This is a genomic window from Streptococcus sciuri (genome assembly GCF_024814375.1).
Classification (GTDB): domain Bacteria; phylum Bacillota; class Bacilli; order Lactobacillales; family Streptococcaceae; genus Streptococcus; species Streptococcus sciuri.
This window is the reverse complement of sequence record NZ_JANUXX010000007.1, coordinates 57672-115342: the sequence shown is the minus strand read 5'-3', so window position 1 is coordinate 115342 and position 57671 is coordinate 57672. Positions and strand designations below refer to the sequence as shown.

Below are 57671 nucleotides of genomic sequence, written 5' to 3'. Positions count from 1 at the left end.
CAGCAACTAGCATCCGCAAGCATCGAAAAGATAGCGCCTTTGTTGAGAGCGTCATGCCAAATGCGGATTTATTTCATGCGCAACCACAAGTAAGCTGGGCGGATTATTTTGATTTGTTACGCTATCAAATCATCATTCATCCCGATTTGGCTGAGGCCTATCAGGTCAATCATGAACTGGCACACCGCATCAAGTCTGCTATCCGATCAGCAACTAGTGTCGAAGATTTGACCGAAAAAGTCAGTACTAAACGTTATACTAAGGCAAGAGTAAGGCGTCTACTGACCTACATCTTAGTCAACGCAAGAGAAACTCAATTACCAAAATCCGTACATGTGCTGGGTTTCTCCAAAAAGGGGCGTCAACATCTCTCAAGCTTAAAAGAGCAAGTGAGCTTGGTGACACGTATCGGAAAAACACCGTGGGATGCCATGACCCAGAAAGCAGATGCTGTTTATCAGTTAGGTAATAGTAGACTAAGCGAGCAAAATTGGGGACGTATCCCCATCATGACACGCTAGGTTTTCAATATCTCCTTACGAGAAGATAGGAAAAAGCTATAATCTCCATAAAAATATCTTATCCCTGAAAGCATTGACAAAGACTGTAAAAATGGGTAGAATGTTTGATATTCTTATAAAAAGGAGATTTTGTTTTATGAAAGATGCTGAAAAACAATTCTTAGGGCATCCTCGTGGTCTAGCGACTCTCTTTTCTACGGAAATGTGGGAGCGCTTTAGTTACTACGGAATGCGTGCTATCCTACTTTTTTACATGTATTATGGCGTCTCAAAGGGAGGATTAGGATTTAACCAGACAACAGCCGCATCCATCATGTCCATCTACAGTTCTCTAGTCTATCTATCTGGGACAATCGGTGGATTTGTCAGTGACCGTATCTTAGGAACACGCAAAACTGTTTTTTACGGTGGGGTTCTCATCATGTTTGGGCATATCGTCTTAGCCTTACCATTTGGTGCTCCTGCGCTCTTTGTATCCATGGCATTTATCATACTAGGAACAGGGCTCTTAAAACCGAACGTTTCTGAAATGGTGGGCAGTCTCTATGACAAGACAGATAACCGTCGTGACGCTGGTTTTTCTATCTTTGTCTTTGGGATTAACCTAGGTGCTTTTATCGCTCCTTATGCTGTTGGTTATCTTGGACAACGAATCAACTTTCATTTAGGATTTTCACTTGCTGCTATTGGGATGTTCTTTGGACTACTCCAATATGTCATCGATGGTAAAAAATACCTTCCTGACTCGACTCTATATCCAGCTGATCCCCTAAAACCAGAAGAAAAAACCAAGCTCTTTAGAAATGTAGCTATCGCTTTAGTCCTTGTTTTTTTGATTTTTTCTGGATTAGCAGTTAGCGGACATCTTTCTGTAGGCACAGTTATCAATATCTTCACGGTTGTGGCTATCTTTATCCCAATCTACTATTTCATCAAGATTTTAAGCAGTTCGAAGATAACGCAAGAAGAGCGCTCACGTGTCTTTTCTTATATTCCTCTCTTTGTTGCTGGAGTCTTATTCTGGGGAATCGAGGAGCAAGGATCTGTTGTTCTTGCATTGTTTGCGGACGAGCAAACGAGGTTATCTTTTCATTTCTTTGGCAATGTCATTTCTTTTCCGTCAAGTTTCTTCCAAAGTGTTAATCCTCTCTTTGTCATGCTTTATGTGCCAATCTTTGCTTGGCTCTGGGCAAAATTGGGGGATAAACAGCCATCTTCACCTGTTAAATTCTCCTATGGTCTAATCGCTGCAGGTCTATCTTTTATCTGGATGATTGTTCCTATTGCTCTTCACGGAACATCTGCCAAAGTTAGCCCTTGGTATCTCGTTGGAAGCTGGGCTATCATCATCGTCGGTGAAATGCTTATCTCGCCAATCGGTCTATCTGTCACGACAAAATTAGCACCAAAAGCTTTCCAATCACAGATGATGAGCATGTGGTTCTTAACCAGCGCTGCTGCTCAAGCTGTCAATGCACAGATTGTTAAATTTTACACCAAAGACACTGAAATTGCTTACTTTGGAGCTGTCGGTGGGGTCGCTATTGTACTAGGGCTTATCTTATTTACACTAGTTCCCCATATTAAAAAATTAATGGCAGGTATTCATTGATAGTACGATTTTATAGAGCATGTAAAACGGTCCTCTTAGAGGGCTGTTTTTTGAAATTTTCGAAAAAGATACAGAAACCGCTTGCAATTATTTGTGAAATAATGTACAATATTAGGTGAAGAAAATCACAAAGATATTTTTTCATTTATTATCGTATATTACGGAGGAAGAGAAATGGTTAAACAAGCACAAACGGCAGAATTATCTGTAGAAGAGCAGGCGATTGCCTATACAGATAGCTTGGTTGAAAAAGCCTTGGTTGCTGAGGCGCTGTATGCTACCTATTCACAAGAACAGGTGGATAAGATTGTCTCTGCTATGGCTTTAGCGGGGTCTGAAAATTCCCTTCAGCTTGCTCAAGAGGCAGTTGCTGAAACCAAACGTGGTGTCGTTGAGGATAAAGATACTAAAAACCACTTCGCAACAGAATACGTTTACGAACGTATCAAAAATGAAAAAACAGTTGGTATCATTGGTGAAGATAAGGTTTCTGGAAGTATTCAAATTGCAGCACCTCTTGGTGTTTTAGCAGGTATTGTCCCAACAACAAACCCTACTTCAACTACGATGTTTAAGATTTTGGTAGCATTAAAGACACGCAATGCTATTGTATTTGCATTCCACCCACAAGCACAAAACTGTTCAGCTCATGCAGCAAAAATTCTTTACGACGCTGCGGTGAAAGCTGGTGCTCCTGAAAATATTGTCCAATGGATTGAAACACCATCAATCGCTAACACAACAGCCCTTATCCAAAACAAGAAAATTGCTTCTATTTTGGCAACTGGTGGACCTGGTATGGTAAATGCAGCCCTTAAATCAGGGAACCCATCAATGGGTGTTGGTGCAGGTAATGGTGCTATCTATGTTGATGCAACTGCCCATATTGACCGCGCTGTGGAAGACTTGTTGTTATCAAAACGCTTTGATAATGGTATGATTTGTGCGACTGAAAATTCAGCAGTCGTTGAAGCGCCAGTTTACAAAGAATGGTTGCAAAAAATGCAAGATAAAGGTGCTTACTTAGTACCTAAGAAGGACTACAAGAAAATTGAAGACTTTGTTTTCAATGACAACCATGGTGTAAACGGTCCTGTTGCCGGAATGCCAGCAACTTGGATTTGTGAACAAGCTGGTGTGAAATTGCCAGAAGGTAAAGATGTTCTCTTGTTTGAGCTTGACAAGAAAAACATCGGTGAAAAACTATCATCAGAAAAATTGTCTCCACTCCTTTCAGTGTACAAAGCTAAAGATCGTGAAGAAGGTATCGAAATTGTTGAAGCGCTTCTTGATTATCAAGGTGCAGGACACAATGCCGGTATCCAAATTGGTTCACAAGCAGACCCATTTGTAGCAACGTATGGCGATGCCGTGAAAGCATCACGTGTCTTGGTTAACCAACCAGATTCAGTCGGAGGTATCGGTGATGTCTATACAGACGCACTTAAAGCCAGCTTAACACTTGGAACAGGATCATGGGGGAAAAATTCATTGTCACACAATCTTTCAACTGGCGATCTCTTAAATATCAAGACTGTTGCGAAACGTCGTAACCGTCCACAGTGGATTCGATTACCAGAAAAAACTTACTACGAAAAGAATGCTATCTCATATTTGCAAGATGAATATGAACCAATGCAACGTGCTTTGATTGTAGCAGATCCAGGTATGGTTCAATTTGGATTTGTTGATACTGTCCTTGCTCAATTGGCATTGCGTGATGAAAAAGTCGCAACATCAATTTACGGAACAATCAAACCAGACCCAACTCTTGGACAAACAATCGAAATTGCAAAACAAATGCGTGATTTCAAACCAGATACAGTCATTGCAATTGGTGGTGGCTCTGCCATTGATGCATCTAAGATTGCACGTTTAATTTATGAAGTTTATCTTGACCGTGGTGATGAATTCCTTGATAGTTATGATGCTGTTAGCGAATTCTTCCTTGAATTGCAACAAAAATTCATTGATATTCGTAAACGTATTGTGAAATTCAAACATCAAACAGCAACACGTCTCTTCTGTATCCCAACCACATCTGGTACAGGTGCTGAGGTGACACCATTTGCGGTTATTACTGATGATTATACACACGTGAAATACCCACTTGCTGATTATGAATTGGTACCACAAGTTGCTATTGTTGATCCAGAATTTGTTATGACTGTGCCAAAACGTACAGCAGCTTGGTCAGGATTAGATGCTTTGTCACATGCTCTTGAATCTTACGTATCAGTTATGGCATCTGACTTTACACGTCCATGGTCTCTTGAAGCTATCAAGTTGATTATTGAAAATCTTGAAGATGCTTATAACTACGATCCTAAGAACCCAACACTTCGTGGTGAAAAAGCTAAAGAAAACATGCATTATGCAGCAGCTATTGCTGGTATGGCATTTGGTAATGCTTTCTTAGGTATCAACCATTCACTTGCTCACAAAACAGGTGGTGAATTTGGACTTCCACACGGTTTAGCTATTTCAATCGCAATGCAACATGTTATCCGCTATAACGGTGTATCTGGTAATGTTAAACGCTCAGTTTACCCACGTTATGAAGAATACCGTGCTCAAAAAGATTACGCAGATATTGCGCGTTATATTGGTCTTAAAGGTAAAGATGATGCAGAATTAGTCGAAGCACTTTGCGACCGCATTGATAAATTGATGCATGCTGTTGACGTTGAACCAAAACTTTCTGCTAATGGTGTTACAAAAGAAGCCTTTGATGCAGCAGTTGATCGTTTGGCAAGTTTGGCCTATGATGATCAATGCACACCAGCTAATCCACGCCAACCTTATATTGCAGAACTTAAACAACTTTTGATTGATATGTTTTAGTCTGTTAACCATTCCTGCTACCTTACAGGAATGGTTTTTTTTATTTTTAAACTCTAGCCAAGTCTCTTGATTGGTGGTACAATAAAGGGGAAAGTTTTTAAGGAGGCATTTTATGCGTCATCGCCGAAAGAGAAAATCAGCCAACAAGCTATTATTAGTCTTTTGTTTTGTGCTTGTGGGCTTTTGTTTATTGGGTATTTTTGTTTTGTCGCAAACGTTTTTATCAAAGGGTAAGACGACTGAGAAAACAACTGTTATAGCTCACAAGAAAAAGCGTATAGATGCTAGCTCATCAGTTGCACAAATAGGGGAAACAACAAAGACAGAGTCTACTTGGCAAAAAGAAGAGAAGCCTGTGAGTATTCCTATCTTGATGTACCATGCGATTCATGATATGGATCCATCAGAAGCAGAAAGTACCAATCTCATCGTGTCTCCTAGCGTTTTTGAAAGCCATATCAAGCGTTTAAAAGATGAGGGCTATTATTTCCTCTCACCAGAAGAAGCTTACAAGGCATTGACAGAAAATAGCTTACCAAGTCAAAAGGTAGTTTGGTTGACCTTTGACGATGGAGATGAGGATTTTTATACACAAGCCTACCCTATCCTCAAAAAATACGGTGCAAAAGCCACCAATAATGTTATCACCGGTTTTGTAGAAAATGGCAACGCAGGCAACCTCACCCTTGATCAGATGCAGGAAATGAAGAAAAACGGTATGTCCTTTCAAGCGCATACCGTCACGCACACGGATCTTTCTACTCAACCGCTAGATCGCCAAAGTAGTGAGCTGACAGACAGCAAGAGCTTTTTAGACAAAGCTTTATCCCAAGACACTATTGCGCTGGCGTATCCTTCTGGACGCTATAATGATACGACCCTACAAGTAGCCAGTCAAACTTATAAATTGGCTATGACGACTAATGAAGGCTTGGCAGAGTATAGCGATGGTCTGCTATCACTTGATAGAGTGCGAGTACTACCGAGTATGACAGCTGATGATTTATTAGCGAGCATGCAGGCAAGTTTGTAAAAGAGCATTAACATTTTAGATGAAACGTGCTATAATGAAAGAGATTTGACTGTTTTTTGAATCACTATTACAAATGAAAAGGAGATCAGAATGGGACGCAAATGGGCAAATATTGTTGCTAAAAAAACAGCTAAAGATGGTGCAAACTCAAAAATTTATGCTAAATTTGGTGTAGAAATCTATGTTGCTGCAAAAAAAGGTGAGCCAGACCCAGAGTCAAACTCAGCTTTAAAATTTGTTTTGGAACGTGCCAAGCAAGCACAAGTCCCAAAACATGTCATTGATAAAGCCATTGATAAGGCAAAAGGAAATACAGACGAAACTTTCGTTGAAGGACGCTATGAAGGTTTTGGACCAAATGGTTCGATGATTATTGTAGATACCCTCACCTCAAACGTCAACCGTACTGCTGCCAACGTGCGTTCCGCTTACGGCAAGAATGGTGGGAACATGGGAGCGACTGGTTCTGTCTCTTACCTCTTTGACAAAAAAGGCGTTATCGTCTTTGCTGGAGATGACGCAGACAGTATCTTTGAGCAATTGCTTGAAGCAGACGTTGATGTGGATGACGTTGAAGCAGAAGATGGTGTTATCACTGTCTATACAGCACCAACTGACTTGCACAAGGGAATTGAAGCCCTTCGTGCTAATGGTATCGAAGAGTTCCAAGTGACTGAACTTGAGATGATTCCTCAATCTGAGGTCACTCTTGAAGGAGAAGATCTCGAAGTCTTTGAAAAACTCATTGATGCTCTTGAAGCCGATGACGACGTGCAAAAAGTTTACCACAACGTTGCAGATTTCTAAAAAAAATAGGTCTTGTTTTTCAAGACCTATTTTTTAGTGGAATAATATCCATAAAAATGATGCAAATGTCATAGAAATCTCCTTTCTTTTTGTTAGTCTAATAAACTATATAAAGAAAAATTCAATCTGTCTATGACATACATGTCATGGACAAATTGAAAATGTTATAATATGAAGAAGGAGGGATTCTATGGAGGTTAAACAACTACAAATAATATTAGGAGAGAAAATTAGACGAAAGCGTGAACAATTAGGTTTATCTCGTGAACGAGTCTGTAGTGATGAGAGTCGTCTAACAGCTAGACAATTAGCACGTATAGAAGCTGGGGAGACTATGATGAAAATTCCTACAGCTTTTTACTTGGCTGAGCGTTTAGAGATAGATTTATTTGAACTGCTTATGTCTGAATCCAAGGATTATCTCAAACTAAAGGTGGAATTTATTCGTTTATCAACATATGACGATAGTAGCAGAAAAGCGAAAAAAGAAGAAATTATAGATACTATATTTGAAAAATATTATGATAATTTGCCATCTGACGAACAACTCACTTTAACGATTTTATCAACAGAAATGGATATGTTGCACAGTAAAGATACGACCTATGGTGAGGAACTTTTTAAAGAAGTTCAAAGTAAAATTTTTAATATACAGGAGATTACAGTCAATGAAATCCTTTGGATGAATTTTTATCTAGTGTATATTTCAGGTAGAGAAGACTTATATTCTAAAGAGAAAATTAATGATATACTAGCTATCATAATATCTATAGATAATGATGATGAGCTTTTTTTAGAGTTAGAGATAAAACTGTGTGTCACATTATGTGGCGTTATGATTTGGTCTAATACTTTGGAGAAATTTTCAAAACTGAGACCAACTTTTAAACGGTTAATACTAAAACATTCGGATAGCAAGTCTATTCCTATATATCATATGATGAATGGAAAATATGCTATGTTAGTTGAAGGAAAAAGAAGAGAGGCACTATTGCACTATGATAGAGCGCTAGAAGAGGCAAGGTTTTTAGAAGATGATATTCTTTATCAAAGGATTTCTGAAGAAATGGAAAGAGATTTGCATTGAAAAAGCCTTGATTTAGATTTCTAAATCAAGGCTAGAGTGAAATTAATTTAACGGTGTGTTAAATCGTAAATAATAAGTCCGCCAGCGACAACAAACTTAGCACCAGCGTAAATAGCCATAGCAGCACCCATGGTGGTTACCTCCTTTATTTTGATAGCGTTATTATAAAACGAGAACAAATTTTTGACCATGACATGTATGTCATGGTCAAAAATGATATATTAGTGTAGTCTATCCTATATAGATATTTTTAGAAAGGGGAAATATGACTGTTATAGAGGTAAATCATCTGGTGTGCAGCTTTCATGAAAAGACTGCCTTGGAAGATATCAGTTTTGAGGTGGATGAGGGCGAGATTTTTGGCTTTCTTGGTCCGTCTGGTGCGGGAAAGACGACGACTATCAATATTTTGACAGGTCAGCTGACGCCTAAGAGCGGCACAGCTCTTGTGCTTGGAAAAGAGTCCAGTCAGCTCGTCGCAGATGATATGGTCAACTTAGGTATTATGAGTGATACGGTTGGTTTTTATGAAAAGATGAGCTTGTATCAAAACCTCGCTTTTTTTGCTCGCTTTCATAAGGTGCCAATAGAGCACTTGGAGGCTTTGCTTAGACGTCTGGATTTGTGGGAGAGTCGAAAGACCAGAGCGGAGAAGTTATCCACAGGAATGCGGCAGCGCATGTTTCTCGTTCGAGCGATTTTACATGAGCCAAAGATTGTCTTTTTAGATGAGCCAACGTCAGGCTTAGACCCTGTCATGTCTCAAAAGGTGCATGAGCTTCTCCTTGAGCTTAAAGAAAGTGGCATGACAATTTTTTTAACCACTCATGACATGCAAGAAGCGACAAGGCTTTGTGATAAGCTGGCGCTGCTGCACCGTGGGCGTATCTGTGAGTATGGCAGTCCTCAGGACATTTTAGAGCGCTATCGTGATGATGATAGAGTGGAGGTGCGCATGCTCTCTGGTGAGGTTAAGCTCGTTCCTCAAGAAGATGTCGGGCTTTATCTTGGGAAAGCCGCAAGCATTCACAGCTTAGAGCCAACCCTTGAGAGTGTTTTCATTCAGGTGACAGGAGAGAAATTCGATGACAAATAGTATGCGTAGTTTATTGTGGTTAAAGTGGCAGTATATTGTGACCAATAAAGTGCTTTTAGTGGTGGTGCTGAGCCCAATTATAGATGTTTATTTGATGTCGCTTTTAGGTTCTAGCGCTGACGCCATGCTGCTGTCTTTTGGGACAGGGCTTGTCTATAGCGTGACGGCAGGTTCTTTTGTGACGCTGATAGTTGCTGAGGAAAAGGAGAAAAAGAATATCAGAACTTTGATTTTGACAGGGGTACATCAGCTGGATTATGCCATCTCTGTCATCGCCTATCCTCTCATCCTCTCGGTTTTGTCGCTTATTCTCCTGCCCTTTCTTTTTCAAAGACCTGTTTCTAATTGGCTGGTTTACAGCCTTGTCACCATTTTGACGGCGTTAGCTTATATCGCCATTAACTTTGTCATTGCGCTGGTGTGTCAAACGCAGGTGCAGGCAGCCATGTGTAGCATGCTGGTTATGGCTCTAGGTAGTTTTTTGCCCATGCTGATATTTACAAATAATATCGTCAAAACAGTGGTTTCCTTTAGCTTTTTTGGCGCCAGCAGCAACTACCTCTATACTAGTACTGGATACCAGCTAACAGACATATCCTTTATAGCCTTACTGATTTGGATATCCCTTCTTTTTTACCTTTTAGGACTTGCTTTTCGCTTCAACCGTTCCCACTAATCAACAAGCTGTTTTTAGCTTGTTTTTTTGTCTTAATTTTACGGTATAATGAAGACAAAGGAGGAGCGCCATGAAAAAAGGGCTTGTTTATTTAGTGAGCGCTATTTTGCTCTTTCTCATGCCAAGTGTTTTGGCAGATGATGTGGAGTATAGTATTCTAGATTATAAGGGAGAGTTGCGCCTTCATCAGGACAATAGCGCAAGCAAATCAGCTATCAGTTTGATACCGACTATAACGGTCAGATTGTCACCCTAGGAACAGGCAGAATGCCAGAAGGTTTTAGTGTTGATAAAGAGCCAAAAGTGTCTGCTGTTATTGTCAGAAATGGCAAGAAAACGTGCCAAAGTCCGCTGGGACTTGACAAAGGAGGAGGCTGGCTACAAGCTCAAAATCTACAATAAAGGCTATGAGGATGATAAGGTCATCGTCACAGTGAGCTGGCATTTAAAGAACATGCTCTATGCTTATCAGGATGTTGCGGAGCTTAGGTGGCTGCCAATTACAGACTGGAGTGTACCTTTAGAGCAAGTTCGTTTCAACGTCTCAACGGACAAAGCTGTTAAAAACAGCAAGCTCTGGGGGTACTTAGGCGCATTTACACCAAGTTTACAGGCAAGCTTGACCGATAAGACCTACACTATTACACGAAAAAATGTCAATGACAAGCTAGAGTTGCATGGGTATTGGGATAGGAGTTACTTGACAAGTGTAGCCCATCTGATCGAAAGTAAGCCTAAAGCGATTATCCTAAAGCAAGAGAAGCTCACACGTTTTGAAAAATGGCTTCCAATGATTGTCCTTGTGGCAGGCGTTGTGGCTCCTATCTTTTTTGTCTTTATCAGACATATCAATCATATTGGCGTCTCTTTGACAATATGATATAATGAAAGCACTAAATTGAAGGAGATATTATGTTACTGCTTGAATTATTGAAAGCTATCCTTTTTGGAATTGTTGAGGGGATTACGGAGTGGTTGCCGATATCAAGTACAGGACACTTGTTACTCTTACAAGAGTTTGTTAACCTCAAACAATCAGCTAGCTTTATGGAAATGTTTAATATTGTCATCCAATTAGGTGCTATTTTAGCGGTTATAGTGATTTATTTTGAACGTTTAAATCCTTTTCAGTCGGGAAAGTCAGCGCAAGATATTCGCCTGACTTGGCAACTTTGGCTCAAGGTGGTGCTTGCTTGTATCCCATCTATTTTAATTGCTGTTCCTTTGGATAATTGGTTTGAAGCGCATTTCTCATCTTTATTCACCATCGCTCTTGCTTTGATTGTATATGGTGTTGCTTTTATCTGGATTGAGAATCGTCAGCATGATTTAGATCCAAAGGTGGTCTCTCTGGCTCATATGCCTTATAAAACAGCTTTTTGGATAGGATGTTTTCAGGTGTTGAGTATTGTACCTGGGACAAGTCGGTCAGGTGCTACAATTTTAGGAGCAATTATCGTTGGGACGAGTCGTTCTGTAGCTACAGATTTTACCTTTTTCCTTGCTATTCCGACCATGTTTGGCTATAGTGGTTTAAAGATGGTTAAGTTTTTCTTTGATGGAAATCGCCTAGCCTTTAACCAATTTTTGATTTTACTAGCTGCCAGTATCACAGCTTTTATTGTCAGTTTGTATGCCATTCGATTTTTGACGAGCTATGTTAAAAAGCACGATTTCACTATTTTTGGAAAATATCGTATCGCTCTAGGAGTATTTATTATCCTCTATTTGCTCATCAAATTAGTGGTAGCTTAGACTGTCCTAAAGAGTCGAGGTTTCTTATTTCCTTGTCTCTTTTTGTTGTGAATTGCATAAAGCTAACTTTTTCTGTATAATACAGTAAAGTGAGAAGAAAGCAGTCGTTAATTTTCTCAAAAGAAGACTCGTATGAGGTAGATGAGTATGGAAATGAAACAAATTAGTGAAACAACACTAAAAATTATAATCAGTATGGAAGATTTAGCAGACCGTGGTATGGAACTGAAAGATTTTCTTTTACCACAGGAAAAAACAGAGGAATTTTTCTACAGTGTTATGGATGAGCTAGATTTGCCAGATAACTTTAAAAATAGCGGAATGTTGAGCTTTCGTGTGACTCCGAGAAAAGATCGCATAGATGTCTTTGTGACCAAATCAGAAATTGATAAAAATCTAAACTTTGATGATTTAGCGGAGTTTGGGGACGTGTCAAAAATGTCACCAGAGGAGTTTTTCAAGACTCTTGAGACGTCTATGCAATCAAAAGGCGATACACAAGCTCATAAAAAGTTAGAACAGCTAGAGCAGATGATGGAGAATGCTTTAGAAAATAGCACTTCTAGTGACCAAGAGATGCATGACGAGATAGAGACAGACTATGTGCATTATGTCTTTTTCTTCTCAACGCTTGAAGATACGATTGCTTTTTCAAAAGTGATTGATTTTGAGATAGAGGCGTCTGAACTGTACAAGGAGCAATCTGGCTATTACATGACGATTTTATTGGATATTAAAAATCAACCAAGCAACTATGCTAATCTTATGTATGCAAGATTATTAGAACATGCTAGTCAGTCAAAACGCACACGAGCTTATTTGCAAGAGCATGGTGTGCAGTTGATTGCAGATGATGCGATTAGACGTCTGCAGTTGATGAAGATAGGATAAACCAATGACAATAAATCTTTTTTTAGTGTTACTTGGGACTGGTATTTTATCGTCACTATTAACCCCAATGGTGCGACGCTTTTCATTGAGAGTAGGAGCAGTGGATCATCCTAATGCACGTCGTATCAACAAAGTTGATATGCCTAGTGGCGGTGGTCTGGCTATCTTTTTGACTTTTGTCATTGCTACCTTAGTCATCCTACCGGTAATTTCAAAGGATTATACTTATCCGTTATGGCGAGATCCTTATCAAGTTTATATCTTACCTGTTGTCATAGGGGCTTTTGTCGTTGTTGTAACAGGATATTTAGACGATATTTTTGAACTTAAACCTCTGTCTAAGTTATTTGGGATTATCGTTGCAGCAACTATTGTTTGGGCGTTTACAGCTTTTCATTTTGATAGTTTTAAGCTTCCTTTTGGTGGTCCTCTTATCCACTTTAATCCCTTTTTGACTTGTTTTTTAACGATTTTGTGGATTGTCTCTATTACTAACGCTATCAATCTGATTGATGGTTTAGATGGTCTGGTTAGCGGTGTGTCTATTATCAGTCTTGTGACCATGGCTATTGTATCGTATTTTTTCTTGCCAAAGGCAGACTTGTTTCTGACTTTGACTATTTTAGTTATGATGGCTGCGATTGCGGGATTTTTCCCTTATAATTATTATCCAGCTAGCATTTATCTAGGTGATACAGGAGCGCTTTTTATCGGTTTTATGATTGGAGTTTTATCTTTACAAGGACTTAAAAATTCAACAGCCGTTGCGGTTGTCACACCTGTGATTATTCTTGGAGTACCCATCCTTGATACGGTAGTCGCTATCATTCGACGAACACTATCTGGTCAGAAATTTTACGAACCTGATAAACGACATCTTCACCATAGGCTTCTTGCGATGGGTTTTAGTCATAGAGGAGCGGTATGGATGGTCTATGCGATTGCTTTCATCTTTTCCTTGATTGCTCTTTTGCTAAATGTCTCTAGTCGTATTGGTGGAGTGCTGTTGATATTGGGGTTCTTGTTTGCTATTGAGATTTTTATTGAAAGTCTTGGCATTTGGGGTGAGAATCGTACACCGTTGTTTAAAGCATTTAAATATATCGGCAATAAAACTTACCGCAAGCACAAACAAAATGAATCCCATCGTAAATAATAAATAAAAATGACTGAAATTGATTTTCAGCCATTTTTTGAAATTGAAACACTATAATAGAAAGCTAATTCATTTTCTGTTATAATAATCATTATAAATAATTAACCTAGAGCAGTTTGCCCTTAGTAAAGTTGAAAAGGAGTCATATAGATGTCTGTACTTGAAATCAAAAATCTTCATGTATCAATTGAAGATAAGGAAATCCTAAAAGGCTTGAACCTGACTTTAAAAACAGGTGAAATTGCAGCAATCATGGGGCCAAATGGGACGGGAAAATCCACCTTATCTGCTGCTATCATGGGAAATCCAAATTATGAAGTGACAGAGGGTGAGATTTTATTTGATGGAGAAAACATTCTTGATTTTGAGGTTGATGAACGTGCGAGATTGGGATTATTTCTTGCGATGCAATATCCCTCTGAAATCCCAGGTATCACCAACGCAGAGTTCATTCGTGCCGCTATGAACGCTGGAAAAGCCGATGAGGATAAGATTTCGGTCATTGACTTCATCACAAAGCTCGATGAGAAAATGGCGCTTCTTGGTATGAGAGAAGAGATGGCAGAGCGTTACCTTAATGAAGGTTTCTCAGGTGGTGAGAAAAAACGCAATGAGATTTTACAACTTTTGATGCTAGAACCTAAATTTGCTCTGCTTGATGAGATTGACTCTGGGCTTGATATTGATGCCCTAAAGGTCGTCTCAAAAGGGGTCAATGCTATGCGTGGTGAAGGCTTTGGTGCGATGATTATCACGCACTATCAACGTCTTCTCAACTACATCACACCAGATGTCGTGCATGTGATGATGGACGGTCGTATCGTGCTTTCTGGAGGAGCTGAGTTGGCTGCTCGCCTTGAAAAAGAAGGTTATGCTAAAGTCGCAGAAGAATTGGGAATTGAATACAAAGAAGAAGTGTAAGCATGAGATGTGGTCTAGCTTTTGACCATACTAGAAGGAGAAAATAATGACAAAAGAAGCTATTTTAGACTTCTCAAGGTTGCATGCAGAGCCTGATTGGTTAAGAGATCGTCGTTTGAAAGCATATGATGCGATAGAGACATTAGCCATGCCAAAGATTGAACGTGTGAAATTTCATCGCTGGAATTTAGGAGATGGTCGTATCTCAGAAAGCCCCGTCTCTTCTCATGTACCTGACTTTACAGCTCTTGGAGACAATCCTAAGTTAGTTCAACTTGGGACAAGAACTATTCTTGAGCAGATGCCAAGTGAGCTTATTGATAAAGGAATCCTCTTTACAGATTTAGTTACGGCACTTGATACGATTCCTGATGTTATTGAGAAAGCTTTTGGTAGTGCAGCTGGTTATACAGAGGATAAACTTGCAGCTTATCATACAGCTTACTTTAACAGCGCAGTTGTGTTATATATACCGGATAATGTCGAGGTAGAAGAGGTTATTGAGGGAATTTTTTATCAAGATAGTGATAGCGAGACGCCTTTTAACAAGCATATTCTTCTCATCGTGGGTAAAAACAGTAGCATCAGTTATTTAGAGCGCTTTGAGAGTTTGGGACAAGGCAAAGTAAAGGCAACTGCTAATATCAGTGTAGAAGTGCTTGCTGCAGATGGAGCACAGGTCAAGTTTTCAGCTATCGACCGTTTAGGTGATCACGTGACAACTTATATTAGCCGTAGAGGACGCCACGGACGATATGCGACGATTGATTGGGCACTTGGTATCATGAATGAAGGTGATGTTATTGCCGATTTTGACTCTGACTTGGTAGGTGACGGCAGCCACGCTAATCTTAAGGCTGTGGCTGTCTCATCAGGACGGCAAGTACAAGGGATTGATACACGTGTCACCAACTATGGTTGCAATTCTGTAGGTCATATCCTACAGCATGGTGTTATATTAGAGCGTGGAACGTTGACCTTTAACGGTATTGGACATATCATCAAAGGTGCTAAAGGAGCTGATGCTCAGCAAGAAAGCCGTGTTTTGATGTTGTCAGATAAAGCCAGAAGCGATGCTAACCCCATTCTTTTAATCGATGAAAATGACGTCACTGCTGGTCACGCTGCCTCCATAGGTCAGGTAGATCCAGAGGATTTATATTATCTCATGAGCCGTGGTTTAGATCAAAAGACAGCTGAACAGCTCGTTATTCGTGGTTTCTTGGGAGAGGTTATCACTGAGATTCCGATAAAAGCTGTTCGTGATGAGATGATTGATGTTATTGATGGTAAGTTGGAAAAGAGATAAATATGACAGAAGAACTTATAAAAAGAACAGCAGATTTTCCAATTTTCAATCAACTTATCAATGATGAACCCTTGGTTTATCTGGATAATGCTGCAACCACACAAAAGCCTAGGCAGGTTTTGGATGTCTTAGAACACTATTATTATCAGGATAATGCTAATGTTCACCGAGGAGTTCACACGCTAGCAGAGAGAGCAACAGCAGAGTATGAGAGAGCGCGTGAGAAGCTTCGTGCCTTTATTGGAGCAAGATCAAGCAAGGAAATTCTCTTTACACGTGGAACAACGACAGGACTTAACTGGGTAGGACGGTTTGCTGAGTCTATTTTAAAACCTGGAGATGAGGTTCTTATCTCAATTATGGAGCATCACTCCAACCTTATCCCTTGGCAGCAGGCTTGCCAAAAAACAGGAGCAAAGCTTGTCTATGTTTACCTCAAAGAGGGTGAATTGGATATCAATGATCTTTATAGTAAGCTCTCATCTAAAACGAAATTTGTCAGTATTGCTCATGTTTCAAATGTCTTGGGAGGTGTCATTCCTATAAAAGCCATTACAGAGCGTGTGCACGCTGTTGGAGCTTATATGGTCGTTGATGGGGCGCAGTCTGTTCCTCATTTGTCGATAGATGTAATGGATTTGGATTGTGATTTTTTGGCTTTTTCAGGACACAAAATGTTAGGTTCTACAGGAATTGGTGTCCTCTATGGCAAGGAAGAAGTCTTACAATGTATGTCACCTGTTGAGTTTGGTGGTGAGATGATTGACTTTGTTTATGAAAACTCAGCTACTTGGAAAGAATTGCCATGGAAGTTTGAAGCGGGAACGCCTAATATAGCTGGTGCTATTGCATTAGGTGCTGCTGTTGATTATTTAACTGCCATAGGTATGGATTGTCTTTATGAGCATGAGTGTTCTTTAATGTCTTATATTTTGCCGAAACTACAAACTATTTCTGGTCTTACGCTCTACGGTTCCAAAGATGCAAATAATCACGTTGGTGTTATTGCCTTTAATCTTGAAGGTTTGCATCCACATGATGTTGCAACGGCGCTAGATTATGAAGGAATTGCTGTGCGAGCAGGGCATCATTGTGCGCAACCCTTGATGACTTACCTTGGGCTAAATTCAACCGTACGAGCAAGTTTTTATTTATACAATACTAAAGAAGACTGTGATAAGTTGATTGAAGCGATTATAAAGACAAAGGAGTTTTTCAATGGCACTTTCTAAATTAGATAGTCTTTATATGGCTGTGGTTTCTGACCATTCTAAAAACCCTCATCATCATGGAAGGCTAGAAAATGTTGAGCAAGTCGTGCTCAATAATCCCACCTGTGGTGATGTCATTAGCTTATCGGTTCAGTTTGATGGTGAGCTTATTTCTGATGTTGCTTTTGATGGAGAAGGTTGCACGATTTCGACAGCTTCTTCTAGTATGATGACAGATGTTATTATTGGTAAGACAAAGGAAGAAGCGCTCTTTTTAGCGGATAGTTTTTCTAAAATGGTACAAGGAAAGAAAGAGGATAATCAAACAGCACTCGGGGAGGCTCAATATTTAAAAGGTGTTTCAAAATTTCCTCAAAGGATAAAATGTGCAACTCTCTCTTGGAATGCCCTCAAAAAAGCAATCGAGAGAGCAGACAGTAGCAAAGGAGAGAAACGTTATGTCAGAAGCAAATGAAAAAGTAGAACCTAAACCAATTGACTTAGGGGAATATAAATTTGGATTTCATGATGATGTCAAGCCCGTCTACTCTACAGGTAAAGGGCTTAGTGAGTCCGTTGTGAGGGAACTCTCAAGGACTAAAGGAGAACCTGAGTGGATGCTTGATTTTCGTCTAAAGTCCTTAGAAACCTTTAATAAAATGCCTATGCAAAAATGGGGTCCAGACCTCTCAGAAATTGACTTTGACGACCTCATTTATTACCAAAAACCATCAGATAAGCCTGCTCGTTCTTGGGATGAGGTACCTGATAAAATCAAAGAAACTTTTGAACGTATTGGTATCCCAGAGGCAGAACGTGCTTATTTAGCAGGTGCTTCTGCTCAATATGAGTCAGAAGTTGTTTACCATAATATGAAAGATGAGTTTGAAAAATTAGGTATTATTTTCACTGATACAGACTCTGCTTTACAGGAATACCCTGATCTTTTTAAGCAGTATTTTGCTAAACTTGTTCCACCAACGGATAATAAACTAGCAGCACTTAATTCTGCTGTTTGGTCAGGGGGTAGCTTTATCTATGTGCCAAAAGGTGTCAAAGTAGATATTCCTTTACAGACCTATTTCCGTATCAATAATGAGAATACAGGGCAATTTGAGCGAACTCTTATCATCGTTGATGAGGGAGCTAGCGTTCACTATGTTGAGGGTTGTACAGCACCGACTTACTCAAGTAATAGCTTGCATGCGGCTATTGTTGAGATTTTTGCTCTTGAAGGTAGCTATATGCGCTACACTACTATCCAAAACTGGTCAGATAATGTTTACAACCTTGTCACTAAGCGTGCAACGGCAAAGAAAGATGCTACGGTTGAATGGATTGATGGAAACTTAGGTGCTAAGACTACGATGAAATACCCATCTGTTTATCTGGATGGTGAGGGAGCTAGAGGAACGATGCTTTCCATCGCTTTTGCCAATAAAGGGCAACATCAAGACACAGGTGCTAAGATGATTCACAATGCACCTCACACAAGCTCTTCTATTGTTTCTAAGTCCATTGCAAAAGGTGGTGGGAAGGTTGACTATCGTGGACAGGTGACTTTTGCTAAGAACTCAAAAAAATCGGTCAGTCATATTGAGTGTGACACCATTATCATGGATGACTTGTCTGCGTCGGATACGATTCCATTCAATGAAATTCATAACTCTCAAGTCGCTCTCGAGCACGAAGCCAAAGTCTCTAAAATTTCAGAAGAACAGCTCTATTATCTTATGAGTCGCGGACTGTCTGAGAGCGAAGCGACAGAGATGATTGTTATGGGGTTTGTCGAGCCATTTACAAAAGAGCTACCAATGGAATACGCTGTTGAACTCAACCGCCTGATTTCTTACGAGATGGAAGGTTCTGTTGGTTAGAAAAAAGATTGGAAGAGATTCCAATCTTTTTTAACTTTTCATTGATATAACGGATGAAATGACTCCACCAAGTTTTGAGAAAAAAGCTACGCCTAACCTTATTTTGTGCGACTAGTTGCACACTAGGTTCACTATCTAGGTAGCCAGTTCCCACGAGATTTTGGTCTTTGTAGGTCAAGGTGGCGATGGTTTGCTCTTTTGCTATTGGAGCAGTTAGCGTTTCTTTTTGGAGGTCAAAAGTGAGAGCGTTAGAAGCGCTTGTTCGTGGTGTGATAACCTTGAAGGTGTCCTTAGAAACGGCAGTCACCTCAGTTTTTTTCCCATCGAGCACTTTTACGGTACTGTTTTTATAAGCTTGCCCTTTTTCAAGAACGGTTTGCAAGGTATAGGTCGTGTAGATATAGTCCATGAGGTTGTTGGTGGCAGTGAAGCGAGAGGTGCTGTCTGTATCCGCATTATCAGCGTTTAGGATAACAGTGATAATTCTCATGCCATTTTCTTCGGTCGTACCGACAAAGCAAGCCCCAGCAAGCTCAGTCGTGCCTGTCTTCAGTCCATCAACACCATCACGATAGTTTGGCATATATTTGAGCATAAGGTTGGAGTTGGTTATGCTCACCCCATCAAAGTCACCAGTTGGTTGACTAGTGATGTTAAGAACTTCTGGAAAATCCATAATCAGATGTCTTGCGATGATGGCGACATCTTTAGCACTCATCATGTTTTCCGCATCATTACTAGATCCTGGATAGATATTATCTCCCAACATGCTGTTGTTGAGCCCAGAGCTGTTGACAAGACTGGCATCTATGATACCCCATTCCTTAAGCTTAGCACTCATCATATCAACAAATTTTGGTTCGCTTCCTCCGATTTTTTCAGCGAGTGCAATAGCTGCGCTATTAGCGCTAGCAATTAAGGAAGCATCGACCAACTGTTTAACGGTGTAGTGCCTTTTGTTCATAGGTACATTACTAGCTAGTGTATCGGTCGTTAAACTATAGGCATAATCTGAAATATCGACTTTGCTATTCCATGAAAGTTTACCTTCTTTGATATTCTGGTAAACGAGATAAATAGTAAGCAGTTTTGTGATAGAGGCGATGCCGTCTGGTGTATCGGCATCTTTTTCGTATAAAATCTTGCCTGTACTTTCTTCTACGGCGATAGCATGCTTAGCAGCTGCATCAAAATCTAGTGCTAAAGCCTGACTAGACATCATCCCAAGACAAAGAAACACAGAAAAAAAAGCTTTCAGGATAAACGAGAATGGAGTATTTTTCATACACATATTATAACATAGAAACAAGCGTAAAGAAAAAAATTTCTTAATAAACGAAAGGAAACTCTTGAAAATAAAGGATTTAAAGTAAGGTATTTCAAAAATATTCAGAAAAATAATGGCAACCCCTTTCTTTTTAGGAAAATTTAAGATATAATAAAGGCACTTTTATCAGAGACTGGTAAGAGATGTTAAGGAGAAAGATAGGTGGTTCATATGAAGAAGTCCAAATGGTTTGTAACAGCGGGTGTGACCTTGCTTGCTGTAAGTGCTCTAGCAGCATGTGGTAATAAGAAGCAGTCTAGTAATGGCGTTAAACACAGCTCGCTACCTACGTCAGTGACAAATAAGGGGACGGCTAAAAAAGACGCTTGTCTTAATGGCGCCATCGTCGCTTCATCAGAAGGTACAGGTATCTTTATGGATGAGCTCACTAGTACAGCAACAGATGGTAACTTCTCAGGATATGTTGATGAGAGTATCTTTGGCTATAACAAGAATCTGCAGGTGGATGATTCTGGTCTGGCTTCAGCTGATTTCGATAATACCAAGAAGACCGTTACTGTCAAATTGACGGGCAAAGACTATAAATGGTCAGACGGTCAGCCATTCACTATTGATGACTATATCTTTACAATCTATGCGATAGGAAATAAAAACTATACAGGTGTTTACTACTCTGATGGTTATGAGAGTATCGTTGGTATGGAGGATTATCACGAAGGTAAGACAGATACCATATCAGGTGTAGAAAAGATTGACGATTATACCGCTGTTCTTCACTACAGTGAGATGAACCCATCGATGACTTACGCCAGCTATCTTCCTGCCTTTATTGCTCCGCAACATATCTTTAAGGATATCCCTGTCCAAGATTGGGAAAAGAGTGACTACGCTAGGACAGATAAGTTTGTCGGTATGGGTCCTTATAAGATTAAAAGTGTTGTCTCAGGTGAGTCAGTTGTCTACGAAGCCAATCCATATTACTTCAAGGGTGAGCCAAAGACTAAAAACCTCAAAGTGGATGTAGTATCACCAGATACTATAGCACAGGAAGTTAAGGCAGGACATTACGATATTACCTCTGTACCAAAAGATCAATACGAACAATTTAAGAAGTTAAAAAACATCACCTTGCTAGGTTCAAAACAAAATAGTCTAGCTTATCTTGGCTTTAAGCTTGGTAAAATCGAAAACGGCAAACGTGTCTTAAATCCAAACGCTAAAGCAAAAGATGTCAAGCTTCGTCAAGCTCTAGCCTACGCACTGGACAATAAAAAAATTGGAGAGTCTCTCTATAATGGACTTCAGTTTCCAGCAACAACGCTTGAAATTAGTTTCTTCGGTGATTTGCACGCTAAAGATGTCAAGGGTTATAGCTATAATCCAGATAAGGCGAAAAAATTACTCAAAGAGGCAGGATATAAAGATGTTGACAAGGATGGTTACGTTGAAGATCCTAAAGGAAAACCATTTAAACTGACTCTTGGAGCATCACAAAATGGTGATACCTACGAATCTCTGATTCAACAATATATCGCATGGTGGAAAGCGATTGGTGTCAAAGTAGAGCTCTATGGTGGTCGTACAATGGAATTTAATGCTTTCTATGACGTGGTCAAAAAAGATGATGCGCTTGACATGTATCTAGGTGCCTTTACAACAGGCTTTGACCCAGCGCCAAACTCACTATGGGGACCATCAACTACAAATCTAAACTACACAGGCTTTGTCTCAGAAAAACAAAACAAACTCTTAAAACAACTCGTCTCTGAAAAAGCTATGGATAAAGCCTATCGTATCAAGGCATATAAAGAATGGCAAGAATACTCTAACAAACAACTCTACGCTGTGCCACTCTTTGAAGCAAACGCTGTTGTTGCTGTTAATAAGCGTGTCAAAGCTTACGATACTGAAATAGCAGCAAAAGCTGGTGAAGTGAACAACATCGAACTTGTATCAGATAAGGGCGTTGCTGATAAATAGTTTTAATGATATTGAGGAGGTAGGGATTATTAAACAAAATGGTTTGATATAAGCCTTCTCCTCTTTTTCTATACACGTAAGAAAGGAAAAATAATGACAAGTGATGTGCTATTAAATATCAAGAACTTGCATATTGGTTTTAGAATACGTGATGATTTCTATGATGCTGTTGATGATGTTTCACTAGAGATTAAGGAAAATGAAATCGTTGCTATTGTTGGTGAATCAGGCTGTGGAAAGTCCACTCTAGCGACTGCCATCATGGGGTTACACAACCCTCACAACACCAAAATAACGGGGGAGATCAATTATAAAGGACAAAATCTCGTTGGCTTATCAGAAGAGTCTTTTAGTGCAATCCGTGGTAATGATATCGGTATGATTTTCCAAGATCCACTAGCTTCACTCAATCCTTTGATGACCGTTGGAGATCAGATAGATGAGGCGCTGTATTTTCACAAGAAAATGACGGACAAGGAACGTACAGCTCGTGTTCTGGAGCTTTTGGAACAAGTTGGTATTCCAAATCCAAATCGAACATATCTCCAGTATCCCCATGAACTTTCTGGAGGTATGCGCCAACGCATTGGAATTGCAATGGCACTTGCTTGTAAGCCAGCTGTTATCATTGCTGATGAGCCTACAACGGCTCTTGATGTGACTATCCAAGCGCAAATTCTAGACTTGTTAAAGGATATTCAAAAAGAGACAAAATCAGGAATCATCTTGATTACTCACGATTTAGGAGTTGTGGCTGAGACAGCGGATCGTGTAGCAGTGATGTATGCAGGAGAGTTTGTGGAGATAGCTTCAGTCGAAGAGATTTTTTCACATCCAAAGCACCCTTACACGCGATCACTTTTACGCTCCAATCCACAGATTGATCATGATGGGGAGAAACTGTATGTGATTGATGGCTCTGTTCCATCAATTGCAAATATACAGCACTCTGGCTGTCGCTTTGCACCACGTATCAAATGGATAGCAGAAGATAAGCATGAAACAAATCCAATTTTACACGAAGTGTCAAAAGGACATTTTGTTCGTTGTTCGTGCTATAACTATTTTGAATTTGAAAGTGAGAGATAGCTATGGGATTTATTGAAGTAAAAGACTTAAAGGTTCATTATCCGATTCGCAGTGGCTTTTTTAATCGAGTGACAGATTACGTTTACGCTGTTGATGGTGTTGATTTGCACATAGAGACTGGTAAAACGTATGGCTTAGTAGGAGAGTCAGGTTCAGGTAAATCCACTATTGGAAAAACAATCATCGGTCTTGAAAAAGCAACTTCTGGCAAAATCTTTTATGAGGGGAAAGATATCACCAATAAACAACGTCGAAACAAGGAGCATTTTGGGAAAAATGTGCAAATGATTTTTCAAGATTCGCTTTCTAGTTTTAATCCTAAAAAGCGCATTTTGGATATTATTGCCGAACCAATTCGTAATTTTGAACGCTTGTCAGCAGGTGAAGAACGTCAAAAAGTCCTTACACTATTAGATACAATTGGTCTTGGAGAAGAAACACTTTATAAATACCCTCATGAATTTTCAGGAGGGCAACGTCAGCGTATCGGTGTTGCACGAGCTCTAGCTAGTAATCCTCGCCTCATCATAGCAGATGAACCAGTTTCAGCTTTGGACTTATCGGTACAAGCGCAGATCCTCAACTATATGAAACACATCCAAGAAAAATACAATGTGAGCTATCTCTTTATTTCACACGATTTAGGTGTTGTTCGCCATATGTGCGATGAACTTTATATTATGTATCGAGGACGTTTTGTTGAAACGGGCAAAAAGTCTGAAATATATAATAATCCTCGCCATATTTACACCAAGCGACTCTTGTCTGCTGTTCCCACGCTTAATCCTGCTAATCGTGATGCAAACAAAGCTAAAAGAAGAGCAACAGAAAAAGAATTCAGAGAACATCAAGCGCAGTATTTTGATGCTTCTGGAAGAGTGTTTGATCTTCAGAATATCACTTCAAGTCATAAGGTTGCTCTAAATAGCAAAGGAGGTCGTTAATATGTGGAAAACAATTTTAAGGCGTTTCCTGCTAATGATTCCTCAATTGATTATCCTTAGTATTATCGCTTTCTTTATCTCAAAAATGATGCCAGGTGATGCTTATACAGCACTAGAGAATGACCCAAAAATTAGTCCAGAAATCGTTCAACAACTGCGAATAAAAGCAGGGTATTATGATCCTGTATATATCCAGTATTTTAAGTGGGTTGGAAATATCTTGCAGGGTGATTTTGGACAGAGTATCACATTCAAACAACCGGTTTTAACAGTTATCGGTCAGAGGTTAAATAACACAGTTTGGTTATCTTTGTTGACTTTGATTATAACCTATCTAATCGCTTTGCCACTTGGGATGATAGCAGGACGCTATCAAAACTCACTGGCTGATAAGTTAATCACTATCTATAACTTTTTGACCTTTTCTACGCCAACTTTTGTCTTTGCTATTTTGCTTTTGTGGTTATTCGGATATGTTTTAGGCTGGTTTCCAACAAGAGGTTCTGTAGAAGCAGGGGTAGCTGGTATCAGTGTTCTTTTTAGTCGACTCTATCATATGATTTTACCAGCCTTGACTCTAGCAATTTTATCAACGACAGGAATTATTCAATACTTAAGGACAGGTATTATTGATGCTAAATCACAGGATTATGTCCGTACAGCTAGGGCAAAAGGTGTACCAGAGCGCATCGTTTACAATCGCCATATTTTTAGAAACTCATTACTTCCTATTGCTGCATTTTTTGGTTATGAATTGACAGGTTTGATTGGTGGTTCAGTATTTATTGAAAGTATTTTCACCTATCCTGGGATTGGTCAACTCTTTTTGACCTCCATCTCTCAACGTGATTATGCTGTTATTTTAGCCCTATTATTGATGTTTGGTCTAGCGACACTGCTAGGGACACTCTTATCAGACATCATTATGAGTATTGTCGATCCTCGTATTAGGATTAAATAGAAAGGGGGTTCTCTTTTGAGTAAGAAAAATACACAAGCCGTAACTCTCAATCCAACTGGATTTAGCGTTATTAGTCGCGAATTTTTGAAAGATAAGATAGCCTTAGCATCTCTGATTTTTCTCATTTTGATTTTGGCATTTGTTTTTATTGGTTCACTTTTTATGAATCAAGATCAAGTGATGAGTGTTAATATCATTTCTAAAAATCTACCACCGGGTTATGAGGGACACCTTTTGGGAACAGACTCTTATGGACGTGACGTCCTTGGACAATTAATTATTGGTGCTAGAAATTCTATTTTGATTGGCTTTTCTATTACGATTATCACAAGTATCATTGGGATATTTATCGGTCTTATTTCAGGATATTACGGTGGTCGTATCGATGGTATTCTGATGCGTATTGTTGATTTTATTATGATTTTGCCGGTCTTATTGCTAATCATTGTATTTGTGACCGTTATCAAGTCTTATACCATTTATCATTTTATATTTATCATGAGCGCTTTTTATTGGACAGGAAAGGCAAGGCTTTTTAGGACTCGTGTTCTATCAGAGGCTAGTCTTGACTATGTTAGCGCTTCTAAAACATTAGGTACCAGAGATATTGTCATCATGTTACGTGAGATTTTACCGAATATCAGCTCGCTTGTCATTGTCAATTTGACCTTGAATTTTGCTGGTAATATTGGTATTGAAACCTCTTTGACTTATCTTGGTTTTGGTTTACCAACGACATCACCGAGTCTAGGAACCTTGATTGCTTACGCTCGTAATCAAGATGTTTTACAAAACAAAGCTTGGATTTGGCTTCCAGCGACTATTTTTATCCTTGTGATGATACTAAGCATCAACTATGTTGGACAAGCTTTTCAACGTGTAGCTGATGCAAAACAACGTCTTGGATAATAATATACATTAACACTAGTAATGAATAGATTTTTGATAGCATCTATTCATTACTTTTTAATTTGTGCTAAAGAAAAGGAGAGTCTCATTAAGCTGTATATTATTAAGATTAAATTCTTTGCAAGCTAAAAAATAATCAAACAGATAAAATTAAAGTTAGAAGTAAATAGAATCTCTTTCATTTTAAGCTATAATCGTCGACAAATGTAAACAAATAGTTTATAATACATTTACAAATGTAAACAAAAGGAGTCTTGAATGGTTATATCAAATGCTGAATGGGATGTTATGCGAGTTGTTTGGACACAAGAACGTGTCACAAGTACAACTGTTTTTACTATTTTAAGTCAAAAATTACAGTGGACTTCCTCTACGATTAAGACACTTCTAAAGCGATTAGTGAATAAGGGCTATCTTACGACAGAAAAAGTTGGTAAAGGTTTTGTCTATTCTGCTAAGATTTCTGAGCGAGAAGCTATTTTTTATCAGATAGATGATCTTTTTGATAAGCTTTGTCCGACAAAACATTTGGATATTATCCGATATATTCTCACAAGAACTGATATGACATTTGAAGATATAGAGCAGTTGCAGATGTTTCTAAAAGATAAGAAAAAAACTGCAGTTGATGAGGTGGCTTGTACCTGTCTTCCTGGTCAATGCACTTGTCAAGAATATTTAAAATAAGAGGCATCGCATGGCTGAAAAAAAAGATGTATTTTTGATTGAGGGAATGACTTGTGCTTCTTGTGCGCTGACGATAGAAAAGACAGTTAAGAAACTAAGTAAGGTTGAGAATGCTGTTGTTAATCTCGCTACAGAAAAAATGACTGTTGATTATGAAGGTGAAGAAACAGCAGAGGCTATTAAAAAGGTAGTTTCAGATGCAGGATATGCAGCAACTCTCTTTGAACCAATGATAAATAACACACAGGTTAAGCGTCAAAGCGAGGCTATTAGTAATGTGTGGCGTCAATTTATCTTATCCGTTATCTTTGCGCTTCCTCTTTGTTATATTGCTATGGGAAGTATGCTGGGATTTTGGTTGCCAAGTCTTCTATCTCCCCACCATGCACCGATGCATTTTGCGATAGCGCAATTGCTTTTGACCTTGCCTGTCATGTATTTTGAACGTCGTTTTTATAACAATGGGCTTCGGTCACTTTTTAAAGGGCATCCTAATATGGACTCTTTGGTAGCGATAGCAACGCTCGCAGCTTTTCTTTACAGTCTTTATAGCTTATATCATATTGGATTTGGTTATACACAGTACGTACATAATCTCTACTTTGAGTCTGTAGCAGTTATTTTGACACTAATAACTCTTGGAAAATATTTTGAATTGTTATCAAAAGGACGTACGTCGGATACTATCAACAAACTATTGACTTTATCGGCTAAGAAAGCGATGGTTATACGTCATGGTAGGGAACAATCTGTTTCAATTGATCAAGTAGTGGTGGGGGACACTGTCCTTATCAGACCAGGTGAAAAGATACCTGTTGATGGTGTTGTGATTTCAGGTGACTCTGCAGTTGATGAGTCTATGCTGACTGGCGAGGCTATCCCTGTTGAAAAAGCTGTGAACAGTCACGTTTACAGTGCTTCTATCAATGGACAAGGAGTACTTAAAGTCTGTGCTGAAAAAGTTGGTGATGAAACGCTTCTTTCTCATATCATCAAATTGATTGAAGATGCTCAACAAACTAAAGCACCTATTGCTAAGATTGCCGATCGTGTATCAGGTGTTTTTGTGCCGATTGTAATCGTAATTGCACTTGTGACAGGTGTCTTTTGGTACTTTGTTATGAATGAAAGTTTTGTCTTTTCTTTTCAGGTTGCCATTGCTATATTAGTCATTGCTTGCCCCTGTGCGCTAGGACTTGCGACGCCAACGGCAATCATGGTTGGTACTGGGTGCGCTGCTGAAAATGGTATTCTCTTTAAACGTGGCGATATACTTGAAAATGCTCACCACGTTGATACTGTTGTTTTTGATAAGACAGGAACAATAACTCAAGGGAAACCGATAGTTGTTAGCATTACTACCTTTGGTGTATCAGAGGATGAGTTGCTCAGTCAGGTGGCTTCTATTGAGAAACTTTCAGAACATCCCTTAGGTCAAGCAATTGTAGAAAAAACTTTTGAAAAAGGTTTGTCTCTTTACTCTGTCGACAGCTTCAAGTCCTTAACAGGTCTTGGTCTGCAAGCAGAGGTTTCTGGACACACGCTCTATGTTGGGAATGCCAAGCTCATGGTAGCGAAAAAGATTGATGTATCACTAGCTTACGATGTTGTCCGTTCAGTGGCTGAACTTGGTCAAACACCTATCTATGTTGGACAAAATAGCAGACTTATTGGTATTATTACCCTAGCTGACCAAATAAAAGCAGATAGTGAGGAGACTATCAAGACACTTCACAATCTAGGAGTTAATGTTGTTATGCTAACAGGTGATAACAGCCAGACTGCGAAAGCTATTGCTAAACAAGTGGGCATTGAGCAAGTCATTAGCGATGTTCTTCCTGACCAAAAGGCAAAAGCTATACTTGAGTTGCAAGCAAAAGGACATAGAGTAGCTATGGTCGGAGATGGCATCAACGATGCACCTGCTTTGGCAAGTAGTGATGTTGGTATTGCTATAGGCTCTGGGACTGATATTGCTATTGAGACAGCAGATATTATTTTGATGAAACCTGAGCTAGCTGATGTGGTCAAAAGTTTGACAATTAGTCGCTTGACGATTAAAATAATTAAAGAAAATCTTTTTTGGGCATTTATCTATAACGTTCTTTCGATTCCAGTAGCTATGGGTGTACTTTATTTGTTTGGCGGGCCATTACTCAATCCAATGTTAGCAGGAGTAGCTATGGGATGTAGCTCTGTGTCTGTTATCTTAAATGCGCTACGTCTAAAAGTAATGAGATTATAAAGGAGCTATTATGGAGAAAAACTCTAGTCGTTCTATATTCGTCGCTTTTATTGCCAATTTAGGTTTTGCTGTTGTCGAACTGCTTTTTGGAACACTCTTTAATTCCAGTGCCATTGTAGCAGATTCTGTGCACGATTTGGGTGATGCTTTGGCGATTGGCTTATCCTATTATTTTGAACGTTTTTCAAAGCGAGAAAGTGACGGAAATTATACCCTCGGTTACCTACGATTTAGCCTTTTAGGAGCTATGCTAACGTCTGTCATTCTTATTGTAGGTTCTCTTTTTGTCTTGATTGAAAATGTTAGCAAATTGCTTGATCCTCAACCGATCAATTATAATGGCATGTTCTTTTTAGGTATTGTAGCAGTTGTCGTTAATGTGCTGGCCAGTCGTGTTTTAGATGGCACGCACTCTGAGCAAGAGTCTATCCTAAGCTTGCATTTCCTAGAGGATACGTTAGGTTGGTTGGCTATAATTGGCGTATCTGTTATCTTACGCTTTACAGATTGGTATTTCCTTGATCCTTTATTATCACTTATCATTGCAGTGTTTATCTTATACAAAGCCTTACCTAAGTTTATCTCTAATCTTCAAATTTTTTTGGAAAAGCGCCCAGCTAGTCTAGCTATTGAGCCATTAAAAAGAGAAATGCTGACCATTGATGGCTTAAAGAGTATCAATCAACTCAATGTCTGGTCCATCGATGGTAGACGTCATATTGCTATGGTGCATATTGAATGCGAAAAAAGCGCTGATAGGGACTTGGTACGTGACCAGATTCATCATATTTTCCAAGCACACAATATTATCGAGTCGGCAATCGAGTGTGATCGTAGTTCTTTTGAACACCACCACCATTGCATCCATAAATTTTAGATAATGCTAGATTGACAGAAAGAAGGTTTTTATGAAAAAAACATATCAAGTGTTCGGCATGAAATGTGCAGGATGCGCAAATACTGTAGCAGCAAAATTAAGCGCTGTTCGTGGCGTTGAAAACGTTGATGTTGACTTAAAAAAAGAACTAGTCACTGTAACAGGAAAACCTTTTAAGTTTTCTTTAAAGCGTGCTCTTAGAGATACCAAGTATAAGTTGGGTGATGAGAAATAAAAAAAGCGACATTCGTCGCTTTTTTTTCAGCCTAATGATTTGCAATTTCTCTAGATCGTCTGCGCTGTGATGATCCGACACGTACCATACTATAGCCAAAAATGGCATAAGTAAGGCTGAGATAGATGAGATTATGATGTACAATATAGAAAATAATCCCAAAAATCAATAGCCAGACTATATATTCAAAAAGGCTATGTTGACGTATTAGGTAGGTTTTGTGATTATAAATAGACGTTGAGATAAGACCAATATAGTAGATGCTAAGAGCTGTTAAGAAAAGGATAATTCCAGTCTCTACATGATGTGGATTGGCAAAAAACTCTATGCTGACTGTCATAAGATTAACTCCAATGATAAGTAGTATGTGTGATGCTACAAGCCCACGTGCGCGAGTTACTTGATGGTGGTTAATATTGAGATGAGTTTGTAAGATGTAGGTGATAAACATCATAGACATACCGATAAAGAAAGCAAAGCCAACAATAGGGTAATCCGTTAGTGGATAGGTCTGAATGATGCCCAGCACGGTTTCTCCAAAACTGATAATAGTAATTAATTGGCATCGCTCTACCAAATGTGGAAAATTGATTAAGGTTTCGTCAAAATACTTGTAAAAGAAAAATGGAAAGACAATAGGCAAAAGCCAAACAGCATAGAAATACTGACCAATAAAGTATATAAGTCTAGCATCAGCTATATTTTTGAGGATAAACCATACACCAGTTAGAAGTGCAAAGCCAATCATAGAACCAAGAAAAGTTAGAATGTTAACTCTAATATCTTGTGTGAAACCGTTTTGCTTTCCTCGCATGTAGTATTGATAGACGATGAGAGCATAAGATAGTATTAACAGACCATTATAGACTAGCACATCTGTGGAGCTGTAATCGAGTTTACCGATATTCAGGGCAAAATTTCCAATACTAAACATAGCGACGATATTTGTATAGATGTCAAGTCGGTCTCTCTCCCCGTACTTATTGAGGTAGAAAGTCTGTCCTAACCAAATAAAAAAGACTAGGATACTTGTGATGATAAAATTGAGAAATATTCCAAAGGTTAGATGTTCTTGATGTAGTAAGGTTGTTAAGCGACTAGTTGCAAAAACAAAGACCAAATCATAGAACAACTCATAGTTTGAGACACGTTTAGCAACAATATCAGGCATGATATCTCCTTGTGTGTAGTTAATGTGATTTCATTTTACTAAAAGTTGCATTGTTTGACAAGATGGTTTGCAGTAATAGCATTAAGAGTGAGATTGTTAGGACTGATGTATTTTTATTGAAACGCCTTTGATTTGTATAACGTTAAATGGTAGGAAATCATTTCATTTTTCCAATTCCACTATCTAATCGTTGCTTAAATTCAAAGTAGTCAGCTACATAGAGAAAAATGGTCTGTTCATAAAAGTTTAATCTATCACCTCATAATGTTTTTATCTCATTAATTAAATAATCATTCAAAAATCTAAGAATAAAACAATTTATAGCGAGCTGAGAGGCAAGTTGCTTATTGGTTTTATTCAATGAAGAATAGATGTAATGGTTGAGCATTTCCCTGGTTAACAGAAAATATGAGTTATAGCTAATGGTACGCACACAGTTACTTAATAAAATGATTTTCACTTTCCTAACAACAATTTCCAGTCGTTTTATTCATTAATATAATAAATAAAAACTAGAAGAAAATTCAATGATTAAGAAAATGTCAAAACTTTTGATAAATGGTATCATTATTGTTGAATAAATGCTTACATGTTATCTGAGATTTTTAGAAAATAAGCTTGTCCATTTAACGCCATTTTGGGTAAAGTAAATAGGATGCTAATTTGTTCGCTTTTATTTATGATTAGTTAAAAATTAGGCAAAGTTTGCATGTTAGGTAAATAAAGCTCTTGATTATGCAGTAACAATAAAGTAAAATTATTTTGTATTAGTTGTTCCTGAATTATTATAGGAATTTTTCAATTTATCTATAGTATCTTGATATATTTGTTTAAATGCTTCGTATTCAAATTCATCTTTGGAGTTTTCTTTTATAATTTGCTCTACCGAGGTGCTATTTATATCTGCTATTATGATAACATCCAAAATGAGATTTCTTATTTGGATATTTCATCTTTTTAGAAGAAAAATTTTGAATATCATCATCTATTTTGCCTAACAAGCAACTTGTTGTAGTATGGAATAAAGATGTAAGTTGAAATAAATGATAAAAGCTAGGTTCTCTTTGGCCACTTTCCTGTTTTGGGTATGCACCTTGTATAGTACTAAGTTTTTGTGCAATTTTAGATTGTGTATAGCTGTGTTTTAAATGCTATTGTTTAAACACTTAGAAAATAGGGTCTTTGTCTCTGTCATTTTTATCCTTTCAATTTTAAAAAATAATATAAAATATAGTTTATTGTTGGCAAATAATACAAATGTATCAGGCTTAATTTTAACATATTAGACTATGTCATTAAAGGAGGTACTAATAATTGGATGCAAAGATATAGAAAAATTAACAGATAAATCAATCAGCACTATTAAAAAGTGGCACTTAAAGATTGAGGAGTTATCTGGCTATGAGTTTCCAAAAGAAACACATAGAGTGAGTCGGCGTAGTGTACAAACTTACTTTGTCTTTACAAAGGAGGAAGTTGCTAAATTTGTTGAACTATCTAAAGAAATTGATAAAACAAAGGATTTAGAGAGTTCTGTCAAAAAGGTTTGGGGTGACCTTAATGCCCAGTTTGAACGCCATTTAGGACAAGAAATATCTAAGTTGAGACTTGCTTTCATGAATTATAAGAAAGCAGCGAATAAGGAATTAAAAAGGTTTAAACAAAATAATATTTCTTTGTCTCTCAATATCACTACATTGGAAAAAACGTTGTAAGAAGTATTGCAACATAACGCAGTAGAAAAAATACTTAAAAGCTCAAAGAAAGATAAAGGTTAAATTGTATGATTAAGCTAATAGCAATAGATATGGATGGAACTCTTCTCAATAGTCAAAAGCAAATTCCTACAGAAAATATTGTTGCTCTTCAACAAGCTAGCAAGAAAGGAATTAAGATTGTCTTGTGTACAGGACGTCCAAAATCTGGAATTGTACCTTATTTTGAGCAACTGGGACTTACGGATGAAGAGTATATCATCATGAATAATGGTTGTAGTGTTTATAATACTAAAAACTGGGATTTAATTGTTTCAGAAGAGCTTAGTTATGCTGAAATCAAGCGTTTGAATAGAACTTGTGCTTCCTATGATGACGTGTATTTGACTTTAACGGGGGATAAGAGTTATTATGTTTTAGCTGATGAAGTGCCAGATCTAGTACAGTATGATGCTAGTTTGGTTTTTGATACTGCTAGAGCTATTGATGAGTTTGAGCTCAAAAAAGAGGGTGAGATAATTTTTCAAGCGATGTATATGGCTAAAAAAGCCTCTCTTGATGTTTTTCAAGCCGATGTTGACAAGGAATTATCGCAGGATTTCAGTACGGTGAGAAGCCAGGAATATATTTACGAAATCTTACCACAAGGTATATCAAAAGCAAGTGGGCTCAAACAGTTGGCTAGAAAACTACACATTGCACCTTCTGAGATTATGGCACTGGGAGATGCGGCCAATGATGTTGAAATGTTAGCATTTGTAGGTGTCAGTGTTGCTATGGGCAATGCTTCAGATGACATTAAAAGAAGATGTCGCTACACGACAAATTCAAACGATGATTGTGGGGTTGCTAAGGCAATTTATGATTATGCTTTGCTGGGTCGATAAATAAAATGAAAAGATTGAGGTTTTATTTTCAAGTAGTCGTTTTCTAACGGATGATGTTCGTCGTATTAGAATATTTTCAAATACTTAAAAGGTAAAGAAAGTGAGATACTGTGATGAAGTGACACTTTTAGATGGGGTGTTACAGTTTGTTCTTATTTCTAAGTAATAATACTTTGTTTTATCAAACCAAATGAGAGTAAGGGGGAAGATAGCGACTTGGAAAATTGTAGCCGATTCGGCTTGTGATATTATGACATTACCATTAGATGAGGTGGCTGGGGAACTCACTCACTATCAAAAGCAAACAAAACTTTTGTTTGCTCTATCTAAGGTGGATGATCTTGTGAAAAATGATTGCTTATCAAAAGTAGTAGGTACAGTTGTGGGGCTTTTGAACATTCGCTTGGTTGGTGAGGCGAGCAAGGAGAGAACGCTAGAAGTACTAGAAAAACAACGTGGATTTAAAAAGACTCTTCAAAAAATTTATCAGGAATTGAAAAATAGAGGCTATATAGGTGGTCGCTTTGTCATCGCTTATCAAGATAATGATAAGTTTTGTCAGTAATTGACAAAACTTATTGAAAGTGACTTTCCAGAAGCAACCATTTTAATTTATCCGACGTCTGTTTTATGCAGTTTTTACGCTGAGCGGGGTGGAGTGATGATTGGTTATGCAACAATAAAAATCTGAGTATAACTCAGATTTTTATAATCGTTTTCTTTTTATATGAAAGGCTGTCATTCGGTATCGTCATCTGTGGTCAAATCGGTTGAGTCACTTTCTTCTTGATTATAGGTATTATAAGTATTCGTATTCGTGTAAGTTTGCGTTGTGGTAGCTGTTGATACTGCTTGTTTGATAGGGTCTAGCTCTGCTTGTAAATTTGCTTTAGCAGTCGCATCACTGACCTTGTCAATGGCTACTTGAGCATTTGCGACACTATCTTTGGTACGTAGACTATCTGCAGTTGTGATAGCAAGATTTGCCGAGATAACATTAAGTTCTTCTTGCAATTGTGCTTTTTTAGTGTTATCACTCACCTTATCAATCTCAGCTTGAAGAGATGTGATACCATCTTGTGTTGGTTGAGCTTTGAGATTTATCAAACTCTGTTCAATGCTAGTAGTGTCTTCGCTAGAAGAGTTAGAAGTAGTAGTGCTAGATTGACTAGTTGCTTGATGGCTAATCTTCTCAGACTTATTACCTGTATCTCTAAAGATGAAAAAGGCTGCTCCTAAAAAGAGGACTAACAGAAGACTCAAAATAAAGAAGAGAAATTCACTCTTTGACTGTTTCATGGGAACTCCTTAAAAAGTATTCCTCTTTATTATACTCTTAAATGGATTAAAAGAAAAGATAAAATGAAGAACAAATAAATCTAAATAGGAATGAACGGTCTGTGTTGAGAGGAAAATGTATTGACGCAATGTCTAAAAAAAGCTAAACTTGGTAATAAAGGGAGGTCACTATGATGAAAATGTATACTCTAAATAATGGAAAAACGATACCTGCTATTGGTTTTGGAACCTTTAAAGCAAGGGATGGAGAAGAAGCTTATAAATCGACTTTATCTGCTCTTCAAGCAGGTTATCGCCATATTGATACGGCAGCTATCTATGGTAATGAGGAAAGCGTTGGACGTGCCATCAAGGACTCAGGTCTGGAACGTGACGAACTTTTTATCACCACAAAACTATGGAATACAGCTCATACTAAGCAAGAGGCACATCAAGCGTTGAATGCGTCTTTGTCTAAATTAGGTCTTGACTATGTTGATTTGTATTTAGTTCATTGGCCAAATCCTAAATCTCTGCGTGATGGATCATGGAAACGGCGTAATGCTGATATTTGGAAAGCTCTTGAAGAAGAAGTGGCGCTTGGGCGTGTGCGCTCAATTGGTGTTAGTAACTTTATGGTGCATCACTTAGAAGCATTATTTGAAACAGCTACTATTGTTCCTGCAGTTAATCAAATCCGTCTAGCACCTGGTGTTTTACAAGAAGAAGTAGTATCTTTTTGTAAAGATAAAAAGATTTTATTAGAAGCATGGGGACCTTTTGGTCAGGGTGAACTCTTTAGTCATCCAACGGCTAAAAGATTGGCTGAAAACTATCAGGTTACTGTCGCTCAGCTAGCACTTGCTTGGAGTTTAGCACATGGTTTTTTACCATTGCCGAAGTCTGTAACACCTGAGCGTATCGTGTCTAATTTAGAAGTGCCACAAGTTGCGCTAAGTTTTGAGGATATGCAAGCGCTTGATACGCTTTCTGGTGTTTCAGGGGCAGCTGATCCAGATAAAGTTGATTTTTAAATATTTGTAAGTATGGACAAAATTCATTATTTTTGCTACAATAAATTCGTGAAAAGAGAAAATGACGCTTGATATTTTCTTTAGCGAGCTTGGAGTTGGTGTGAGCCAAGTAGAATTTTGCGTGATTGGCGCTCTTTTGCTATGTTTTATAAACCAATGAAGCTATAAATTAGGGTGGAACCGCGTACCAACGCCCCTATGTTTACATAGGAGTGTGGCGGTTCTTTTTGTTTATCGCTCATATTAGGTTGATAGGAGGATACAGACTAAGATGTCTCAAAAATTAACTTTCCAAGAAATTATTCTGACGCTCCAACAATATTGGAATGATCAGGGGTGCATGCTAATGCAGGCTTATGATAATGAAAAAGGGGCGGGAACGATGAGTCCCTATACTTTCTTGCGTGCTATAGGTCCTGAACCATGGAATGCTGCTTATGTAGAGCCTAGTCGTCGACCTGCAGATGGACGTTATGGGGAAAATCCAAACCGTCTCTACCAACATCACCAGTTCCAAGTGGTTATGAAACCAAGTCCAAGTAATATTCAAGAACTCTATCTCAAGTCCTTAGAGCTTTTGGGAATTAATCCCCTTGAACACGATATTCGCTTTGTTGAGGATAACTGGGAAAACCCATCTACAGGATCGGCAGGTCTAGGTTGGGAGGTATGGTTAGACGGTATGGAAATCACACAGTTTACTTACTTCCAACAAGTTGGCGGGCTTCCCACCCAGCCAGTCACTGCAGAAGTAACCTACGGTTTGGAACGTTTGGCATCTTATATCCAAGAGGTGGATTCTGTTTATGATATCGAGTGGGCTTCTGGTGTTAAGTATGGCGAAATCTTTAAACAACCGGAATATGAACACTCCAAATATAGTTTTGAAGTGTCTAATCAAGCCATGTTGCTTGAAAATTTTGACAAGTTTGAAGCTGAAGCCAAGCGTGCGTTAGAAGAACATTTAGTTCATCCTGCTTATGACTATGTGCTGAAGTGTTCACATACCTTTAATCTTCTTGATGCACGTGGTGCTGTTTCTGTAACTGAACGTGCAGGCTATATTGCTCGTATTCGTAATTTAGCCCGTGTTGTAGCGAAGACTTTTGTTGCTGAGCGTAAGCGTCTAGGTTATCCACTTCTTGACGAAGAGACACGTCGCCAGTTATTAGGAAAAGAGGACTAAGAAAGGAGATATCATGACCCATAATTTACTTGTCGAACTAGGACTAGAAGAGATGCCAGCTTACGTAGTAACATCTGCAATGGAACAACTTGGAGAAAGGATGAGGGCATATCTAACTGAGAATCGTCTTACTTTTGATCATATTGAGGTATTTTCAACACCACGTCGCTTAGCCGTGAGAGTCAAAGGCTTGTCTGATAAACAGTCTGACTTAGAGGAAGATTTCAAAGGTCCTGCTAAGAAAATCGCTCTTGATAGCGATGGCAATTTTACTAAGGCAGCTGAAGGATTTGTACGTGGTAAGGGATTAACTGTTGCAGACATTACATTTCGTAAAGTAAAAGGCGAAGAGTATGTTTATGTGACAAAGCACGAAGAAGGAAAATCAGCTCGTTCTGTTCTTGATAATGTCACTAGTGTCCTAAAGAATCTGAGCTTTCCTGTTAATATGCACTGGGCAAACAATACCTTTGAGTATATCCGTCCTGTTCATACCTTGATTGTTCTTCTTGATAATGAGGCTCTCTCCCTTGATTTTCTGGATATTAAATCAGGACGTACGAGTCGAGGACATCGTTTTTTAGGAACAGAAGTAGAGATTTCTTCGGCGGATTCTTATGAAGAGGATCTACGTCATGCTTTTGTTATCGCAGATAGCAAGGAACGTAAAGCCATGATTATCTCACAAATTGAGGCGATAGAAAAAGAACATGATGTAACTGTTGAGATTGATGATGACTTACTTGATGAGGTTCTCAATCTAGTGGAGTATCCAACGGCATTTATGGGTTCTTTTGATGAAAAATACTTAGCTGTTCCAGAGGAAGTTTTAGTGACTTCTATGAAGAATCATCAACGTTACTTTGTTGTGCGTGACAAGTCAGGCAAACTCCTCCCAAACTTTATCTCTGTGCGTAATGGTGATAGTAACTTTCTTGATAATGTCATCAAAGGAAATGAAAAAGTGTTGGTTGCAAGGTTAGAAGATGGCGCTTTCTTCTGGCATGAAGACCAAAAATTGCTCATTTCAGACTTGGTTGAAAAACTCAAGCACGTTACTTTTCATGAAAAAATCGGTTCTTTGTTTGCTCACATGGAGCGCACCAAGGTAATAGCTGACTATCTGGCTGAAAAAGCAGGCTTGACAGCTGATGAAAAAGAGGCTGTCTTGCGTGCAGCATCTATCTACAAGTTTGATTTATTAACTGGTATGGTGGGCGAATTTGATGAGTTGCAAGGAATTATGGGTGAGAAATATGCTGTTCTTGCTGGTGAGTCTGAAATGGTTGCGACTGCTATTCGTGAGCATTACCTACCAAATTCAGCAGACGGTGCACTTCCTGAGACTAAGGTTGGTGCAATTTTATCTATTGCTGATAAGCTTGATACAGTGTTGTCATTCTTTTCTGTTGGTCTTATTCCAAGTGGTTCGAATGACCCTTATGCTCTACGTCGTGCGACACAAGGCATTGTTCGCATTTTGGATGCCTTTGGCTGGGATATTCCACTGGATGAGTTGATAACAGATTTGTATACCCTTAGCTTTGAGAGCCTAGAGTATGCTCATAAAGATCAAGTGATGGACTTTGTAGTAGCTCGCATTGAAAAAATGATGGATAGTAACATCGCAAAAGACATCAGAGAAGCGACGTTAGCCTCATCTACTTATATTGTGGGAGCGATGTTAGCAGCTAGTCAAGCACTTGCTAAAAAGAGTAATACATCTGACTATAAGGCGGCTGTTGAGAGTCTCTCACGTGTCTTTAACCTAGCTGAAAAAGCAGAGAACAGTGGTTTAGTTGATCCTAGCTTGTTTGAAAACGATGAAGAAAAAGCTTTGTATGATGCTGTCAATAGTTTAGATCTATCAAATGAGATGACAGAAAATTTAGATAAACTTTTTGCACTTAGCCCAGTCATTGATGCTTTCTTTGACAATACAATGGTCATGGCAGAAGAGGAATCTCTTAAAAACAACCGCTTAGCACTGCTTTCCAGTCTTGTGGCAAAAGCTAGTCAAATTGCAGCCTTTAATAAACTCAATACAAAGTAAACGTTAAAGGAGAATATTATGGATGCCAATAAAATCGCTCGTATTAACGAGCTTGCTAAAAAGAAAAAAGAAGAGGGATTAACATCTGAAGAGAAAATAGAACAAGCCAATCTTCGTAAAGAATACATTGAAGGCTATCGTCGAGCTGTTCGCCATCACATTGAAGGCATCAAGATAGTAGACGAAAAAGGAAATGATATCACTCCTGAAAAGTTACGTCAAATTCAGCGTGAAAAAGGTCTGCATGGACGCAGTTTAGATGATCCAAATTCCTAGAAGAAGCTCTTGCCTTGGCAAGAGCTTTTGTGTCACTGTAGTATTGTTTAGAAGCGCTTGACAATGCTTTCAAAGAAGAGTACAATCGTAACAAGGAGATTGTATTTATTTTATAGAACAAACAAATACTTGTTTAGTAGAAATTAGAGGAGGGGAGATATGATAAGGTTTGAGCATGTTTCGAAATTGTACGATGAAAAGGAGGCTCTTAGTGATCTCAACCTCACTATCAATGATGGTGAAATTTTTGGATTGATAGGACACAATGGCGCCGGAAAGACAACGACTATTAGTATTTTGACATCCATTATCGATGCAACCTATGGTGAGGTTTATGTGGATGATTTGTTATTATCTGAGCATAGAGATGACATTAAGCGTAAGATAGGCTATGTACCTGATTCTCCCGATATTTTCTTAAATCTGACAGCGCAGGAGTATTGGCAGTTTTTAGCGGCAGTTTACGATGTTCCTAGCAGCCAAGCAAAAGAACGCATTGACCAGTTGGTCACTCTTTTTGAGCTCGATGAGCAACGTTATGGCGTCATTGACAGCTTTTCACATGGAATGCGTCAAAAAGTTATTGTTATTGGAGCTTTAGTCTCAAATCCTGATATTTGGGTTTTAGATGAACCCTTAATCGGACTTGATCCACAAGCCTCTTATGATTTAAAAGAAATGATGAAAACGCACGCAAAAGAAGGTAACAGCGTCATCTTTTCAACACACGTTTTAGCGGTGGCTGAGCAGCTTTGCCACCGTATTGGCATTCTAAAAAAAGGGAAACTCATCTATGTTGGTAGCATCGAGGAGCTAAAGAATCGCTACTCAAACAAAGATTTGGAGACGATTTATCTGGAGCTAGCTGGTAGAAAAGCACAAGAAGATTAAAGGGTTAGGAGGTTATTATGAAATGGTCAATGATTTGGGAGTTAGTCAAGGTCAATATCCTCTACTCTAATAGTGCCTACTTGGCTAATATTCGTAAAAGGCAGAAGAAAAAACAAAAAGCACGCTTTTCAGTCGCTAAAGAGATGATAAGAAATCAAGTCTTTTTCATGTTGATGATGACGATTTTCTTTAGTTGTTTTTTGTTGATGGCAGATTACAAGCACTACCCTTATTTACTAGGGCATCAAATAGTGATATTAGTAGTACTGGCTTTTCTGACATCTTTTTCAGCTATGTATAGTGTTTTTTATGAGAGCGATGATACAAAAAACTATGTTCCCCTGCCTATAAAACCAACAGAATTGTTTGTAGCGAAGGTGCTTGCTTCTCTGGGTCTAAGTTTAGTGTACTTGTTACCTATTCTAATCCTTTTTTGCTTTGCTTATTGGCAAATGACATCTCGTTTTTGGTTTATCTTGCTAGGTATTCTAAACTTTTTTGTTTTATCTGTGACAGTCCTTAGTCTGTCTCTGCTTGCGACAAGTCTCATAGGTCGATATATTGTTCGTAGTCGTCATAAAAAATTTATCTCAACAATTCTGACGTCTATTGTTAGTTTTGGGAGCATTATTTTGCTACTCTATATCAATGGGACGAATGCACAGGTAACAGATGGGAATGGTCTTGCTCATATGATTCCTCTACCTTATTTTAGAGGCTTTGTAGATATTGTGCTTGCACCGTTGTCTAGCGAGAGTTTACTCAACTATTGGTTTGCTATTGGTTTGACGGTACTGCTCATCGTTGTACTTGTAACGATTGTCATGCCGAATTACTATAGAGATACGCTCTATGCTCAAGTTTCCCCTAGCAAAAAACAGCCTAAAGAGAAGGTAAGAAAAACAAGCTCGCATCATCAGATGATACGTCATCATCTCTCTACTTTAAATCATGGGTCTTTACTTGTGCAAACTTATAGCGTACCTTTTATTATGATATTTTCTTCTTTTGGGGGAATTCTTAGATTTAGCAAATCTTTTAGCAGTGATTACTTTGGGGTTGCTTTTCTAGTGGGTGTGATGCTAGGGTTCTTATTGACACAGATAACGTCTATCTTAGGTGTTGGTTTGTCTTTAGAAAAAGGTAACTACACATACCTTAGAACTTTACCGTTTTCTTTTAAGGGATTTATCAAACAAAAATTTTGGGTCTTGTATGGTGTTCAAGTTTTGCCTGTGACTCTTCTTCTCTTTTTAGTAGCCTTTATTCTTAGAATGTCTCCTATTTTATTTGTGAGTTTAGTTTTGGGTATATTGTCCTCCTCTTTATTACAGGGGCAACTGATTTACCGCAATGACTACCGCCATCTCAGTCTCAACTGGCAAAATGTCAATCAGCTCTTTAGTCGTGGCAATAGTCAACTGTTGACTGCTTTCTTCTTTTTTAGTGAGCTTATCCTAGGAATAGTCTTGATTATACTTGCTTTTGCTGTATCAGTAAATACTAGCCCAATTGTCACTAGTAGTGTCATTCTTATTATGTCAACTATCTTGATGCTTGTTCTGCAGCTTTTCATTAACCATATCTTTTGGAAAAAAGTAAACTAGTCAAAAATGCCTAGATAATCTCATCTAGGTTTTTTGCTTGCTTTGTGTTATAATTTTGAATATGAAACGTAACTTTGAGAGTATAAAACGATTAGTCATAAAGGTAGGAACAAGTACCTTAATTTTGCCAAATGGTAAAATCAACTTAGAGAGTATTGACGGTTTAGCCTTCGTTATCTCCACTTTGATGAACCGAGGTTTAGAGGTCATTTTGGTTTCGTCTGGTGCTATGGGTTTTGGTTTAAATGTCCTTGATAAAGAGAAACGTCCAAAAGAAATTGATCAACAGCAAGCTATCTCAAGTGTTGGACAGGTAGCTATGATGAGCCTGTATACGCAGATGTTTAACCATTATAGCACAACAGTGTCACAGGTATTGTTGACCCGTGATGTGGTCGAATATCCCAAAAGTCTGAAAAATGTAACCAATTCTATTGAAAGTTTGCTAAAGATGGGGATACTGCCGATTATCAATGAAAATGATGCTATAAGTGTAGATGAGATGGATCACCAAACGAAGTTTGGTGATAATGATCGCCTTTCTGCTATTGTAGCAAGTTTTACACAGGCGGACTTGTTGATTATGTTGTCAGATGTTGATGGGCTCTATGATAAAAATCCCACAATTTATGAAGATGCTGTTCTGCGTAGTCATGTATCAGAGATTACAGATGATATTTTGAGATCGGCAGGCGGTGCTGGTAGTAAATTTGGCACAGGCGGTATGCGTAGTAAGCTCAAAAGTGCGCAGATGATGTTTGATGTGGGGGGACAAATGCTTTTGATGAATGGTAAAGATCCTAGAAAAATGTTGACAGCAATCTCAGGAGAGAATATTGGAACCTATTTTGCCAGTGAGGTGACAGCAGATGACGATTATTGATACGCTAGGGCAGCAAGCCAAAACAGCCAGTCGTGACTTAGCAGAATTGAGTACAAGTACAAAAAATCAGGTACTTTATCAAGTGGCAAAGGACTTGCTTGAAAACACAGATTACATCTTATCTGAAAATGCTTATGATGTCAGCAATGCGCAGAGTAACGGTGTTTCAGAGATTATGATTGACCGCTTATTATTAACATCTGAACGTTTAAAAACGATGGCTAAAGGACTTTGTCAAGTAGCGGATTTAGCAGATCCTATCGGTCAAGTGGTACGTGGTTATACCAATAGGGATGGACTTAAGATTGTTCAAAAGCGTGTGCCTCTTGGCGTTGTTGCTATGATTTTTGAAAGTAGACCAAACGTTTCCATTGATGCCTTTAGTCTAGCCTTTAAGACTGGCAATGCTATTATTTTACGTGGCGGACGTGACGCTATCTACTCGAACAAAGCTCTGGTTAATGTAGTTCAAAAGAGTTTGGTTCATCAAGGTATAACACCAAATGCGGTGCAACTTATCGAAGATACTAGCTATAGTTTAGCTAAAGAACTTATGCAGGCTGTGGATTATATTGATGTTCTCATCCCTCGAGGTGGGCAAAAGCTTATCCAGACGGTCAAGGAAACCTCCAAAGTACCTGTGATTGAAACAGGTGTCGGTAACGTCCACATCTATGTAGATGAATATGCAGATCTCGAGATGGCTACACGTATTGTCATCAATGCAAAAACACAGCGTCCAAGTGTCTGCAATGCTTGTGAAAGCTTAGTAGTGCATCGGAGTGTCGCAAAGGCTTTTCTTCCTCGTTTAGAAGAGTCTATCCAGAATATTCATGTTGTAGAGTTTCGGGCGGATAAAGAAGCTAGTCGTTATCTCACAAATGCTGTTTTAGCAAGTGATGAGGACTATGCTACAGAGTTTTTAGATTATATCCTATCAGTAAAGGTTGTTGATGATTTAGAAGCTGCGATTGACTGGGTTAATCACTATAGTAGTCATCATTCAGAAGCAATTGTCACCACTAATATCAATCACGCTGAACGTTTTCAAGAGGCAATCGATGCAGCGGCGGTCTATGTCAATGCTTCTACACGCTTTACAGATGGTTATGTCTTTGGTTTAGGAGCTGAGATAGGTATCTCTACTCAGAAGATGCATGCTAGAGGACCAATGGGACTAGAAGCGCTGACCAGCACGAAGTTCTATATCAATGGTTCTGGTCAGATAAGAGAATAAGCGAAAAGGCAATTTTACAAGTTGATAACAGTAAAATCGCTTTTGCGTTTATCCTTTGAGTAAATTATGGTAAAATAAAGGTTATGACTAACGAGTTTAAACACGTTACTGTTTTATTGCATGAGACGATTGATATGTTAGATATCAAACCAGATGGTATCTATGTAGATGCTACTCTTGGTGGTGCTGGACATAGTCGCTATCTTTTATCCAAATTAAGTGATAAGGGGCATCTCTATGCTTTTGATCAGGATCAAAAAGCTATTAGCAATGCTCACCGCTACCTAGCAGACTATATTCAAAAAGGACAGGTTACTTTTATCAAAGCAAATTTTCGTTATTTGAGAGAAGAGCTTGCTAAGCATGGTGTAACGAAGATTGATGGTATCTTATATGATTTAGGAGTGTCTAGTCCGCAATTAGATGAGAGAGAGCGTGGTTTTTCCTACAAGCAGGATGCACCTCTTGATATGCGAATGAACCGTGAGCAGTCTTTGACGGCTTATGATGTAGTCAATAGCTATGATTACCATGATTTGGTGCGTATCTTTTTTAGATATGGTGAGGATAAGTTTTCTAAGCAGATTGCTAGAAAAATTGAGTCTTATCGTCAGCTAAAGCCTATTGAGACCACAACAGAATTGGCGAATATTATTAAATCAGCTAAACCTAATCGTGAACTCAAGAAAAAAGGACACCCTGCCAAACAGATTTTTCAGGCAATTCGTATTGAGGTCAATGACGAGCTTGGCTCAGCAGATGAGTCTATACAGTCTGCCATTGATTTACTAGCGGTGGATGGTCGTATCTCTGTGATTACTTTTCATTCGTTAGAAGATCGATTAACCAAGCAACTCTTGAAAGAAGCTTCGGAGTCGCATGCGCCTAAGGGCTTGCCTTTTGTCCCAGAAGAGATGCAACCAAAACTAAAGCTTATCAATCGTAAGCCAATATTACCAAGTGATGAGGAGATAAGAACCAATAACCGTGCGCATTCTGCAAAGTTGCGTGTGGCACAAAAAGTTCGTGACTGATAAATGATATGATGAGAGATGATACTAAAGAAAAAGATATGCTGAGTTTGCAGCACCGTATTCGTAAATTTTCCCGTATTGAAAAAGCATTTTACGCAAGCATCATCCTGACAGCTATTATTATGGCGGTAGGAATTATTTTCTTACAAAGCCGTAATCTTCAGCAAAGGCAGGAAATATCGCATTTAAATAGTCAGATTACGCAAAAACAAACGGAGTATGATGATGTAAAGCAAGAGGTCAATGAACTTATGACAAGAGAACGAGTGACCGAAATTGCTAAGAAAGCAGGTTTGTCCAATAAAACTGGAAATATTCAAAAGGTGGATTAGACAATGAAAGGTAATCGCTTTTTAAGGTATGTGACTAAGGATAGAAAAAGCCCAAGGGAAAATAGAGAGCGCGTAGGGCAGAATCTTATGATTTTAGCCATCGCTCTATTTTTCATTTTTGTCGTAAATTTTATTGTCATTGTTGGAACAGATCGAAAATTTGGACAAAAATTATCTGTAGAAGCTAAGAACGTTTATCAAACAACCGTTAAAGTGCAAGCAAAGCGTGGAACTATCTATGATCGTGATGGGAACGCTATTGCTGAAGATGCCACCACCTACACCATATATGCTATTATCTCAAAAAGCTATAAGGATAGTAATGGGAAAAAACTCTATGTTCAGCCTTCTCAGTACAAAACAGTTGCAACTATTTTGAATGAACAGCTAGGTATAGAGAAAAAAGAGGTTCTAAAGCAGCTCAAACAAAAGAAGCTCTTCCAAGTATTTTTTGGAGTAAAGGGCAAGGGGATTTCTTATACAACTATGACTGCTATTGAAGAGTCAATGAAAAAAGCTAATGTTAGTGGGATTGGTTTTGAGACAAGCCCTGGGAGAACTTACCCAAACGGTATATTTGCCTCACAATTTGTTGGTTATGCTCAGCTTGAAGATGATACATCAGGTAGTCAGCTTGTTGGGAAAACAGGCTTAGAAGCATCATTTAATACCACGCTTTCAGGAACTGATGGTTACATTACTTATGAAAAAGACAGCAACGGTAATACTCTGCTAGGATCAGTGGTCAAATCAGAGCCGGCTATCAATGGTAAAGACATCTATACGACCCTATCAGAACCGTTACAGACTCTACTTGAGGGGCAACTAGATGCTTTTCAAAGTCAGGTCAATGCAAAAAATATCACTGCGACACTGGTAAATGCCAAAACAGGAGAAATCCTAGCCACTGCACAACGTCCAACTTATAATCCAACAGATCCTCAAACTTATAATGACCTTTCAAACAAAAACGACCTCCTCTATCAAACTTACTTTGAACCGGGATCGACCATGAAGGTTATGACCCTAGCATCTGCTATTGATAGCGGTGTCTTTAACACAACTGAATACTATTACAGTAATAAATATGAGGTGGGAGATGTGACGGTTCGTGACTGGGATGTCAATGAGGGAAGGACAGATGGTTTATATATGAACTTTGTCCAAGGTTTTGCGCATTCTAGTAATGTTGGGATGTCTATTTTAGAGGGAAAAATGGGAGATAACACTTGGTTTAGTTATCTTTCAAAATTCCGCTTTGGCTATCCAACTCGCTTTGGTATGTTAAACGAAGACGGCGGTTTATTTCCTAGCTTGACGCGTGTTAATGGTACCATGACTTCCTTTGGTCAAGCGATAGGGGTGACACGAGTGCAAATGATTAGAGCTTTTTTAGCCATCTCAAATGATGGTGTTATGCTTGAGCCACGGTTTATCCGCAACATTCATGATCCTAATACAGACACAAATAGAACTGCAACAACTGAAGTTGTCGGAAAGCCCGTCTCTAAAAATGCAGCCAGTCAGACACGTGATTACATGGTGACTGTCGGAACAGACGCTACTTATGGAACACTTGTCTCAAAAGGTCAACCAATCATCCAAGCAGGCAATCAAACTATTGCTGTTAAGTCTGGTACAGCTCAAATTGCTGAAAATGGCTCCTATTTGACAGGTCCCAACGATACGATTAACTCTGTTATTGCGATGGTTCCATCTGATAATCCTGATTTTCTGATGTATGTTACTCTCCAACAACCAAAGAGTTGGTTTGGAACAGAATGGTCTACTCTTGTAAATCCTGTACTTGAGCAAGCCCTAGCTATGAAAGATACCCTGACGACTTCGACCGTCAAGCAAGATAAATCTACTAAGTATACCTTACCAAATATTATTGGTAAAAATCCTGGGGATACTGCTGTAGTGCTACGTCAAAATATCGTTCAACCTGTTATCCTAGGCAATGGTAGCAAGATAAGTAAAAGTTCAAAAGCAACAGGTCGCAACCTTTCAGAAAATGAGCAAATCTTACTCTTAACAGATAAATTAACAGAGTTGCCAGATATGTACGGTTGGACCAAGAAAAATGTCAAGATATTTGCTAAGTGGACAGGTATTGATCTTACCGTTAAAGGTAAGAAGTCAGGAACTGTCATCAAGCAGAGTGTTGAATCGGGTAAGAGTATCAAAAAAGTGAAAAAATTAACAATAACATTAGGAGACTAACATGACAATCAGTTTATTGGCAGGTGTAATTGCATTTATCCTAACTATTTTTGCTATGCCAAGGTTTATCCGCTATTACCAATTAAAAAAAATTGGTGGCCAACAGATGCATGAAGATGTTAAGCAACACTTAGCAAAAGCAGGAACACCAACGATGGGGGGGACAGTCTTTTTAGTTGTTGCTATTATGGTAGGATTTGTCTCTAGCTTATTTGACAAAATGCCTCTGGGAGCAGTGCTTGGTATTTTACTCGTCGTTTTAATCTACGGTATTATTGGCTTTTTAGATGATTTTTTGAAGATTTTCAAGCAAATTAACGAAGGGCTTACACCATGGCAAAAGATGAGCTTACAGATTATTGCTGGTCTTCTTTTCTACTTCATTCATGTACGTCCAAGTGGAACAGATGCTATCAACATCTTTGGATACCATCTGCATTTAGGAATTTTTTACCTACTCTTTGTTCTTTTTTGGGTTGTAGGTTTTTCCAATGCGGTGAATCTAACAGATGGTATTGATGGTCTAGCTTCAATTTCCGTTGCTATCAGCTTGACTGCTTATGCTGTGATTGCTATTATGCAAAAACAATTTGATATTTTAATTATCATTGTGACTATGATTGGGGCTTTATTAGGTTTCTTTGTTTTTAACCACAAGCCAGCCAAAGTTTTTATGGGAGATGTTGGTAGCTTAGCGTTAGGTGCGATGTTGGCTGCCATTTCCATAGCCCTGCGCCAAGAGTGGACATTGCTTTTCATTGGTTTTGTATATGTCTTTGAGACACTATCTGTTATACTACAAGTAGCCTACTTCAAATACACTAAGAAAAGGACAGGAGAGGGCAAGCGTATCTTTAGAATGACGCCCTTTCACCATCACTTAGAGTTAGGTGGCTTAACAGGACAGGGGTCAACTTGGAGTGAGTGGAAAGTAGATGCTCTCTTGTGGGGCGTTGGTATTATCATGTCTGTATTCACCCTTGCTATCCTCTATTTATAAGGCGCTAGACTGAGATTTTCTCGGTCTTTTGCTTTTCGAGTGAAAATCATGCTATAATAAGAAAAACGAAAACAAAGAGAGAAAATATGACTTTTAAAGATTTTAATTTTAAACCTTATATTCAAGCTGCCCTTGATGAGTTGCATTTTACACATCCAACGGATGTCCAAAAAAAGTTAATTCCAGCCATTCGTTCAGGGCGCGATTTGGTTGGTGAATCAAAGACCGGTTCGGGAAAGACTCATACTTTTTTGCTTCCGATTTTTGAAAAGTTGGACGAGACAAAAGCAGAAACACAGGTAGTTATCACAGCACCCAGTCGTGAGCTTTCTGTGCAAATTTACCAAGCAACAAAACAAATCGCAAATCACTCCGAAGAGACGATTCGCATTGGGCACTATGTGGGTGGTACGGACAAAAAGCGTCAGATTGAGAAGCTTAAAACGAGCCAGCCACATATTGTTATTGGTACACCTGGGCGTATCTATGATTTAGTAGCTTCTGGTGACCTTGCTATCCACAAGGCACATACCTTTGTTGTGGATGAGGCAGATATGACCCTAGATATGGGCTTTTTAAGAACCGTGGATAAGATTGCAGCTCGTCTGCCAAAGACCGTTCAGATTTTAGTTTTTTCGGCAACTATTCCACAAAAACTGCAGCCTTTCTTAAAAAAATACTTGACTAATCCTATCATGGAAACTATAAAGACTGAGACAGTTATTGCAGATACCATTGATAACTGGTTGATTTCCACTAAAGGACAAGACAATAATGTCCAAATTTTAACTATTTCCAAAATGCTTCAACCTTTTCTTGCGATGATTTTTGTCAATACAAAGGAACGTGCGGATGAACTTCATGCCTATCTGTCAAGCAATGGGCTTAAGGTAGCTAAAATTCACGGTGGGATTTCTCCACGTGAGCGTAAGCGTATGATGCAACACATCAAACAGTTGGAGTATGAATATATTGTTGCGACAGATCTTGCTGCGCGTGGCATTGATATTGAGGGTGTTAGCCACGTTATCAACGATAGCATTCCTCAAGATTTGTCTTTTTTCGTACATCGTGTAGGACGTACCGGACGCAACGGTCTTTCTGGTATCGCCATCACACTTTATCAACCAAGTGATGACTCTGATATTCGTGAGTTGGAAAAAATGGGCATTCACTTTGTTCCAAAAATCATCAAAAACGGAGAATTTCAAGATACCTATGACCGTGATCGTAGAGCTAATCGTGAAAAATCGTATCAGAAATTGGATACTGAGATGATTGGTCTGGTCAAAAAGAAAAAGAAAAAAATCAAACCAGGCTATAAGAAGAAAATCCAGTGGAAAGTGGATGAAAAGCGTCGCAAAGAACGTCGTATTGCAAATCGTGCCAAAGGACGCGCAGAACGTAAAGCCAAGCGTCAAAGTTTTTAGGTGAATGGAGCACCTCAAACAGAGGTGCTTTTGTGATAGTTTTTTCTTATGACTTGATAAAAAAGCAGTATTAGTCAATCTTGCCAAATGGTGTTACACTAATCTTACATCACATTTAAGCAGAAAGGACTCGTATTTTATGAAATCTATTATCAAGACTTTTTTTCTTGCTTTAGCTGTTTTGCTAGTTGGAGTGATTTCTAGTGTTGCTCATGCTGAGAGCAAAGAGAGCATTACCGTAGCAACGGACTCCGATACCGCTCCTTTTACTTACAAAAAAGGGAATGCTTTTAAAGGCTATGATGTTGGGGTAGTTAAGGCTATCTTCAAAGGATCTAAGTACAAGGTTAATTTTAAGACAGTTTCTTTTGATAGTATCGCTGTGGGTGTGGATGCAGGTAAATATGATATTGGTGCAAATGACTACAACTACAATGAGGAACGTGCGAAAAGGTATCTTTTCTCAGCTGCTATCTCACGTTCAAATTATGCTATCATATCTGCTAAAGGGAAAGCTTATACCTCTCTAAGTCAGCTATCAGGTAAAACAACAGAAACTATCTCAGGGGTTAATTATGCACAGATTTTAGAAAATTGGAACGCAAAGCATCCTAATAAAGCACCGATTGCAATCAACTATGTCGAAGGGACAACGGGTATCTCTAGTCGTTTGAAAGATATCGAAACGGGTAAGATTGATTTTGTCTTGTATGACTCTATTTCCTCACATTACATCGTTAAAGATCAAGGTATGGACTTGACCATTTCGCCTGTCAAGGACAAAGTTGAGAAATCAACGGAAGGTCTAGAATATTTACTACTTCCTAAAAATGATAAGGGAAAAACACTCAAAGCCTTTATTGATAAGCGTGTCAAGAAGTTGAAAAAAGACGGTACTCTAGCAAAGCTTAGTCAAACTTACTTTGGTGGAGATTATGTGTCAGATATTGATTAACTCTTATCAAAAAGCTATCACTGTGATAGCTTTTTCTTATCACGGAATGAAGTTTAAATCATTTACAAAATCGCTTGTGTGGTGTTACAATGGTAAAATAGAAAAATGGTAGAAAAGGAAACAGCAGATGAATTTAGTCTTAGCATCATGGTCTTGGTATAATCGCTTAATGGATTACATTCCCTCTGGGCAAACATTTAGTCTACGTGCCGTTTTTAACGGTATTCCAGAGATTTTGAGTCGCTTGCCTATTACTCTTAGTTTAACTTTTTTTGGTGCGTTATTTGGCTTAGTTTTAGCACTTTTGTTTGCTGTTGTCAAAATCAATAAAACCAAGATTATCTATCCTATCCAAGCTGTCTTTGTTAGCTTTTTGCGTGGAACTCCCATTTTGGTGCAATTGATGTTGACTTACTACGGTATTCCACTTTTTCTGAATTATCTCAACAAGCGTTACGGTTTTAACTGGAATGTTAATGCTATTCCTGCAGAGATTTTCTCCATTGCAGCATTTGCTTTTAATGAAGCTGCCTATACTAGTGAAACTTTGCGTGCTGCTATTCAGGCGGTTGATAATGGTGAGATTGAAGCGGCTAAGAGTCTTGGAATGACAACAGTTCAGATTTATCGCCGTGTCATTATTCCAAATGCTGCGGTTATTGCAACACCAACCTTGATTAACAGTTTGATTGGTCTAACCAAGGGAACGTCTCTTGCCTTTAATGCAGGAATTGTCGAAATGTTTGCTGAAGCAAAGATTTTAGGTGGTTCAGACTACCGCTATTTTGAACGTTTTATTTCAGTAGCTCTTGTCTATTGGGTGATTAGCATCATCATAGAGCAAATCGGTAATTTCGTTGAGCGTCGTATGGCAATAAAGACACCTGACACCATCAATAGTATTACGACAGGAGGAGAACGCTGATGATTACGATTGAACATTTATCAAAATCTTTTTCGGGCAATGAAGTGTTAGATGATTTGAGTCTGACGATTGAGCAGGGTGAGGTTGTTGCTTTGATTGGAGCTTCGGGTGCAGGAAAATCAACTTTTCTACGCAGTCTCAATTATCTTGAAGAACCAGACTTAGGAACCATCACTATTGATAACTTTAAAGTGAATTTACAAACCATTACTAAGGAACAGATTTTAACCCTTAGGAAAAAACTAGCGATGGTTTTTCAACAATTTAATCTCTTTGAGCGTCGTACAGCTCTTGATAACGTAAAGGAAGGCCTAAAGGTTGTCAAAAAAATATCTGATCAAGAAGCTACATCTCTTGCCAAGAAAGAGTTGGCAAAAGTTGGACTATCAGATCGTGAAAATCACTATCCACGACATCTCTCAGGAGGGCAAAAACAGCGCGTGGCTCTTGCACGTGCTCTAGCCATGAAACCAGATGTGCTTTTATTGGATGAGCCAACATCAGCGCTTGATCCTGAACTTGTCGGAGAGGTGGAAAAATCTATTGCTGATGCGGCTAAACAAGGACAGACCATGATACTTGTCAGTCATGATATGAGTTTTGTGTATCAGGTGGCAGACAAGGTTCTCTTTTTAGAAAACGGACGTATTCTTGAACAAGGTACACCAGAACAACTCTTTAAGCATCCCAAAAAGGAACGCACAAAAGAATTTTTTGCAAATTATACTAAAACCTATGTTTAAAGTGAGACTTTTGTTATAATGAAAAGAGCAGTTCTCATTTAGATAAAAGTGAGATAAGCACATTAAACAAGTCTTAGAAGTTATGTTTATAGCGAGGTTGAGACTTGGTTTCAACCTTTTTTAATATAATAGTCTAAAAGTAAGAGGATTTGATATGTTTTTTCAAATGGTTCAATTTTATGGGTCTGGCTTGCTAGTGGCTTTTGTACTGATTTTGATAGTTAGTGGGATCTGGCTTTTGTGGCGCATATCTAAACGTAAGGATAAGACTACCAAAGAACGTCAGGCATTTTTATATGATTTGATGATGATTACGTTGATTACTGTACCTATACTTGCCTTTGCGTTTACTACGCTAATCGTTATGCTAAGAGCATGAGTTTTTTGACCTTTGGTGATGACTATGTAGGTCACAACAGTAGTCATAATTTATGTTATTAATCAGTTAAGGAGAATATGTGATGTATGACACGTTGATTATTGGCTCAGGACCAGCAGGGATGACAGCGGCTCTCTATGCTGCGAGATCTAATCTTAAGGTCGGTATTATCGAACAGGGGGCTCCTGGTGGTCAAATGAACAACACCTCTGAGATTGAAAATTATCCAGGGTATGATCATATCTCAGGACCAGAACTTTCTATGAAGATGTACGAACCTCTTGAAAAATTTAATATTGACAACATTTACGGTATCGTCCAAAAAGTAGAAGATTGTGGTGAGATGAAGCGAGTTATTACTGAGGATAGTACCTATGAGGCAAAAACTATCATCCTTGCGACCGGTGCTAAATACCGCCTTTTAGGTGTTTCTGGTGAACAAGAATACATGAGTCGTGGCGTTTCTTATTGTGCAGTTTGTGATGGTGCTTTTTTTAGAGAACAGAATTTGCTTGTTGTCGGTGGTGGAGATTCTGCGGTAGAAGAAGCTATTTATCTGACACAGTTTGCCAAGTCTGTCACCATTATTCATCGACGTGATGAATTACGTGCGCAAAAGATTATCCAAGATAGAGCTTTTTCGAACTCTAAAATTCATTTTATTTGGGATTCTGTTGTTAAGGAAATCAAAGGTGATGAGACGAAAGTGAGCGGAGTTCTTGTAGAAAATACCAAAACAGGTGAGCTATCTGAGCATGCATTTGCTGGTATTTTCATCTATGTCGGTATGAATCCTGTCTCATATATGGTAGAGGAACTTGGTATCACAGATGAGAGTGGATGGGTCATCACAGATACAGATATGACAACCAGCATTCCTGGAGTTTTTGCCATTGGAGATGTTAGAAAGAAAAATCTTCGTCAGATTGCAACAGCCGTTGGTGAAGGGGCTATCGCAGGACAGGGGGTTTACCAATACATCACGGAACACTAAAAGATAAATAAGATCTGAGGTATTTAAATCTCAGTTATCCATTTTAGAAATATTCTAAAAATAACGATGTTTTTATCTTATTTTTAAAAGATACTATATACAGACTAATGATGAAAGAGGAAGGAACCATCTGGAGGAAAAATAGAGATGTTTCAAGATGATAGTTTAACCTTGCACACAGATCTTTATCAGATTAATATGATGCAGGTTTACTTTGAACAAGGTATTCATGATAAAAATGCAGTTTTTGAGGTTTATTTCCGCAAAGAGCCATTCAAAAATGGTTATGCTATTTTTGCAGGTTTGGAGCGTATTGTTAGGTATTTGGAAACCCTTAAATTTTCTGAGAGTGACTTATCTTATCTAGAGACGCTAGGTTATGGCGAAGCCTTTCTAGATTATCTCCGACACTTAACGATGACTTTGTCTGTGCGTTCTGCCAAAGAAGGGGACTTGGTGTTTGCCAATGAGCCTATTGTTCAAATTGAAGGTCCACTAGCCCAGTGTCAGCTGGTCGAGACTGCTATTTTAAATATTATCAACTTTCAAACTCTTGTGGCGACAAAAGCAGCTCGTATCCGATCAGTGATTGATGATGAGCCACTCTTAGAGTTTGGAACGCGCCGTGCGCAGGAGATGGACGCTGCTATTTGGGGTACACGAGCCGCTGTCATTGGTGGTGCTAACGCAACTTCTAATGTTCGTGCAGGTAAGCTTTTTGGAATTCCTGTTTCTGGTACACATGCTCATGCGCTTGTCCAAGCTTATGGCAATGATTACGAAGCGTTTAAAGCTTATGCTAAAACGCATAGAGACTGCGTTTTTCTTGTTGACACATTTGATACTTTGCGAAGCGGTGTACCGACTGCTATTCGTGTGGCTAAGGAGTTAGGGGATAGCATTAACTTTTTAGGTGTTCGTTTGGACTCAGGAGACTTAGCTTATTTGTCTAAAAAAGTTCGTCAGCAGTTAGATGAAGCAGGATTTCCTGATGCTAAGATTTATGCTTCTAATGATCTTGATGAAAATACTATCTTAAACTTGAAAATGCAAAAAGCTAAGATAGATGTTTGGGGTGTTGGAACAAAACTAATCACAGCTTATGACCAGCCAGCACTTGGTGCTGTGTATAAGATTGTTTCTATCGAAGATGACAATGGACAAATGGTTGATCGTATCAAACTCTCCAATAATGCTGAAAAAGTTTCTACACCTGGGAAAAAGCAGGTTTGGCGTATTACGAGTCGAGAAAAAGGTAAATCAGAGGGGGACTACATTACTTTTGCAGATAGCGATGTAGAAAAACTTGATGAGATTGAGATGTTCCATCCCACGTACACTTACATCAATAAAACTGTACGCCATTTTGATGCTGTACCATTGCTAGTTGATATTTTCGATAAAGGAAAATTGATTTATACTCTTCCGAGTTTAGAAGAGATACAAGTCTACGCAAAAAAAGAGTTTGATAAGCTCTGGGATGAATACAAGCGTGTGCTCAATCCACAAGATTATCCTGTTGACTTAGCACGTGATGTTTGGCAACACAAGATGAATTTGATTGACCGTATCCGTCGTGAAACCTATGCTAAAGGAGAATTAAAATGACCTTACAAGAACAAATTATCAGTCAATTAGGCGTCAAATCTACTATCAATCCAGAAGAAGAAGTTAGGAAGTCTATTGATTTTTTAAAAGCTTATATGTTAAAACATCCTTTCTTAAAAACTTATGTCTTGGGGATTTCAGGAGGGCAAGATTCTAGCTTATCTGGTCGCCTTGCTCAGTTAGCAGTAGAGGAGTTGCGTGCAGAAACACAAAAAGACTATCAGTTTATCGCCATTCGTTTACCTTATGGTGTGCAGGCGGATGAAGATGATGCTCAAGCAGCACTGTCTTTTATTAAGCCTGATAAAATACTGACCATAAATATTAAAGAAGCAGTTGATGCAGAGGTTGTTGCACTACAAGAAGCAGGACTGAACATTTCAGACTTTAATAAAGGCAACATCAAGGCACGTCAACGTATGATTAGTCAGTATGCAGTAGCGGGTGAGACGTCTGGTGCTGTCATTGGAACAGACCATGCTGCTGAAAATGTAACAGGCTTTTTCACCAAATTTGGAGATGGAGGAGCTGACATTTTGCCTATTTTCCGTCTTAATAAACGACAAGGTAAGCAATTACTAGAGAGTTTAGGAGCGGATAAATCCTTGTATGAGAAAGTTCCGACAGCTGATCTTGAGGAAGAAAAACCAGGTATCGCTGATGAAATTGCACTTGGTGTGACTTATAATGAGATTGATGATTATCTAGAAGGCAAAAACATTTCCAAATCAGCTCAGAACATTATTGAAAATTGGTGGCGTAAAGGTGAACACAAACGTCATCTTCCGATTACTTTATTTGATGATTTTTGGAAAGCATGAGTCATTACTACTTGAAAAAAACTAGGAAAGGTCTATAATGATAGATGTTATCAGATGATAACTGGATAAAAGGAGAAATTATGTCAGAATTAACACAAGAATTTACGGACAAACTCTATCAAGCATTTTCTGAAAATGCAAAATACCGTGCTATTGAAAATGCAGTAACACACAATGGTCTTTTGAAATCTCTTGAGACGCGACAAAGTGCTGTTGACAATGATCATGCTTTTTCTATTGATTTGACCAAAGATGAGGTAGCCAATCAAAAAGCATCTGGGCGTTGCTGGATGTTTGCCGCCTTAAATACTTTTCGACACAAACTCATCAGTGAATTTAAACTGGAGAATTTTGAACTCTCACAAGCTTATACCTTTTTTTGGGATAAATATGAAAAGTCAAATTGGTTTTTAGAGCAAATTATCGTATCTGCAACCGAGTCAACAAATAGCCGTAAAGTCAAGTTTTTGTTGGATACTCCTCAACAAGACGGTGGTCAATGGGACATGGTTGTTTCTCTTTTTGAAAAATACGGGGTTGTTCCAAAATCTGTTTATCCAGAGTCTATTGCCTCAAGCAGTAGCCGTGAGTTAAATCGGTACCTTAACAAACTCCTGCGTCAAGATGCGCAAATCTTGCGTGACTTGCTTAACAGTGGCGCTGATAAAGCGATTGTTCAGGCTAAAAAGGAAGAACTTCTCCAAGAAGTTTTTAACTTCTTAGCTATAACTCTTGGTTTACCACCGCGTCAGTTTGACTTTGCCTATCGTGACAAAGACAATGCTTATCATGTAGAAAAAAATATTACACCACAAGCTTTTTATGAAAAGTATGTTGGTTTGAACTTATCTGACTATGTTTCTGTTATCAACGCTCCTACATCTGATAAACCGTTTGGAAAATCATATACTGTTGAATTATTAGGAAACGTTGTTGGTAGTCGCCCTGTCAAATATCTCAATCTTGAGATGGATCGTTTTAAAGAGTTAGCCATC

At 38.6% G+C, this 57671-nt stretch carries 55 protein-coding genes and 2 pseudogenes (2 of these 57 cut by a window edge); 52 read left to right on the top strand and 5 right to left on the bottom strand.

Going from position 1 to position 57671, the window contains the following annotated elements:
- The 6 genes from NXS10_RS06815 to NXS10_RS06790 all read left to right on the top strand — a co-directional run.
- Nucleotides 1-521: the 3' portion of a nucleotidyltransferase gene (locus NXS10_RS06815; RefSeq protein ID WP_259139047.1), read on the top strand. It extends 571 nt beyond the left edge of the window; the window shows 521 of its 1092 coding nt (coding positions 572-1092); its start codon lies off the left edge, out of view; its stop codon occupies nucleotides 519-521.
- Nucleotides 522-657: 136 nt separating this feature from the next.
- On the top strand, nucleotides 658-2133 hold the full coding sequence (locus NXS10_RS06810) for a peptide MFS transporter (protein WP_259139045.1): 1476 nt from the start codon (nucleotides 658-660) through the stop codon (nucleotides 2131-2133).
- 174 nt (nucleotides 2134-2307) lie between these two features.
- Nucleotides 2308-4977, top strand: coding sequence for a bifunctional acetaldehyde-CoA/alcohol dehydrogenase (gene adhE / locus NXS10_RS06805; protein ID WP_259139044.1), 2670 nt, complete (start codon nucleotides 2308-2310; stop codon nucleotides 4975-4977).
- A gap of 112 nt (nucleotides 4978-5089) precedes the next feature.
- Entirely contained in the window at nucleotides 5090-6010 is a 921-nt protein-coding gene (locus NXS10_RS06800; protein ID WP_259139043.1) for a polysaccharide deacetylase family protein, read from the top strand.
- A 90-nt stretch (nucleotides 6011-6100) separates the two neighbouring features.
- On the top strand, nucleotides 6101-6817 hold the full coding sequence (locus NXS10_RS06795) for a YebC/PmpR family DNA-binding transcriptional regulator (protein WP_259139042.1): 717 nt from the start codon (nucleotides 6101-6103) through the stop codon (nucleotides 6815-6817).
- Between the two features lie 190 nt (nucleotides 6818-7007).
- Nucleotides 7008-7904 carry a helix-turn-helix domain-containing protein gene (locus NXS10_RS06790; protein ID WP_259139041.1) on the top strand — a complete coding sequence of 299 codons (897 nt, stop codon included), beginning with the start codon at nucleotides 7008-7010 and terminating at the stop codon, nucleotides 7902-7904.
- A 47-nt stretch (nucleotides 7905-7951) separates the two neighbouring features.
- Here the strand turns inward: NXS10_RS06790 and NXS10_RS06785 are convergent, their stop codons facing one another.
- Nucleotides 7952-8095 (bottom strand): hypothetical protein, encoded by a 144-nt coding sequence (locus tag NXS10_RS06785; protein WP_259139039.1) that lies wholly within the window; start codon nucleotides 8093-8095, stop codon nucleotides 7952-7954.
- A 74-nt stretch (nucleotides 8096-8169) separates the two neighbouring features.
- On the opposite strand from NXS10_RS06785, the gene NXS10_RS06780 reads away from it, so the two are divergent.
- The 12 genes from NXS10_RS06780 to sufB all read left to right on the top strand — a co-directional run bounded on the left by NXS10_RS06780 (nucleotide 8170) and on the right by sufB (nucleotide 18796).
- A complete protein-coding gene (locus NXS10_RS06780; RefSeq protein ID WP_259139038.1) occupies nucleotides 8170-9000 on the top strand; it encodes an ABC transporter ATP-binding protein in 831 nt (276 codons plus the stop codon).
- Nucleotides 8990-9676 (top strand): ABC transporter permease, encoded by a 687-nt coding sequence (locus tag NXS10_RS06775; protein WP_259139037.1) that lies wholly within the window; start codon nucleotides 8990-8992, stop codon nucleotides 9674-9676. Before NXS10_RS06780 ends, NXS10_RS06775 begins: the two co-directional genes overlap by 11 nt.
- A 70-nt stretch (nucleotides 9677-9746) precedes the next feature.
- Nucleotides 9747-9932: a hypothetical protein gene (locus NXS10_RS06770; RefSeq protein ID WP_259139036.1), complete on the top strand. Its 186-nt coding sequence runs from the start codon at nucleotides 9747-9749 to the stop codon at nucleotides 9930-9932.
- Nucleotides 9933-10001: 69 nt separating this feature from the next.
- Nucleotides 10002-10556 (top strand): DUF2207 domain-containing protein, encoded by a 555-nt coding sequence (locus tag NXS10_RS06765; RefSeq protein ID WP_259139035.1) that lies wholly within the window; start codon nucleotides 10002-10004, stop codon nucleotides 10554-10556.
- A 32-nt stretch (nucleotides 10557-10588) separates the two neighbouring features.
- Nucleotides 10589-11431 (top strand): undecaprenyl-diphosphate phosphatase, encoded by an 843-nt coding sequence (locus tag NXS10_RS06760; RefSeq protein ID WP_259139034.1) that lies wholly within the window; start codon nucleotides 10589-10591, stop codon nucleotides 11429-11431.
- Nucleotides 11432-11578: 147 nt separating this feature from the next.
- Nucleotides 11579-12322, top strand: a complete 744-nt coding sequence (gene mecA, locus NXS10_RS06755) for an adaptor protein MecA (RefSeq protein ID WP_259139033.1) — start codon at nucleotides 11579-11581, stop codon at nucleotides 12320-12322.
- 4 nt (nucleotides 12323-12326) lie between these two features.
- A complete protein-coding gene (locus tag NXS10_RS06750; protein ID WP_259139032.1) occupies nucleotides 12327-13478 on the top strand; it encodes a glycosyltransferase family 4 protein in 1152 nt (383 codons plus the stop codon).
- Nucleotides 13479-13628: 150 nt separating this feature from the next.
- Nucleotides 13629-14399: a Fe-S cluster assembly ATPase SufC gene (gene sufC, locus NXS10_RS06745; RefSeq protein WP_259139031.1), complete on the top strand. Its 771-nt coding sequence runs from the start codon at nucleotides 13629-13631 to the stop codon at nucleotides 14397-14399.
- A 46-nt stretch (nucleotides 14400-14445) separates the two neighbouring features.
- Nucleotides 14446-15708, top strand: coding sequence for a Fe-S cluster assembly protein SufD (sufD, locus tag NXS10_RS06740; protein ID WP_259139030.1), 1263 nt, complete (start codon nucleotides 14446-14448; stop codon nucleotides 15706-15708).
- A gap of 2 nt (nucleotides 15709-15710) precedes the next feature.
- Nucleotides 15711-16940, top strand: coding sequence for a cysteine desulfurase (locus tag NXS10_RS06735; RefSeq protein ID WP_259139029.1), 1230 nt, complete (start codon nucleotides 15711-15713; stop codon nucleotides 16938-16940).
- Entirely contained in the window at nucleotides 16927-17394 is a 468-nt protein-coding gene (sufU, locus tag NXS10_RS06730) for a Fe-S cluster assembly sulfur transfer protein SufU (RefSeq protein WP_259139028.1), read from the top strand. Before NXS10_RS06735 ends, sufU begins: the two co-directional genes overlap by 14 nt.
- Nucleotides 17378-18796: a Fe-S cluster assembly protein SufB gene (sufB, locus tag NXS10_RS06725; protein WP_259139027.1), complete on the top strand. Its 1419-nt coding sequence runs from the start codon at nucleotides 17378-17380 to the stop codon at nucleotides 18794-18796. Before sufU ends, sufB begins: the two co-directional genes overlap by 17 nt.
- Before the next feature lie 31 nt (nucleotides 18797-18827).
- Here the strand turns inward: sufB and pbp3 are convergent.
- Nucleotides 18828-20081, bottom strand: a pseudogene (pbp3, locus tag NXS10_RS06720) (D-alanyl-D-alanine carboxypeptidase PBP3); the annotation flags it as partial.
- Between the two features lie 213 nt (nucleotides 20082-20294).
- Between pbp3 and NXS10_RS06715 the strand changes: the two are divergent.
- The 9 genes from NXS10_RS06715 (at nucleotide 20295) to NXS10_RS06675 (ending at nucleotide 30011) form a co-directional block, all read left to right on the top strand.
- A complete protein-coding gene (locus NXS10_RS06715) occupies nucleotides 20295-22064 on the top strand; it encodes an ABC transporter substrate-binding protein (RefSeq protein ID WP_259139026.1) in 1770 nt (589 codons plus the stop codon).
- A 93-nt stretch (nucleotides 22065-22157) separates the two neighbouring features.
- Nucleotides 22158-23153, top strand: a complete 996-nt coding sequence (locus NXS10_RS06710; protein WP_259139025.1) for an ABC transporter ATP-binding protein — start codon at nucleotides 22158-22160, stop codon at nucleotides 23151-23153.
- A gap of 2 nt (nucleotides 23154-23155) precedes the next feature.
- Nucleotides 23156-24097 (top strand): ATP-binding cassette domain-containing protein, encoded by a 942-nt coding sequence (locus NXS10_RS06705; protein WP_259139024.1) that lies wholly within the window; start codon nucleotides 23156-23158, stop codon nucleotides 24095-24097.
- Nucleotide 24098: 1 nt separating this feature from the next.
- On the top strand, nucleotides 24099-25058 hold the full coding sequence (gene opp4B, locus NXS10_RS06700) for an oligopeptide ABC transporter permease (protein WP_259139023.1): 960 nt from the start codon (nucleotides 24099-24101) through the stop codon (nucleotides 25056-25058).
- Between the two features lie 15 nt (nucleotides 25059-25073).
- On the top strand, nucleotides 25074-25967 hold the full coding sequence (locus tag NXS10_RS06695) for an ABC transporter permease (RefSeq protein WP_259139022.1): 894 nt from the start codon (nucleotides 25074-25076) through the stop codon (nucleotides 25965-25967).
- 258 nt (nucleotides 25968-26225) lie between these two features.
- Nucleotides 26226-26654, top strand: a complete 429-nt coding sequence (locus tag NXS10_RS06690; protein ID WP_259139021.1) for a CopY/TcrY family copper transport repressor — start codon at nucleotides 26226-26228, stop codon at nucleotides 26652-26654.
- A gap of 10 nt (nucleotides 26655-26664) precedes the next feature.
- Nucleotides 26665-28899 (top strand): heavy metal translocating P-type ATPase, encoded by a 2235-nt coding sequence (locus NXS10_RS06685; protein ID WP_259139020.1) that lies wholly within the window; start codon nucleotides 26665-26667, stop codon nucleotides 28897-28899.
- A 10-nt stretch (nucleotides 28900-28909) separates the two neighbouring features.
- Entirely contained in the window at nucleotides 28910-29776 is an 867-nt protein-coding gene (locus NXS10_RS06680) for a cation diffusion facilitator family transporter (RefSeq protein WP_259139019.1), read from the top strand.
- A 31-nt stretch (nucleotides 29777-29807) separates the two neighbouring features.
- Nucleotides 29808-30011, top strand: coding sequence for a heavy-metal-associated domain-containing protein (locus NXS10_RS06675; RefSeq protein ID WP_259139018.1), 204 nt, complete (start codon nucleotides 29808-29810; stop codon nucleotides 30009-30011).
- A 31-nt stretch (nucleotides 30012-30042) separates the two neighbouring features.
- On the opposite strand, the gene NXS10_RS06670 is transcribed toward NXS10_RS06675, so the two are convergent.
- Together NXS10_RS06670 and NXS10_RS06665 are read right to left on the bottom strand one after the other, a co-directional pair.
- Complete coding sequence (locus NXS10_RS06670; protein WP_259139016.1) at nucleotides 30043-31182, bottom strand: low temperature requirement protein A; 1140 nt, start codon at nucleotides 31180-31182, stop codon at nucleotides 30043-30045.
- Nucleotides 31183-31342: 160 nt separating this feature from the next.
- Nucleotides 31343-31639, bottom strand: a pseudogene (locus tag NXS10_RS06665) (Rgg family transcriptional regulator); the annotation flags it as partial.
- Between the two features lie 832 nt (nucleotides 31640-32471).
- Here NXS10_RS06665 and NXS10_RS06660 point away from each other — a divergent pair.
- From NXS10_RS06660 to NXS10_RS06645, 4 genes are all read left to right on the top strand, one after another.
- Nucleotides 32472-32897, top strand: coding sequence for a hypothetical protein (locus tag NXS10_RS06660; protein WP_259139015.1), 426 nt, complete (start codon nucleotides 32472-32474; stop codon nucleotides 32895-32897).
- A 68-nt stretch (nucleotides 32898-32965) separates the two neighbouring features.
- Nucleotides 32966-33784 (top strand): Cof-type HAD-IIB family hydrolase, encoded by an 819-nt coding sequence (locus NXS10_RS06655; protein WP_259139014.1) that lies wholly within the window; start codon nucleotides 32966-32968, stop codon nucleotides 33782-33784.
- A 250-nt stretch (nucleotides 33785-34034) separates the two neighbouring features.
- The gene (locus NXS10_RS06650) at nucleotides 34035-34349 is read left to right on the top strand and encodes a DegV family protein (protein ID WP_259139013.1); all 315 of its coding nucleotides are present in this window, start codon (nucleotides 34035-34037) and stop codon (nucleotides 34347-34349) included.
- The gene (locus NXS10_RS06645) at nucleotides 34350-34475 is read left to right on the top strand and encodes a hypothetical protein (RefSeq protein WP_259139012.1); all 126 of its coding nucleotides are present in this window, start codon (nucleotides 34350-34352) and stop codon (nucleotides 34473-34475) included.
- A 47-nt stretch (nucleotides 34476-34522) separates the two neighbouring features.
- On the opposite strand, the gene NXS10_RS06640 is transcribed toward NXS10_RS06645, so the two are convergent.
- Complete coding sequence (locus NXS10_RS06640; RefSeq protein ID WP_259139011.1) at nucleotides 34523-35083, bottom strand: hypothetical protein; 561 nt, start codon at nucleotides 35081-35083, stop codon at nucleotides 34523-34525.
- A 173-nt stretch (nucleotides 35084-35256) separates the two neighbouring features.
- Here NXS10_RS06640 and NXS10_RS06635 point away from each other — a divergent pair, with 173 nt between their 5' ends.
- The 21 genes from NXS10_RS06635 to pepC all read left to right on the top strand — a co-directional run.
- On the top strand, nucleotides 35257-36096 hold the full coding sequence (locus NXS10_RS06635; RefSeq protein WP_259139061.1) for an aldo/keto reductase: 840 nt from the start codon (nucleotides 35257-35259) through the stop codon (nucleotides 36094-36096).
- A 271-nt stretch (nucleotides 36097-36367) separates the two neighbouring features.
- On the top strand, nucleotides 36368-37282 hold the full coding sequence (gene glyQ / locus NXS10_RS06630; RefSeq protein ID WP_259139010.1) for a glycine--tRNA ligase subunit alpha: 915 nt from the start codon (nucleotides 36368-36370) through the stop codon (nucleotides 37280-37282).
- Nucleotides 37283-37295: 13 nt separating this feature from the next.
- Nucleotides 37296-39335 carry a glycine--tRNA ligase subunit beta gene (gene glyS, locus NXS10_RS06625; protein WP_259139009.1) on the top strand — a complete coding sequence of 680 codons (2040 nt, stop codon included), beginning with the start codon at nucleotides 37296-37298 and terminating at the stop codon, nucleotides 39333-39335.
- An 18-nt stretch (nucleotides 39336-39353) separates the two neighbouring features.
- Nucleotides 39354-39611: a DUF896 family protein gene (locus NXS10_RS06620; protein WP_259139008.1), complete on the top strand. Its 258-nt coding sequence runs from the start codon at nucleotides 39354-39356 to the stop codon at nucleotides 39609-39611.
- A gap of 159 nt (nucleotides 39612-39770) precedes the next feature.
- Nucleotides 39771-40502, top strand: a complete 732-nt coding sequence (locus tag NXS10_RS06615; protein WP_259139007.1) for an ABC transporter ATP-binding protein — start codon at nucleotides 39771-39773, stop codon at nucleotides 40500-40502.
- 17 nt (nucleotides 40503-40519) lie between these two features.
- Nucleotides 40520-42109 carry a permease-like membrane multi-spanning protein gene (locus NXS10_RS06610; RefSeq protein WP_259139006.1) on the top strand — a complete coding sequence of 530 codons (1590 nt, stop codon included), beginning with the start codon at nucleotides 40520-40522 and terminating at the stop codon, nucleotides 42107-42109.
- A gap of 61 nt (nucleotides 42110-42170) precedes the next feature.
- The gene (proB, locus tag NXS10_RS06605) at nucleotides 42171-42992 is read left to right on the top strand and encodes a glutamate 5-kinase (RefSeq protein WP_259139005.1); all 822 of its coding nucleotides are present in this window, start codon (nucleotides 42171-42173) and stop codon (nucleotides 42990-42992) included.
- A complete protein-coding gene (locus tag NXS10_RS06600) occupies nucleotides 42979-44229 on the top strand; it encodes a glutamate-5-semialdehyde dehydrogenase (protein WP_259139004.1) in 1251 nt (416 codons plus the stop codon). The genes proB and NXS10_RS06600 overlap by 14 nt, the downstream gene beginning before the upstream one ends.
- Before the next feature lie 83 nt (nucleotides 44230-44312).
- Nucleotides 44313-45263, top strand: coding sequence for a 16S rRNA (cytosine(1402)-N(4))-methyltransferase RsmH (rsmH, locus tag NXS10_RS06595; protein ID WP_259139003.1), 951 nt, complete (start codon nucleotides 44313-44315; stop codon nucleotides 45261-45263).
- 8 nt (nucleotides 45264-45271) lie between these two features.
- Nucleotides 45272-45595: a cell division protein FtsL gene (gene ftsL / locus NXS10_RS06590; RefSeq protein ID WP_373318044.1), complete on the top strand. Its 324-nt coding sequence runs from the start codon at nucleotides 45272-45274 to the stop codon at nucleotides 45593-45595.
- Between the two features lie 3 nt (nucleotides 45596-45598).
- Nucleotides 45599-47821, top strand: coding sequence for a penicillin-binding protein PBP2X (pbp2x, locus tag NXS10_RS06585; protein WP_259139002.1), 2223 nt, complete (start codon nucleotides 45599-45601; stop codon nucleotides 47819-47821).
- Between the two features lies 1 nt (nucleotide 47822).
- Nucleotides 47823-48821, top strand: coding sequence for a phospho-N-acetylmuramoyl-pentapeptide-transferase (mraY, locus tag NXS10_RS06580; protein ID WP_259139001.1), 999 nt, complete (start codon nucleotides 47823-47825; stop codon nucleotides 48819-48821).
- A gap of 86 nt (nucleotides 48822-48907) precedes the next feature.
- Entirely contained in the window at nucleotides 48908-50251 is a 1344-nt protein-coding gene (locus tag NXS10_RS06575) for a DEAD/DEAH box helicase (protein ID WP_259139000.1), read from the top strand.
- Between the two features lie 139 nt (nucleotides 50252-50390).
- Entirely contained in the window at nucleotides 50391-51206 is an 816-nt protein-coding gene (locus NXS10_RS06570; protein ID WP_259138999.1) for a transporter substrate-binding domain-containing protein, read from the top strand.
- Between the two features lie 127 nt (nucleotides 51207-51333).
- Nucleotides 51334-52131: an amino acid ABC transporter permease gene (locus NXS10_RS06565; RefSeq protein WP_259138998.1), complete on the top strand. Its 798-nt coding sequence runs from the start codon at nucleotides 51334-51336 to the stop codon at nucleotides 52129-52131.
- Entirely contained in the window at nucleotides 52131-52874 is a 744-nt protein-coding gene (locus NXS10_RS06560; protein ID WP_259138996.1) for an amino acid ABC transporter ATP-binding protein, read from the top strand. Before NXS10_RS06565 ends, NXS10_RS06560 begins: the two co-directional genes overlap by 1 nt.
- A gap of 154 nt (nucleotides 52875-53028) precedes the next feature.
- Entirely contained in the window at nucleotides 53029-53253 is a 225-nt protein-coding gene (locus NXS10_RS06555) for a DUF4059 family protein (RefSeq protein ID WP_306345020.1), read from the top strand.
- Nucleotides 53254-53335: 82 nt separating this feature from the next.
- Nucleotides 53336-54247 (top strand): thioredoxin-disulfide reductase, encoded by a 912-nt coding sequence (gene trxB, locus NXS10_RS06550; protein ID WP_259139058.1) that lies wholly within the window; start codon nucleotides 53336-53338, stop codon nucleotides 54245-54247.
- Between the two features lie 147 nt (nucleotides 54248-54394).
- Nucleotides 54395-55855: a nicotinate phosphoribosyltransferase gene (locus NXS10_RS06545; protein WP_259138994.1), complete on the top strand. Its 1461-nt coding sequence runs from the start codon at nucleotides 54395-54397 to the stop codon at nucleotides 55853-55855.
- Nucleotides 55852-56676 carry an NAD(+) synthase gene (gene nadE, locus NXS10_RS06540; RefSeq protein ID WP_259138992.1) on the top strand — a complete coding sequence of 275 codons (825 nt, stop codon included), beginning with the start codon at nucleotides 55852-55854 and terminating at the stop codon, nucleotides 56674-56676. Before NXS10_RS06545 ends, nadE begins: the two co-directional genes overlap by 4 nt.
- A gap of 80 nt (nucleotides 56677-56756) precedes the next feature.
- A protein-coding gene (gene pepC, locus NXS10_RS06535) for an aminopeptidase C (RefSeq protein ID WP_259138990.1) crosses the window boundary here: on the top strand, nucleotides 56757-57671 show its 5' portion. It continues 423 nt past the right edge of the window; only the first 915 of its 1338 coding nucleotides appear in the window; its start codon is at nucleotides 56757-56759; its stop codon lies off the right edge, out of view.

Bases quoted from the DNA above. Each gene is read 5' to 3' on its own strand.
- NXS10_RS06775 (WP_259139037.1), top strand. From the start codon at position 8,990: ATGACAAATAGTATGCGTAGTTTATTGTGGTTAAAGTGGCAGTATATT.
- NXS10_RS06600 (WP_259139004.1), top strand. From the start codon at position 42,979: ATGACGATTATTGATACGCTAGGGCAGCAAGCCAAAACAGCCAGTCGT.
- NXS10_RS06750 (WP_259139032.1), top strand. From the start codon at position 12,327: ATGACAATAAATCTTTTTTTAGTGTTACTTGGGACTGGTATTTTATCG.
- NXS10_RS06635 (WP_259139061.1), top strand. From the start codon at position 35,257: ATGAAAATGTATACTCTAAATAATGGAAAAACGATACCTGCTATTGGT.
- adhE (WP_259139044.1), top strand. From the start codon at position 2,308: ATGGTTAAACAAGCACAAACGGCAGAATTATCTGTAGAAGAGCAGGCG.
- NXS10_RS06715 (WP_259139026.1), top strand. From the start codon at position 20,295: ATGAAGAAGTCCAAATGGTTTGTAACAGCGGGTGTGACCTTGCTTGCT.
- pbp2x (WP_259139002.1), top strand. From the start codon at position 45,599: ATGAAAGGTAATCGCTTTTTAAGGTATGTGACTAAGGATAGAAAAAGC.
- mecA (WP_259139033.1), top strand. From the start codon at position 11,579: ATGGAAATGAAACAAATTAGTGAAACAACACTAAAAATTATAATCAGT.
- NXS10_RS06780 (WP_259139038.1), top strand. From the start codon at position 8,170: ATGACTGTTATAGAGGTAAATCATCTGGTGTGCAGCTTTCATGAAAAG.
- NXS10_RS06545 (WP_259138994.1), top strand. From the start codon at position 54,395: ATGTTTCAAGATGATAGTTTAACCTTGCACACAGATCTTTATCAGATT.
- NXS10_RS06760 (WP_259139034.1), top strand. From the start codon at position 10,589: ATGTTACTGCTTGAATTATTGAAAGCTATCCTTTTTGGAATTGTTGAG.
- glyQ (WP_259139010.1), top strand. From the start codon at position 36,368: ATGTCTCAAAAATTAACTTTCCAAGAAATTATTCTGACGCTCCAACAA.
- trxB (WP_259139058.1), top strand. From the start codon at position 53,336: ATGTATGACACGTTGATTATTGGCTCAGGACCAGCAGGGATGACAGCG.
- NXS10_RS06795 (WP_259139042.1), top strand. From the start codon at position 6,101: ATGGGACGCAAATGGGCAAATATTGTTGCTAAAAAAACAGCTAAAGAT.
- NXS10_RS06785 (WP_259139039.1), bottom strand. From the start codon at position 8,095: ATGGTCAAAAATTTGTTCTCGTTTTATAATAACGCTATCAAAATAAAG.
- NXS10_RS06610 (WP_259139006.1), top strand. From the start codon at position 40,520: ATGAAATGGTCAATGATTTGGGAGTTAGTCAAGGTCAATATCCTCTAC.
- NXS10_RS06800 (WP_259139043.1), top strand. From the start codon at position 5,090: ATGCGTCATCGCCGAAAGAGAAAATCAGCCAACAAGCTATTATTAGTC.
- NXS10_RS06770 (WP_259139036.1), top strand. From the start codon at position 9,747: ATGAAAAAAGGGCTTGTTTATTTAGTGAGCGCTATTTTGCTCTTTCTC.
- NXS10_RS06690 (WP_259139021.1), top strand. From the start codon at position 26,226: ATGGTTATATCAAATGCTGAATGGGATGTTATGCGAGTTGTTTGGACA.
- NXS10_RS06810 (WP_259139045.1), top strand. From the start codon at position 658: ATGAAAGATGCTGAAAAACAATTCTTAGGGCATCCTCGTGGTCTAGCG.
- rsmH (WP_259139003.1), top strand. From the start codon at position 44,313: ATGACTAACGAGTTTAAACACGTTACTGTTTTATTGCATGAGACGATT.
- opp4B (WP_259139023.1), top strand. From the start codon at position 24,099: ATGTGGAAAACAATTTTAAGGCGTTTCCTGCTAATGATTCCTCAATTG.
- NXS10_RS06640 (WP_259139011.1), bottom strand. From the start codon at position 35,083: ATGAAACAGTCAAAGAGTGAATTTCTCTTCTTTATTTTGAGTCTTCTG.
- proB (WP_259139005.1), top strand. From the start codon at position 42,171: ATGAAACGTAACTTTGAGAGTATAAAACGATTAGTCATAAAGGTAGGA.
- sufC (WP_259139031.1), top strand. From the start codon at position 13,629: ATGTCTGTACTTGAAATCAAAAATCTTCATGTATCAATTGAAGATAAG.
- NXS10_RS06710 (WP_259139025.1), top strand. From the start codon at position 22,158: ATGACAAGTGATGTGCTATTAAATATCAAGAACTTGCATATTGGTTTT.
- NXS10_RS06685 (WP_259139020.1), top strand. From the start codon at position 26,665: ATGGCTGAAAAAAAAGATGTATTTTTGATTGAGGGAATGACTTGTGCT.
- NXS10_RS06650 (WP_259139013.1), top strand. From the start codon at position 34,035: ATGACATTACCATTAGATGAGGTGGCTGGGGAACTCACTCACTATCAA.
- ftsL (WP_373318044.1), top strand. From the start codon at position 45,272: ATGATGAGAGATGATACTAAAGAAAAAGATATGCTGAGTTTGCAGCAC.
- NXS10_RS06570 (WP_259138999.1), top strand. From the start codon at position 50,391: ATGAAATCTATTATCAAGACTTTTTTTCTTGCTTTAGCTGTTTTGCTA.
- NXS10_RS06615 (WP_259139007.1), top strand. From the start codon at position 39,771: ATGATAAGGTTTGAGCATGTTTCGAAATTGTACGATGAAAAGGAGGCT.
- NXS10_RS06735 (WP_259139029.1), top strand. From the start codon at position 15,711: ATGACAGAAGAACTTATAAAAAGAACAGCAGATTTTCCAATTTTCAAT.
- NXS10_RS06675 (WP_259139018.1), top strand. From the start codon at position 29,808: ATGAAAAAAACATATCAAGTGTTCGGCATGAAATGTGCAGGATGCGCA.
- mraY (WP_259139001.1), top strand. From the start codon at position 47,823: ATGACAATCAGTTTATTGGCAGGTGTAATTGCATTTATCCTAACTATT.
- NXS10_RS06765 (WP_259139035.1), top strand. From the start codon at position 10,002: ATGGCAAGAAAACGTGCCAAAGTCCGCTGGGACTTGACAAAGGAGGAG.
- NXS10_RS06575 (WP_259139000.1), top strand. From the start codon at position 48,908: ATGACTTTTAAAGATTTTAATTTTAAACCTTATATTCAAGCTGCCCTT.
- NXS10_RS06560 (WP_259138996.1), top strand. From the start codon at position 52,131: ATGATTACGATTGAACATTTATCAAAATCTTTTTCGGGCAATGAAGTG.
- sufD (WP_259139030.1), top strand. From the start codon at position 14,446: ATGACAAAAGAAGCTATTTTAGACTTCTCAAGGTTGCATGCAGAGCCT.
- sufB (WP_259139027.1), top strand. From the start codon at position 17,378: ATGTCAGAAGCAAATGAAAAAGTAGAACCTAAACCAATTGACTTAGGG.
- NXS10_RS06620 (WP_259139008.1), top strand. From the start codon at position 39,354: ATGGATGCCAATAAAATCGCTCGTATTAACGAGCTTGCTAAAAAGAAA.
- sufU (WP_259139028.1), top strand. From the start codon at position 16,927: ATGGCACTTTCTAAATTAGATAGTCTTTATATGGCTGTGGTTTCTGAC.
- NXS10_RS06565 (WP_259138998.1), top strand. From the start codon at position 51,334: ATGAATTTAGTCTTAGCATCATGGTCTTGGTATAATCGCTTAATGGAT.
- NXS10_RS06705 (WP_259139024.1), top strand. From the start codon at position 23,156: ATGGGATTTATTGAAGTAAAAGACTTAAAGGTTCATTATCCGATTCGC.
- NXS10_RS06670 (WP_259139016.1), bottom strand. From the start codon at position 31,182: ATGCCTGATATTGTTGCTAAACGTGTCTCAAACTATGAGTTGTTCTAT.
- NXS10_RS06790 (WP_259139041.1), top strand. From the start codon at position 7,008: ATGGAGGTTAAACAACTACAAATAATATTAGGAGAGAAAATTAGACGA.
- NXS10_RS06655 (WP_259139014.1), top strand. From the start codon at position 32,966: ATGATTAAGCTAATAGCAATAGATATGGATGGAACTCTTCTCAATAGT.
- NXS10_RS06660 (WP_259139015.1), top strand. From the start codon at position 32,472: ATGTCATTAAAGGAGGTACTAATAATTGGATGCAAAGATATAGAAAAA.
- NXS10_RS06555 (WP_306345020.1), top strand. From the start codon at position 53,029: ATGTTTTTTCAAATGGTTCAATTTTATGGGTCTGGCTTGCTAGTGGCT.
- glyS (WP_259139009.1), top strand. From the start codon at position 37,296: ATGACCCATAATTTACTTGTCGAACTAGGACTAGAAGAGATGCCAGCT.
- nadE (WP_259138992.1), top strand. From the start codon at position 55,852: ATGACCTTACAAGAACAAATTATCAGTCAATTAGGCGTCAAATCTACT.
- NXS10_RS06680 (WP_259139019.1), top strand. From the start codon at position 28,910: ATGGAGAAAAACTCTAGTCGTTCTATATTCGTCGCTTTTATTGCCAAT.